General features: G+C 68.2%; 56 protein-coding genes and 1 tRNA gene (2 of these 57 cut by a window edge). 21 read left to right on the top strand and 36 right to left on the bottom strand.

From position 1 onward, the window contains the following. A protein-coding gene (locus ABD260_RS24050) for an ABC transporter substrate-binding protein (RefSeq protein ID WP_344236567.1) crosses the window boundary here: on the top strand, positions 1-352 show its end. 956 nt of this gene lie to the left of the window's left edge; only the last 352 of its 1,308 coding nucleotides appear in the window; its start codon lies beyond the left edge, outside the window; it ends in the stop codon at positions 350-352. 3 nt (positions 353-355) lie between these two features. Here ABD260_RS24050 and egtD read toward each other — a convergent pair whose 3' ends face one another. The 9 genes from egtD to ABD260_RS24005 form a co-directional block, all read right to left on the bottom strand. Then, positions 356-1,321, bottom strand: coding sequence for an L-histidine N(alpha)-methyltransferase (gene egtD / locus ABD260_RS24045; RefSeq protein ID WP_344236565.1), 966 nt, complete (start codon positions 1,319-1,321; stop codon positions 356-358). Next, entirely contained in the window at positions 1,318-2,226 is a 909-nt protein-coding gene (locus ABD260_RS37630) for a class II glutamine amidotransferase (protein WP_425553381.1), read from the bottom strand. The genes egtD and ABD260_RS37630 overlap by 4 nt, the downstream gene beginning before the upstream one ends. A 101-nt stretch (positions 2,227-2,327) precedes the next feature. Further along, the gene (gene egtB / locus ABD260_RS24035) at positions 2,328-3,638 is read right to left on the bottom strand and encodes an ergothioneine biosynthesis protein EgtB (RefSeq protein WP_344236561.1); all 1,311 of its coding nucleotides are present in this window, start codon (positions 3,636-3,638) and stop codon (positions 2,328-2,330) included. A 44-nt stretch (positions 3,639-3,682) separates the two neighbouring features. After that, on the bottom strand, positions 3,683-4,903 hold the full coding sequence (locus tag ABD260_RS24030; protein WP_344236559.1) for a glutamate-cysteine ligase family protein: 1,221 nt from the start codon (positions 4,901-4,903) through the stop codon (positions 3,683-3,685). A gap of 152 nt (positions 4,904-5,055) precedes the next feature. Continuing rightward, on the bottom strand, positions 5,056-8,637 hold the full coding sequence (locus ABD260_RS24025) for a glycoside hydrolase domain-containing protein (protein WP_344236557.1): 3,582 nt from the start codon (positions 8,635-8,637) through the stop codon (positions 5,056-5,058). A 64-nt stretch (positions 8,638-8,701) separates the two neighbouring features. Further along, positions 8,702-9,361 (bottom strand): (2Fe-2S)-binding protein, encoded by a 660-nt coding sequence (locus ABD260_RS24020; protein WP_344236555.1) that lies wholly within the window; start codon positions 9,359-9,361, stop codon positions 8,702-8,704. After that, positions 9,358-10,131, bottom strand: a complete 774-nt coding sequence (locus tag ABD260_RS24015) for an ABC transporter ATP-binding protein (RefSeq protein WP_344236553.1) — start codon at positions 10,129-10,131, stop codon at positions 9,358-9,360. Before ABD260_RS24015 ends, ABD260_RS24020 begins: the two co-directional genes overlap by 4 nt. A gap of 3 nt (positions 10,132-10,134) precedes the next feature. Then, positions 10,135-11,163 (bottom strand): FecCD family ABC transporter permease, encoded by a 1,029-nt coding sequence (locus ABD260_RS24010; protein ID WP_344236551.1) that lies wholly within the window; start codon positions 11,161-11,163, stop codon positions 10,135-10,137. Then, positions 11,160-12,128: a FecCD family ABC transporter permease gene (locus tag ABD260_RS24005; protein WP_344236743.1), complete on the bottom strand. Its 969-nt coding sequence runs from the start codon at positions 12,126-12,128 to the stop codon at positions 11,160-11,162. Before ABD260_RS24005 ends, ABD260_RS24010 begins: the two co-directional genes overlap by 4 nt. Positions 12,129-12,320: 192 nt before the next feature. Between ABD260_RS24005 and ABD260_RS24000 the strand changes: the two genes are divergently transcribed. The 3 genes from ABD260_RS24000 to ABD260_RS23990 are packed head-to-tail and all read left to right on the top strand — an operon-like array spanning position 12,321 to position 14,000. Then, positions 12,321-13,310, top strand: a complete 990-nt coding sequence (locus tag ABD260_RS24000; protein WP_344236549.1) for an ABC transporter substrate-binding protein — start codon at positions 12,321-12,323, stop codon at positions 13,308-13,310. Positions 13,311-13,362: 52 nt separating this feature from the next. Next, positions 13,363-13,689, top strand: coding sequence for a hypothetical protein (locus tag ABD260_RS23995; protein WP_344236547.1), 327 nt, complete (start codon positions 13,363-13,365; stop codon positions 13,687-13,689). Further along, complete coding sequence (locus tag ABD260_RS23990; protein ID WP_344236545.1) at positions 13,683-14,000, top strand: hypothetical protein; 318 nt, start codon at positions 13,683-13,685, stop codon at positions 13,998-14,000. The genes ABD260_RS23995 and ABD260_RS23990 overlap by 7 nt, the downstream gene beginning before the upstream one ends. On the opposite strand, the gene ABD260_RS23985 is transcribed toward ABD260_RS23990, so the two are convergent. The 3 genes from ABD260_RS23985 to folP are packed head-to-tail and all read right to left on the bottom strand — an operon-like array spanning position 13,997 to position 16,218. Beyond that, positions 13,997-14,680 carry a class III extradiol dioxygenase subunit B-like domain-containing protein gene (locus ABD260_RS23985; RefSeq protein ID WP_344236543.1) on the bottom strand — a complete coding sequence of 228 codons (684 nt, stop codon included), beginning with the start codon at positions 14,678-14,680 and terminating at the stop codon, positions 13,997-13,999. The genes ABD260_RS23990 and ABD260_RS23985 overlap by 4 nt on opposite strands. Beyond that, positions 14,681-15,406: a pyrimidine reductase family protein gene (locus ABD260_RS23980; protein WP_344236541.1), complete on the bottom strand. Its 726-nt coding sequence runs from the start codon at positions 15,404-15,406 to the stop codon at positions 14,681-14,683. Further along, positions 15,406-16,218, bottom strand: coding sequence for a dihydropteroate synthase (gene folP, locus ABD260_RS23975; protein WP_344236741.1), 813 nt, complete (start codon positions 16,216-16,218; stop codon positions 15,406-15,408). The genes ABD260_RS23980 and folP overlap by 1 nt, the downstream gene beginning before the upstream one ends. 173 nt (positions 16,219-16,391) lie before the next feature. Between folP and ABD260_RS23970 the strand changes: the two genes are divergently transcribed. From ABD260_RS23970 to ABD260_RS23960, 3 genes are read left to right on the top strand one after another with little or no spacing between them, the layout of a single operon-like run. Then, on the top strand, positions 16,392-17,708 hold the full coding sequence (locus ABD260_RS23970; protein ID WP_344236539.1) for an L-fuconate dehydratase: 1,317 nt from the start codon (positions 16,392-16,394) through the stop codon (positions 17,706-17,708). Then, positions 17,705-18,454 carry an SDR family NAD(P)-dependent oxidoreductase gene (locus ABD260_RS23965; protein ID WP_344236537.1) on the top strand — a complete coding sequence of 250 codons (750 nt, stop codon included), beginning with the start codon at positions 17,705-17,707 and terminating at the stop codon, positions 18,452-18,454. Before ABD260_RS23970 ends, ABD260_RS23965 begins: the two co-directional genes overlap by 4 nt. Beyond that, a complete protein-coding gene (locus ABD260_RS23960; RefSeq protein ID WP_344236535.1) occupies positions 18,454-19,416 on the top strand; it encodes an aldo/keto reductase in 963 nt (320 codons plus the stop codon). Before ABD260_RS23965 ends, ABD260_RS23960 begins: the two co-directional genes overlap by 1 nt. Here the strand turns inward: ABD260_RS23960 and ABD260_RS23955 are convergent. From ABD260_RS23955 to ABD260_RS23930, 6 genes are all read right to left on the bottom strand, one after another. Further along, complete coding sequence (locus ABD260_RS23955) at positions 19,406-20,929, bottom strand: PucR family transcriptional regulator (RefSeq protein ID WP_344236533.1); 1,524 nt, start codon at positions 20,927-20,929, stop codon at positions 19,406-19,408. The genes ABD260_RS23960 and ABD260_RS23955 overlap by 11 nt on opposite strands. Continuing rightward, complete coding sequence (locus ABD260_RS23950; protein ID WP_344236531.1) at positions 20,926-21,996, bottom strand: DUF917 domain-containing protein; 1,071 nt, start codon at positions 21,994-21,996, stop codon at positions 20,926-20,928. The genes ABD260_RS23955 and ABD260_RS23950 overlap by 4 nt, the downstream gene beginning before the upstream one ends. Positions 21,997-22,158: 162 nt before the next feature. Continuing rightward, positions 22,159-23,274, bottom strand: a complete 1,116-nt coding sequence (locus ABD260_RS23945; protein WP_344236529.1) for an S-methyl thiohydantoin desulfurase family protein — start codon at positions 23,272-23,274, stop codon at positions 22,159-22,161. Beyond that, on the bottom strand, positions 23,271-24,344 hold the full coding sequence (locus ABD260_RS23940; protein WP_344236527.1) for an S-methyl thiohydantoin desulfurase family protein: 1,074 nt from the start codon (positions 24,342-24,344) through the stop codon (positions 23,271-23,273). The genes ABD260_RS23945 and ABD260_RS23940 overlap by 4 nt, the downstream gene beginning before the upstream one ends. 166 nt (positions 24,345-24,510) lie before the next feature. Continuing rightward, entirely contained in the window at positions 24,511-26,082 is a 1,572-nt protein-coding gene (locus ABD260_RS23935) for a hydantoinase/oxoprolinase N-terminal domain-containing protein (RefSeq protein ID WP_344236525.1), read from the bottom strand. An 11-nt stretch (positions 26,083-26,093) separates the two neighbouring features. After that, a complete protein-coding gene (locus ABD260_RS23930; RefSeq protein WP_344236523.1) occupies positions 26,094-27,440 on the bottom strand; it encodes a purine-cytosine permease family protein in 1,347 nt (448 codons plus the stop codon). Positions 27,441-27,563: 123 nt separating this feature from the next. Between ABD260_RS23930 and ABD260_RS23925 the strand changes: the two genes are divergently transcribed. Next, positions 27,564-27,977 (top strand): DUF6153 family protein, encoded by a 414-nt coding sequence (locus ABD260_RS23925; RefSeq protein ID WP_344236521.1) that lies wholly within the window; start codon positions 27,564-27,566, stop codon positions 27,975-27,977. Between the two features lie 54 nt (positions 27,978-28,031). Beyond that, positions 28,032-28,649 (top strand): DUF305 domain-containing protein, encoded by a 618-nt coding sequence (locus tag ABD260_RS23920; protein ID WP_344236519.1) that lies wholly within the window; start codon positions 28,032-28,034, stop codon positions 28,647-28,649. Between the two features lie 118 nt (positions 28,650-28,767). Here the strand turns inward: ABD260_RS23920 and ABD260_RS23915 are convergent, their stop codons facing one another. The 4 genes from ABD260_RS23915 to ABD260_RS23900 form a co-directional block, all read right to left on the bottom strand. Beyond that, on the bottom strand, positions 28,768-30,897 hold the full coding sequence (locus tag ABD260_RS23915) for a heavy metal translocating P-type ATPase (protein ID WP_344236517.1): 2,130 nt from the start codon (positions 30,895-30,897) through the stop codon (positions 28,768-28,770). A gap of 104 nt (positions 30,898-31,001) precedes the next feature. Continuing rightward, positions 31,002-32,582 carry an ABC-F family ATP-binding cassette domain-containing protein gene (locus tag ABD260_RS23910; RefSeq protein WP_344236515.1) on the bottom strand — a complete coding sequence of 527 codons (1,581 nt, stop codon included), beginning with the start codon at positions 32,580-32,582 and terminating at the stop codon, positions 31,002-31,004. Between the two features lie 170 nt (positions 32,583-32,752). Next, positions 32,753-32,959 carry a DUF6343 family protein gene (locus tag ABD260_RS23905; RefSeq protein WP_319037989.1) on the bottom strand — a complete coding sequence of 69 codons (207 nt, stop codon included), beginning with the start codon at positions 32,957-32,959 and terminating at the stop codon, positions 32,753-32,755. Between the two features lie 25 nt (positions 32,960-32,984). Then, a complete protein-coding gene (locus ABD260_RS23900) occupies positions 32,985-33,656 on the bottom strand; it encodes a FadR/GntR family transcriptional regulator (RefSeq protein ID WP_344236511.1) in 672 nt (223 codons plus the stop codon). A gap of 475 nt (positions 33,657-34,131) precedes the next feature. On the opposite strand from ABD260_RS23900, the gene ABD260_RS23895 reads away from it, so the two are divergent. From ABD260_RS23895 to ABD260_RS23885, 3 genes are read left to right on the top strand one after another with little or no spacing between them, the layout of a single operon-like run. Further along, positions 34,132-37,944 carry a multifunctional oxoglutarate decarboxylase/oxoglutarate dehydrogenase thiamine pyrophosphate-binding subunit/dihydrolipoyllysine-residue succinyltransferase subunit gene (locus ABD260_RS23895; protein ID WP_344236509.1) on the top strand — a complete coding sequence of 1,271 codons (3,813 nt, stop codon included), beginning with the start codon at positions 34,132-34,134 and terminating at the stop codon, positions 37,942-37,944. 1 nt (position 37,945) lies between these two features. Then, on the top strand, positions 37,946-38,122 hold the full coding sequence (locus ABD260_RS23890) for a DUF6104 family protein (protein ID WP_344236507.1): 177 nt from the start codon (positions 37,946-37,948) through the stop codon (positions 38,120-38,122). Positions 38,123-38,146: 24 nt separating this feature from the next. Continuing rightward, a complete protein-coding gene (locus tag ABD260_RS23885) occupies positions 38,147-38,869 on the top strand; it encodes an AAA family ATPase (RefSeq protein ID WP_344236505.1) in 723 nt (240 codons plus the stop codon). Here the strand turns inward: ABD260_RS23885 and ABD260_RS23880 are convergent. Further along, the gene (locus tag ABD260_RS23880; RefSeq protein ID WP_134109011.1) at positions 38,866-39,216 is read right to left on the bottom strand and encodes an ArsR/SmtB family transcription factor; all 351 of its coding nucleotides are present in this window, start codon (positions 39,214-39,216) and stop codon (positions 38,866-38,868) included. The genes ABD260_RS23885 and ABD260_RS23880 overlap by 4 nt on opposite strands. Before the next feature lie 114 nt (positions 39,217-39,330). Here ABD260_RS23880 and ABD260_RS23875 point away from each other — a divergent pair, with 114 nt between their 5' ends. Next, positions 39,331-40,563 carry a sodium:proton exchanger gene (locus ABD260_RS23875; protein ID WP_344236501.1) on the top strand — a complete coding sequence of 411 codons (1,233 nt, stop codon included), beginning with the start codon at positions 39,331-39,333 and terminating at the stop codon, positions 40,561-40,563. 57 nt (positions 40,564-40,620) lie between these two features. Here ABD260_RS23875 and ABD260_RS23870 read toward each other — a convergent pair whose 3' ends face one another. From ABD260_RS23870 to ABD260_RS23850, 5 genes are all read right to left on the bottom strand, one after another. Then, positions 40,621-40,851 (bottom strand): hypothetical protein, encoded by a 231-nt coding sequence (locus tag ABD260_RS23870; RefSeq protein WP_344236499.1) that lies wholly within the window; start codon positions 40,849-40,851, stop codon positions 40,621-40,623. A gap of 49 nt (positions 40,852-40,900) precedes the next feature. Further along, complete coding sequence (locus tag ABD260_RS23865) at positions 40,901-41,191, bottom strand: WhiB family transcriptional regulator (RefSeq protein WP_344236497.1); 291 nt, start codon at positions 41,189-41,191, stop codon at positions 40,901-40,903. 94 nt (positions 41,192-41,285) lie between these two features. After that, positions 41,286-41,735, bottom strand: coding sequence for a GNAT family N-acetyltransferase (locus ABD260_RS23860; protein ID WP_344236495.1), 450 nt, complete (start codon positions 41,733-41,735; stop codon positions 41,286-41,288). A 50-nt stretch (positions 41,736-41,785) separates the two neighbouring features. Further along, positions 41,786-42,754, bottom strand: coding sequence for a zinc-binding dehydrogenase (locus ABD260_RS23855; RefSeq protein WP_344236493.1), 969 nt, complete (start codon positions 42,752-42,754; stop codon positions 41,786-41,788). 10 nt (positions 42,755-42,764) lie between these two features. Further along, on the bottom strand, positions 42,765-43,142 hold the full coding sequence (locus tag ABD260_RS23850; RefSeq protein ID WP_344236491.1) for a MerR family transcriptional regulator: 378 nt from the start codon (positions 43,140-43,142) through the stop codon (positions 42,765-42,767). Positions 43,143-43,198: 56 nt separating this feature from the next. Between ABD260_RS23850 and ABD260_RS23845 the strand changes: the two genes are divergently transcribed. Further along, positions 43,199-44,005, top strand: a complete 807-nt coding sequence (locus ABD260_RS23845; protein WP_344236489.1) for an alpha/beta fold hydrolase — start codon at positions 43,199-43,201, stop codon at positions 44,003-44,005. Here the strand turns inward: ABD260_RS23845 and ABD260_RS23840 are convergent. Next, a complete protein-coding gene (locus tag ABD260_RS23840) occupies positions 43,909-45,108 on the bottom strand; it encodes an NAD(P)-dependent malic enzyme (RefSeq protein ID WP_344236487.1) in 1,200 nt (399 codons plus the stop codon). The genes ABD260_RS23845 and ABD260_RS23840 overlap by 97 nt on opposite strands. Positions 45,109-45,312: 204 nt before the next feature. Between ABD260_RS23840 and ABD260_RS23835 the strand changes: the two genes are divergently transcribed. Genes ABD260_RS23835 through ABD260_RS23825 form a run of 3 tightly spaced genes read left to right on the top strand, consistent with a single transcriptional unit; the run spans position 45,313 to position 47,731 of the window. After that, positions 45,313-46,155: an ABC transporter substrate-binding protein gene (locus ABD260_RS23835; protein ID WP_344236485.1), complete on the top strand. Its 843-nt coding sequence runs from the start codon at positions 45,313-45,315 to the stop codon at positions 46,153-46,155. After that, positions 46,152-46,976, top strand: coding sequence for an amino acid ABC transporter permease (locus tag ABD260_RS23830; protein WP_344236483.1), 825 nt, complete (start codon positions 46,152-46,154; stop codon positions 46,974-46,976). Before ABD260_RS23835 ends, ABD260_RS23830 begins: the two co-directional genes overlap by 4 nt. Beyond that, positions 46,976-47,731, top strand: coding sequence for an amino acid ABC transporter ATP-binding protein (locus tag ABD260_RS23825; protein ID WP_344236481.1), 756 nt, complete (start codon positions 46,976-46,978; stop codon positions 47,729-47,731). The genes ABD260_RS23830 and ABD260_RS23825 overlap by 1 nt, the downstream gene beginning before the upstream one ends. 47 nt (positions 47,732-47,778) lie before the next feature. On the opposite strand, the gene ABD260_RS23820 is transcribed toward ABD260_RS23825, so the two are convergent. The 7 genes from ABD260_RS23820 to ABD260_RS23790 form a co-directional block, all read right to left on the bottom strand. Then, entirely contained in the window at positions 47,779-48,405 is a 627-nt protein-coding gene (locus ABD260_RS23820) for a hypothetical protein (protein WP_344236479.1), read from the bottom strand. A gap of 80 nt (positions 48,406-48,485) precedes the next feature. After that, positions 48,486-48,986 (bottom strand): twin-arginine translocation signal domain-containing protein, encoded by a 501-nt coding sequence (locus ABD260_RS23815; RefSeq protein WP_344236477.1) that lies wholly within the window; start codon positions 48,984-48,986, stop codon positions 48,486-48,488. A gap of 10 nt (positions 48,987-48,996) precedes the next feature. After that, entirely contained in the window at positions 48,997-49,533 is a 537-nt protein-coding gene (locus ABD260_RS23810) for a hypothetical protein (protein WP_344236475.1), read from the bottom strand. A gap of 15 nt (positions 49,534-49,548) precedes the next feature. Next, a complete protein-coding gene (locus tag ABD260_RS23805) occupies positions 49,549-50,076 on the bottom strand; it encodes a MauE/DoxX family redox-associated membrane protein (RefSeq protein ID WP_344236473.1) in 528 nt (175 codons plus the stop codon). A gap of 82 nt (positions 50,077-50,158) precedes the next feature. Further along, positions 50,159-51,952: a selenocysteine-specific translation elongation factor gene (gene selB / locus ABD260_RS23800; protein ID WP_344236739.1), complete on the bottom strand. Its 1,794-nt coding sequence runs from the start codon at positions 51,950-51,952 to the stop codon at positions 50,159-50,161. After that, positions 51,952-53,229: an L-seryl-tRNA(Sec) selenium transferase gene (selA, locus tag ABD260_RS23795; protein ID WP_344236471.1), complete on the bottom strand. Its 1,278-nt coding sequence runs from the start codon at positions 53,227-53,229 to the stop codon at positions 51,952-51,954. Before selA ends, selB begins: the two co-directional genes overlap by 1 nt. A 25-nt stretch (positions 53,230-53,254) precedes the next feature. Then, positions 53,255-53,349, bottom strand: a tRNA-Sec gene (locus ABD260_RS23790). 87 nt (positions 53,350-53,436) lie between these two features. Here ABD260_RS23790 and selD point away from each other — a divergent pair. The 4 genes from selD to ABD260_RS23770 all read left to right on the top strand — a co-directional run. Beyond that, a complete protein-coding gene (selD, locus tag ABD260_RS23785) occupies positions 53,437-54,429 on the top strand; it encodes a selenide, water dikinase SelD (protein WP_344236469.1) in 993 nt (330 codons plus the stop codon). A 163-nt stretch (positions 54,430-54,592) separates the two neighbouring features. Then, the gene (locus tag ABD260_RS23780; protein ID WP_344236467.1) at positions 54,593-55,507 is read left to right on the top strand and encodes an ABC transporter substrate-binding protein; all 915 of its coding nucleotides are present in this window, start codon (positions 54,593-54,595) and stop codon (positions 55,505-55,507) included. Between the two features lie 8 nt (positions 55,508-55,515). After that, positions 55,516-56,487 (top strand): amino acid ABC transporter permease, encoded by a 972-nt coding sequence (locus ABD260_RS23775; RefSeq protein ID WP_344236465.1) that lies wholly within the window; start codon positions 55,516-55,518, stop codon positions 56,485-56,487. Then, positions 56,487-56,830, top strand: the 5' portion of a protein-coding gene (locus ABD260_RS23770; RefSeq protein WP_344236463.1) for an amino acid ABC transporter ATP-binding protein. Its footprint extends 433 nt past the window's final position; only the first 344 of its 777 coding nucleotides appear in the window; the start codon lies at positions 56,487-56,489; its stop codon lies beyond the right edge, outside the window. Before ABD260_RS23775 ends, ABD260_RS23770 begins: the two co-directional genes overlap by 1 nt.

The following is a 56,830-nucleotide window of genomic DNA, read 5'->3' as shown; positions in this document are numbered from 1 at the left end:
GCAGTACACGAAGGATCAGGACGCGACGTTCAAGGTGCTCGAGTACATCAACACGAAGGTGTGGGACGCCGTACTGCCCGCGTCGCCGGTCGCGCCGCCCGCGTACACGCCGGCGCAGGCAAGCTACTTCGACGCACTCACCAAGGCGCAGCAGCCGACGGTCGTCGACACGGTCAAGGCCGACCTGGGCGCGGAGAAGACGGTCGGGGTCCGTTTCACCACCACCTGGGCGCAGCAGGTCGGTGACCTGACCACGGCCGACTACCAGCCGATCCTGCTTGGCAAGAAGCCGGTCAGCGAACTGTCCACGTACGTCGACAAGATCAACGGGCTGATCAAGCAAGGCGGCTGATCGTCACACCGCCTTCCAGAGTGACAAGGCGAAGCGGGTTTCGCTGTCGGTCCACCATGCGGCCGGCGTGAAGCCCGCTTTGTCCAGTTCGGCTTCGACTTTCGCACGGTGGAACTTCGCGGAGATCTCCGTACTGATCTCCTCCCCCGCCTCGAAGCTGACGTCCAGGTGGATCTCCGGGATCAGCACCCGCATCGGACGGGTGGCGCGGAGGTGCATCTCGATCCACTCGTTGTCCTGGTCCCAGATCGCGACATGCTCGAAGGCGTCCACGTCGAAGTCCGCGCCGAGCTGACGGTTGATCACGCGAAGCACGTTCTTGTTGAAGTCGGCGGTGACGCCCGCCGCGTCGTCGTACGCGGCGACCAGGGTGGCCGGGTCCTTGACCAGGTCGGTGCCCAGCAGCAGCCACTCGGCTGGTTCGAGGACGTCGCGGATCGAGTGGAAGAACGTTTCGCGCTCGGCCGGGATGAGGTTGCCGATGGTGCCGCCGAGGAAGGCGACCAGGCGCGGCGGGTCGCCGGGGAGTTTGTCGAGGTGTGCGGTGAAGTCACCTACTACGCCGTGGACGTCGATGGTCGGGTAGTCGGCGTTGATCGCGTCGGCTGCTTCCCTCAGTGCGGACTCGGAGACGTCGAGCGGTACGAAGCTGGTGAGGGTGCCGTGGTCGCGGAGCCCGTCGAGGAGGAGGCGGGTCTTTTCGGAGGATCCGGAACCTAGTTCGACGAGGGTGTGGGCGTTGGTCAGGGTGGCGATTTCGGTGGCGCGGGCGTGCAGGATTTCGCGTTCGGCGCGGGTCGGGTAGTACTCGGGGAGGCGGGTGATCTCTTCGAAGAGTTCGCTGCCGCGGGCGTCGTAGAACCATTTCGGCGGGAGCCATTTGGGGGCCGCGGAGAGACCGGCGCGGACGTCGTCGCGGAGGGCGCGGGCGGCGTAGTCCGGGGTCAACTGGAGGTCGATGCGAGTCACGCTGATCCTTCCATCGGGGTGAGCTGCAGCGTCGTGGCAGTCGCGACGAGAAGCATCCGATCCGGCACCTCACTCCAGCCTGGTTCTTCTCCGAACGGTTCTGAGGCGAGAGTGATGGAGTTGTGGGTGCGGCGGACGTGCAGGGAGTGGGTCCAGGTTGTTGCGATCAGGTGGGTGCCGTTGGTCAGCAGGAAGTTCAGCCGGGAGCCGGGTGCGGTTGCTTCCACATCCCGCACGACTGAAGTAACCGCCGCCACCGCCGCCTCGTGATCGTCGCGAGCACCCATCCGGTGTCTGATGAGCGCGAAGATGAACGCCGAGTCCACCGGCGCGTCCAGTCCGAGAAGGTCGGCGGCCGGCAATTGTTCAGCCAGCTTCACCACCGACTCCGGCCACCCCGGTACGCGACCGTTGTGACTGAACAACCACTCCCCCGACCGGAAGGGCGCCACCGCCCCCTCCCCGTACGGCATCCCCATCGTCCCGTTCCGAACGGCCGCCAACACACCCCCCGCCCGGATCGAACCAGCCAACTCAGCCAAGTTCTGATCCGCCCAGATAGGCACATTCCGCCGGTATCTGACAGGGCGCCGGCGCCGCGTCTCGTGCGACACGGAGGAAGGAGCGGCGGCAGCGCCCTGGTGAACAGCTGCAGAAGTCTGGTGATCACCGGCAACTGCTCCTGCAGAAGCAGACTCGTCGCCGGCAGCTGCTCCTCCACCAGCACCGCGGTCCCCAACAACTGCTCCTCCAGCAGCACCGTGGTTTCCGACGGCTGGTCCTGTGGAGGCGAGGTCGTGCGGGGCGGCTGCTGTGTAGGCAGGTAGGTCATCGGCGGTTGGCGGGTCTTCCGTGTACCAGCCGAGGCCGTAGCCGTCGGCGTTCAGGGTGCCGCCGTGGCGCATGTCGGTGGGGGTCCAGCTTTGTTCGTAGAGGGAGTGGGGTGGGGTGAGGATGAGGTCGGACAGCGTGGTGGGTGGGCCCAGGTAGGCGAGGTGGCGGCACATCAGGAAGCGCCGCCGGTGGTGGAGTCGCCGTGCAACTCGTCGGGGCGGGGGTCGCGGGCGCAGCGGAAGCCGGCGAAGATTTGGCGGCGGATGGGATGGTCCCAGTTCCGGAAGGTGCCTCGGGCAACCACCTCGTCGGTGCCGAACGATCCACCGCGAAGCACCTTGTAGTCCGGCCCGAAGAACACCAGCGAATACTCGTCGTACGGCCACGCGCGGAACCCCGGGTACGCGCGGAAATCGCTCGACGTCCACTCCCACACATCGCCGACCAACTGCTCCACACCAAGCGGCGACGCACCAGCCGGGTACGCCCCTGCCGGCGCCGGCCGCAGATGCCGCTGCCCGAGGTTCGCATGCTGCGGCCCCGGCGAATCGTCACCCCACGGGAATCGCCTGGTCCGCCCACTCACCGGATCGAACCGCGCCGCGAACTCCCACTCCTCCTCCGTCGGCAGCCGTTTCCCGGCCCATTTCGCGTACGCCTCGGCCTCATAGAAGCAGACGTGCATGACCGGCTCGTCCAACGGCAACTTCTCCTGATGACCGAACCGCAACCGCCACCACTCGCCGTCGGCCTGCGACCAGAACCTCGGCGCGACCAACGACGCCTTGCGTACGTGCGCCCACCCCGCCTCCGACCACCACCGCGAATCGTCGTACCCACCAGCGAGCACAAACCGCAGGTACTCCCCGTTCGTCACCGGGACCGTGTCGATCACGTACGGCGCGACCCGCACCGGATGAGCGGGCCGCTCGTTGTCCAACGCCCACGGCTCGATCGACGTACCCATCTCGAACACACCGCCCGGTACGAACACCTCCGCCGGCACCGGACGCCCCGCAGGAGGAGCGGGTGCATCCAGCACTGGCGCCCCCGTACGCAACTGGTGTGTCGCCAGCATCGTCTCGTCGTGCTGCTGTTCGTGCTGCGCGATCATGCCGAACGCGAAGGCGTTGTCGACCAGCTCACGACCGGGGTCGAAGGTGATGTGGTCCAGCACGTCGAGCACCTTGTCGCGGACCTCAGTCACGTACGCACGGGTCTCCGCCGGACCGAGCAACGGCAACGCCGGCCGCTCCGCGCGCGGATGCTGGAACGCGTCGTACAACTCGTCGATGTCCTGCCGCAACGGCTCGCGCCCGCCGACGTCACGCACCAGCCAGAGCTCTTCCTGGTTGGCGATGTGCGCGTAGTCCCACACCAGTGGAGACATCAGCTTGGAGTGCTGCTTGACCAGGTCATCCGTATCCACGGCGTCAGTCAGCTGCACGGTCCGGGCCCGCGACCGCTCCAACTGCTCCGCCACATATGTCCGCAGCTCCTCAGGCGAGAGAGCTGATAGTTGGTGATTCACGATGCTCGCCTTCTCTGGGTGGTGTCGACGATTTGCTGTAGCCGGGTTGCGACGGCAGCTGTGAGTTCAGGGGCTGCGCCGGTGTGGTGCAGTGCTTCGGTACCTAGTGCGACGACGTTGCGGGCGGCGCGTAGCACTAGCGGGTCTTTGAGGCCTTCGCGGGCTGCTGGGAACCAGCGGCCCGCGGCTGGCTCGGCCGCAGCAAGCACCTGGTCGACTGGGATCGACATGAGTGCAGTGAGTAGCAGCGTTGGTGCGATCCAGCCGTCCCCTGGCTGTGCGTCGAGGTAGCGAACCTCCAAGTACCCACGGGGTCGGACCGGTGGGAACAGCGTGGACAGGTGGTACTCCAGGTCGTCGTACGTCGGTCTGTCGCCGGGCAGCTGTCCGTCTGCCCAGGCACCGAAGGTCAGTCCGGTAGGCGCGTCCCACGTGTCACCGCGCCGCCAACAGAGCACCGGCGCCTCCATCGCCTTCCGCGCCCAGGCAGCGGCCGGGTCGCCATCCAGCGGCGGCGGCTCGGTGAACGGGGCACAGGTCCCGAAGGTCGCCTCCGTCCGGGCCGAGGCCCAACCGGTGTCGGAACCGGCGCGACGGCGGGAGTTGGCGAACAGCCCGACCAGAGCCGGTCCGAGGTCGTGCAGCGCGCGCCAGCGGTGGGCGGTCTGGTCCTGTTCCCCGGCGTCGAGGCAGATCTGCAGCCCGGCGGTGGAACACATCATCCGCCGCCCGTGTGGGCCGAGGCGCTGGAAGGCGTGTTCCATCGCCTCGTAGCGCGGGACGGTGAGAATGCGGCGGGGTGCGCGGAAGGGGTCCAGGCCGTAGGCACCAGGGACCAGGTCCGCGTCCAGCAGGAGAGCGGTCAGCTCGGCGGCGTCGGCGGCCGTGTCGTCGATCAACCGGGGGATCGACTCCGACGCGGGTACAGAGATCTCCACCTGGCCACCCGGCTCGACGGTGACCAGGGCGCCCCGGCTCAGCGGCAGCTGCGGACTGCCACGGACCAGGGTCGCGGGGGCGTGTTCGCCCAGGGCTTTGCTCAGCCGGCCGGCGTCGAGGGGCCGGTGCGGATCTTCCGCGTGATGCACTGTCCACTCGAGCTCGACGCCGTGCAACCGAGGTGGACCGTGCTTGAAACAGACCATCGCGACATAACCCTCCGCCTCGGCCCGGGAGCCGATCGGAGTCGTCGCCGGGAAACCACCGGGCGAGGTCACGTCAGCGAACCTAACTCCGGACCCAGGCCTGGACAACCGACCGGAAATTACCCGTCGGTGACGTCTGGGCAGCGTGTCGACTCATGCCCGACATGCTTCCCGACGCCACCGACAGTTCTCGGACCGTGCCGGCCGGGGGCCGGACCCGCAGGTCAGACCGGGTATTTCACCGAGCCGCCCCAGTCGTTCCGGTGCCAGCCGTCCTGCGGCGTCCACCACCAATGGAACAGGGTCCCAGTTCTGCTCTGAGCGAAATACTGATGCTGGTCAGCGAACGCGAAGGCGACCGGATCGGCGTACACCTCGCCCCCCAGGTCCTCCCAGGTGACCTTCGAGGTGCCCTGGTCCCACCACCAGTGGTAAAGCGTGTTACCGGGTCCACGAGCGACCACATGCTGTTGCGTCCCGGTCTTGAAGGCCGACGGCGCTCCGACGAACTTCCCGGGCGCACCACCCCATTCGACCTGGTGCAGCCCGTCGCCGGCGTCCCAGTACCAGTGGTACAGCTGTCCGTTCGCGGACTGGGTGTACACGTGCTGCTGCCCGTTCCACACAAAGGTGGTCGGGTCGGAGTACGCCTGACCGCCCCAGTCCGCGAAGTGCGGCTCGAACTCACCCAGTACCCACCACCAGTGGTACAGGTGGTTGTCCGCGCCGCGAGCCACTACGTGCAGCTGGTTGCCCCAGACGAACGTGGACGGGGTACCGACGATCGGACCGGGCGCACCGCTCCACTTGTCGTTGCGTAGTTCTCCGTCCGCCGGATCCCACCACCAGTGCGAGAGGTCACCGGAGGACGAGCGCGCGAAGATGTGCTGCTGGCCCGACCACACCACGGCGGCCGGATCACCGGCAGCGTCGCCGCCCCAGTTCGCGTAGTGCGGTGACGGCTCGCCTTCGATCCACCACCAGTGCAGCAGCGTTCCGGTCGTACTGCGGGCCACTGCGTGCTGCTGGTTGTACCAGGCGTACCCCGTGGTCTTTCCAGCGATCGGACCACCGCCCAGGTCGTCCCGCTTCAGTCCGGTGGCCCCGGTCCAGTCCCAGCGTCCCATCGAGCCGGTGGCGGTCGGTGCGTAGATCACCTCATGTCCAGCACCACCAGCGTCATTCCACTGGTACGCCGTCGCTCCTGGCACCACATCACCTGGCTGACCAGCGCCGTACGCCTCGATCTCGTCCAGGAAGATGCCGGTGTTGCGGTCGTTCGTCCGCTTCTTGTCGAACGTCACTCGGATCCACCGTGCGGTCGCCGGCGCGAAGCCCAGGTCGTACCAGATGTTCGACGAACCGTTCACGAAGCTGAGCCGCGCCCGTTCGCTGTAGTTCGTACCGTCGGTACTGGTGGAGACCGTGATCATGTCCGGCCGGTAGTCCGGGTACTCCTCGTACGCGTGCACGCGCACGGTACCGACAGCCTGCGCCCAGCCGAGGTCGATGTTCACCGTCGGGTGCACACTGTCGCCGACGTTCGCCAGCTCGTACCCGAAGCTCTTGCCGTCACTCCAGTCGTCACCGAGTACGCCGTCGGTCGCCTCTGTCTTCGTAGCGTCCGGGAAGCGGCTGGACGGCTCGGTCCGGTCGTACGGCTTCCCGCCGGCGATGTTCTGTTGCAGCAGGTGCTGGCCGGCCACTTCGAAGTCGAGCAGCTGGTACGGCGTGGCACCGCCGCTGGAACTGGTCGCTTCAACCCGGATGTACCGCGTCTTCGCGTTCAGCCCGATGAAGTCGTCACCACCATCGCCCGTCCCCGGTCCGATCTCCGCCCACTTCGTACCGTTGTAGGAGATCAGCACGCGGTACTTGTTCGCGTACGTGCTCCCCCAGCGCAGCCGTACGCCATCCACCTGCGCTTGGCGGCCCAGGTCAACCTGCACCCAGTTGGTACCGGTGCCACTGTCAGGCTGCCAGCCGGTGGAGCTGTTGCGGTCGACTGCCTTGGAGGCATCGCCGCTGGATGCGGTAGCAGCTCGTGCCAGGTCCTTGGCCACGACCGGAAGCCCTGCAGCCGCGTCCAGTGCGATGGCGCGGATGCGCTGCATGTAGTTCACGTCCGGCGAGTACTTGTCGCTTCGCTGCACCACACTGGTCGCCAGGTCATGTGCCAGACCCGGATTGGTCTTACCAAGCTGGTTGAGGACCTCCCAGTCCTCCATACCGTCCCGGAGCGACTCGTACCGCGGTGATGCCTCGACCGTGTTGTGCAGCTTGTCGGGCCGGACTATGTACCCGTCACCCTTCACATCCTGGTCGTTCATGGCGTACTGCCAGTTGTTGTACGCCCAGTGCAGGTACCCGGTAGCACCACGCCCGTACGCGAGCCACATGGTCTGCCGCTGACTCCACTCCGGCTGGTCGATGAACCTGTTCAGGTGGTTGCCGACCGGGATGTTGCAGTTGTAGAACCACAGCGGCTTGCCCTTGGCCCGCTCGGCGTCGAACGGCGCCGGGTTGTACGTGTACGTGTGCAGGTTCGGAATGACGATGTCCTCCGACTGCGCGACCCGGGCAGCCAGATCGTTCACCACGGCGTCACCGATCTTCACGTCCGGCCAGTACTGCCGCAGCTTGCTCGCGACGCCGAACCAGCCCGGGTCACCACCAGCACCCGGCTCGTCGCCCACGTGCATCCAGAACATGCTCGACCAGCCCTTGTCGGACAGGTGCTGCCGCAACGCCGGGTAGAACTGCTTGTACCAGTTGTCTGCTTCTGGCGTGTCCCACCAGACGTAGTCAGGCACCTGTCGCCCGGTCTGCTTCGGCGTCACCTCCACGAGGTACCGCGGCCACTGGCTGTTGTGCTCCTTGTTCTGCGGCCCGGCACCGGTGAAGCCTTCCAGCTTGTTCACCGCACCCTTGTCCAGGAACCGCTGCACGACCTGGTCGAAGCGGCTGAAGTCGAACGAGTAGTTGCCAGCAGCATCGACCTTGCTACCACCGTCGGTCAGCAGGTTGATCAGCGGCAACTGCAGGTTGTTCTGCCGGTACCGCTTCATCGTGTCGGCCCAGTTGTCGATCAGCTGCCACCACTCCGGCGAGTACCGGTCGTGCCCGTAGAACAGCTTGACCGTGTCACCGGCACCCGGGTCGTACGAGGTCAGCCCGAGGAAGTTCGTCCAGATCACATTGGTGAACTCGCTCTGGTTCGCCGGTGGGATCACCACATTGCGTGCGTTCACCCGGATCGGGACGCTGAGGTTGCCGTTGGTCGTATGCACCGTCACCCGGCCGTGGTACACGCCGCCCTTGGCTGTCGCCGGGACGTGCACCCGGACCCACAACGACTGCGTCTGGTTCGCCGGTACGTCGATGCTCGGCTGGTTGAGGAGCCGGTCCGGGAAGTCGCCCGGTGCGGTCCGCGTCGTCGGGTAGACGGGCTGGTTCCCGCCGAACACCGAGTTGTGGTTGAGGTACTCGTACCCCACCGGGTTGTAGCTCAGTTCACTCGCCGGAATCGCGTCCGACGGCCCGGTCAGGGCAGTGAAGTCCACGCCGCTCACGGTGAACGCCGCCGGACCACGCAGCACGATCTGCGCTGCCTCGTAGTCGTTCTTGGCCGTGTCCAGCCGGATGTCGTCGCGGGCGTCCGCGGACCGCCCGCTGTCCTTGAAGACCGAGCTGTACGACGTCTCGGTCCACATCCCCGGTGTCGCGCCGGCCGCGTGCGCCACTGGCGCCAGCCCGGTCATCGTCACCATCAGTCCACTCGCCACCACTACTCGTGTCCAGCGCATGGCGCCAAGCCTTAGCCGCGGCGGAGGACCCGGCAATCCTTTCGATCCAGCCCGTATAGACCAATCAACGGAAACGGGGGCAGGTGGTGCAGGCAGTCACGTTGGGCAGTACGTAGAAGTAGCAGCAGGACGTACGCAGCTTCTGCTCCAGTGACACACCGAACGCCGCGGCGGCCTGATCGGCGTACGGAGCCTCTTCCGGCAACCGCACCGCCGCCCGCACCTCGTCCTCGACCGCACCGAGCCGCTGCAACGAACCGAGCTTCACGCCGGGCTGGTAGCCGTCCAGAAACGCCCGCGTGTGGTCCCTGAGCTGCTCCGCCGCAGTGTCCATTGGTACGACTGCATCGGACAGCAATGCGATCTCGGCCGGGTAGTGCGCGGTCGGATGCCGCTTGAACGCCAAGGCCGCAGGCGAGACGTCAGGCGATACACCGGTGGCCGCAGCGGTCACTCCCGCGACCAGTGCGGGCACCTGGACGTACCACATCAGCGTGAACATGGCCGCGACCTGTACAGGCGGCTCGATCGCGTAGTCCCGGGCGTAGTCGGCCGCAGCCGCAGACCGCCACCCGTACGTCGGATCGCCACCTGCTTGCTGCTCCGCGATCAGGTCCGCGCAGGAGACCCAGTCCGGTCCTGGCACCGCATCCGCCGTACGCACGGAGATCCAGCTGACCGAATCAGCCAGCACCTCCGCCAGACGGCTCACGGTGTACGTCACCCGGCCAGCCTACGGTCCGGTACCACGACCGGTGCGCCGCCAACCTCCACGACGGTCGCCTTCAACCCGAACACGTCGTCCAGCAGGGGCGCGGTCAGTACGTCAACCGGACTGCCCTGCGCGGCGATCTGTCCGTTTCCCATCACCACCAGGTGATCCGCGTACTGCGCAGCCAGCGTCAGGTCATGCAGTACGGCGACAACTGTCCGGCCTGTCAAAGCGGACGCGTGGACCACGTTCATCACGTCCACTGCGTGCGCCAGGTCCAGGTACGTCGTCGGCTCATCGAGAAGTAGGTGCTGAGTCCCTTGCGCTAGGACCATCGCGATCCACACCCGTTGCCGCTGACCACCAGACAACTGCTCCACCGGCCGGTCCCGAAGCTCCGTGAGCTCCACGGCTCGTAGAGCTTCGTCGATCGCCGCGTCGTCATCAGAGGTGAGCCGCCCGAACAGACCGCGATGCGGATGCCGCCCCCGCGCCACCAGCTCGGCCACGCTGATCCCCTCCGGTGTGACCGGCCCCTGCGGCAGTACACCGAGCTTCCGCGCCAACTCACGCGCCGGCAGCTGATGGATGTCCTTGCCGTCCAGCAGCACCCGACCGGTCTGTGGAGTGAGCAGTCTGCTCATCCCACGCAGCAGAGTGGACTTGCCGGAGCCGTTGGGCCCGACGATCGCAGTCAACTGACCGGACGGCACCTCCAGCGTCAGTGCATCCACTACCGGCGTACTCACGTCGTACGCAAGAGTCAGGTTCTCGACGTGCACCGTTCAGCGTCCCTTCTGCTGACGACCGATGAGGTGAAGCAAGTACGGCGCTCCGCACGCGGCCGTGACCACGCCGACCGGCAGCTCGTATGGACCGACCTGCGCCCACTGCAAGCCGTTACGGGCAACCAGATCAGCTAGTACGACGAACAGCGCGCCGAGCATCGCTGTGGTCAGTAGCGGTGGCCGCTCCATCCGGGTGAGCCGCTGCGCGACCTGCGGAGCAACCAGTGCGACAAAGGCGATCGGACCGGCGCCGGCAGTTGCCATCGCGGCCAGCACAGTCGCGATCACCAACAACGCAAGCCGGATCCGGGCCACTCGTACGCCCAGCGACGACGCCACATCGTCGCCGAGCACCAGGGCGGACAGGTCCCGGTTGAACATCATCGCCACCGGCAACAGCAGTAGGACCGCGATCAGTACCGGGATCGCGTCACTCCAGGCTCTGGAGTTCAGTGACCCGGCCAGCCAGGCAGCCGCCCGTCCGGCGTCGTTGACGTCACCAATCACCAGCATCCATGCAACGAGCGAGTTGGCCGCGGCTGCGATGCCGACACCGATCAGCACCACCTTGCCCGCGTCGACGACCCCACGCTGGATCGACAGCGCGCCGACGATCAGTGTCGCGAGCAGTCCGCCCAGTACGGCAGCAGCCGGGATGCCGACCTTGGCCGCGAAGCCGGAGATGTTTCCGCCGCCGGTGCCTGCCAGGACGATCACGGCGACCGCACCGGCGGATGCACCTGAGTTCACTCCGACGATGTCCGGACTGGCCAGTGGGTTCCGCGACAGTGTCTGCAGTAGGGCGCCGGACACGGCGAAGGCGATGCCGACCAGCAAGCCGGTGGCTATTCGTGGGAGGCGCAGTTCGAGTACGACGAGCCGGGTGCCCCGGCGGCCGCCACCGAGTAGTACCTCGATGACGTCCGTGAGCGGTAGGCGGGCCGTACCGACGCTGAGGGAGATCAGGGCGATGGCGATTGCTAGAGCCGCGAAGATGAGGCTCAGCACTACGGTTCGGGATCTCACAGGGCTACCGCCCGGCGGCGTACGACGAGCACGAACAGCGGGGCGCCGACCACGCCGAGTACTACACCTGCCTGTACTTCGCCGGCGCCGCCTACTAGGCGTCCGACCAGGTCCGCTAGCACCAGGCTGGTGGCGCCGATGACACCTGCTGCGGGGAGCAGCCAGGTGTTGCGGGCGCCGAACATGCGCCGGGCGACGTGACCGGACAGGAGGCCGAGGAAGCCGATCGGTCCGCAGGCGGCGACTCCGGCGGCGGTTAGTAGGCCGATGGCGCCTAGACCTACCAGTCGCGCTCGGCGGATCGATAGGCCGAGTCCGGCGGCTACATCGTCGCCGAGGGCGAGTAGGTCGAGGTCGCGGGCGTTCACTGCGGCTAGTACGAGGCCGAGGGTTGCGAAGGGCAGCACCTGTCCGGCTACGTCCAGGCCGCGGCCGGCCACTGAGCCGACTGCCCAGAAGCGGTAGCTGTCCAGGGTGTTTGCGTCGAGTAGCACGATCGCTGTGGTCATTGCGCCTAGTAGGGCGGCTACGGCTGCGCCGGTCAGGGCCAGGCCGACTGGTGAGGCGCCGCTGCCGCGGGACGCCAGGTGTTGTACGGCGAAGGTGGCGATCAGGGCGCCGAGGAGGGCGGCCCAGACTGTTGACGACACTGTGTCGACCAGGCCGAGCTGCAGACCGAGGACGACCGCGAAGGCGGCGCCGGAGCTGACACCGAAGATGCCGGGCTCGGCCAGCGCGTTGCGGGTGTGGCCCTGCATGAGCGTGCCGGCGATGCCCAGGCACAGGCCGATCAGCACCGCGACAACCGTCCGCGGAAACCGCAGCCCGCGGATGATCACGTCCGCATCCGACCCGTCGTTCGCCGTCAACGCATGCCAAAGCGCCCCCGGCCCCAACCACCGCGAACCGAGCGCCAGACTCGCCGCAAAGGCCAGCAGCAGCACCAAAACAAGTGCGATCAACATCACTGCCCGACGAAACGGCGGCGGCGCACTGAGCCCGCGCCCCGCCGGAGGAGAAGGCACTGCACGGGCTGCACCGGGTTTGGCGGGTGGGTCGGGGTCTGCGGGTGGGGTGGCGGAGGACATATGGTTAGGTTTGCCTTACTTTGCTGTGGTCGTGAGTCACCTTATCCCGAGCGTCCCCTGGAGACACCCGTGCGCCTGCCCCGCATCATCCCCTTGCTCGCCGCCGCGGCCCTGGCCGCGACCACGCTGTCGGCGTGCGGCTCGTCCGGCACCGACGACAAGCCGGGCGGCGGCGACGCGGCCGCCGCCGGCTTCCCGCGCACGGTCGAGCACGCGATGGGCAAGACCGAGATCAAGACCAAGCCGAAGCGGGTGGTCGCGCTCGACACCAGCTTCGTGGACGCGACGCTGATCCTGGACACTCCGGTGGTCGGGTACACCGACTACCGCACCATCAACGGCCAGTTGCCCGACTACCTCGGCGACGACCGGACCAAGTACGGCTCCGAGGCGAAGTCGGTCGGCACCCTGGCCGAGCCGAACCTGGAGAAGATCGCCGAGCTGAACCCGGACCTGATCGTGACCGCGAAGGTCCGGCACGAGAAGCTGTACGACCAGCTGTCCGCGATCGCGCCGACGATCATGTCCGAGACCACCGGGGCGACCTGGAAAGACAACATCCGGATGGAGGCCAAGGCGCTCGGCGCCGAGGACCTGGCCGAGAAGGAGATCTCCGCGTACGAGAAGGCGGCCAAGACCGTCGGCGACGCGATCAACGCGAAGGCGCACAACCCGTCCATCTCGGTGGTCCGGTTCATCGACGGCCCGACCCGGCTGTACCAGAACGCCAGCTACTCCGGCATCGTGCTGAAGGACGCCGGCCTGAAGCGCCCGAAGTCCCAGGACGTGGCCGGCTTCGCGCTCGAGATCAGCCCGGAGCGGATCAAGGACGCCGACGGGGACGCGATCTTCGTCACCACCTACGCCGACGACAAGGGCCAGAGCGCGAAGACCGAGGCCCAGTTCAAGGCGAACCCGCTCTGGAAGCCGCTCGCGCCGAAGGTGCACGACGTACCCGACCTGACCTGGATGACCGCGGTCGGGCTGCAGGGCGCTTGGTCCATCCTCACCGACCTGGCCAAGACCTTCGACGTCCCGGCACCGGTCAAGCCGGAGTAACTGCCGGAGTCAGTGCCGGAGTAGGGTCAGGTCGCCGCGTTAGGGTGCCGGTATGACGGCGCTCGCACGGTGGCATGTCGGTCCGTGGACGACCCGTGGGCTGCGACCTGGTGAGGAAGCGGCGCCGGGCCGGAAGCGGACCGTCGACGAGTTGAACTTCGACGTCATCGGGCTGGCGCGGATCCTCGGCCGGCGGTTGTCCGGCCGGGACGAGCTGCAGGTGCGCCTGTGGCAGAACGAGCTCCGGCCCACGCACACCCGGATGTGCGGTGTGCACACCCTGGCCGATCCGGACAACGCACGGCACCTGCATGAGACGGCACAGGAGGCGCTCGCCTGGTTGGGCGAGCCCCTCCTGCTGGGTACGAGTTCGTGCTGACCGACGCAGTCGAGCTGCAGCCGCTACGAGACCTGACAGCTGACGTCATCGCAGTAGATGCAGTAGTGCAGCTAGCCGGCGTACCGCTCCCGGCTGCCCGACTAGCCACAGCTCATGTACGACAAGCCGCGTCGGGCGACTGGTACGCCGGCGACGCAGTGTGCAACTGGTCCGGCCCGTACGCGACGTCCGACGAGGCGATTGCCGTCGTACACACCGCACGTACCGCACTAGCAGACCAGCTCCGCGCAGCAGGCCGCACCGACCTGGCCGACACGTCCTCCCGCTGGCCACCGGTCCCGGTGTACTAGCTGAAACTGGCGACCAGATAGCCAACGCCGTACGGCGCCGCCTCGTACGTCACCTCACTGGACAACGCAGTAGCCCCTAGCGCACCGGCCAGCACCTGCCATGGCGCCCGCCCGGCCGCCTGCAGCTCAGTGGCCAAGTCCGGATCAAGCGCTTCAAGTACTGCGACATCGCCCCGCCGCAGCGCGTCCGCGACCGTGGTGTCGAACAACTCCGCACGCGGATGCAGATGTACGGGCGAGTGCTCACTGCGCCGCGCGGAACCGTCCCCCATCACCAGCAGACCGACCCGTTCATTGCCCGCGGCAATCTCCTGTCCGAGCGCGATGCAGTCGGCCGGAGCAGCGTCGATCGGCACGGCCCGGTACGTACGCGGCAGCCGCGCGGCCTTGCTCTGTTCGAGCAGCCACGCACCGACAGCAAGCGACAAGGGCAGTACGGCAGGGCCCGATCCGACGCGTACGCCGGGCGCGCCGTACGCTCCGAACGATCCACCGGCTGTCGCGTCGTAAGCACCGTTTGAGCCGGAGCCGACGACCAGGATCGAGGATGCGGTCGCGAGGGCGTCGATAGCGGCCAGGCAAGCGGCCCGGAGGTCGTCGAGCTCGGGAGCGGCGCCGCTGGCGACCTCCGGCACGATCAGCGGCGGATGCGGACAGACCGCGGCGGCAACGACGGGCACTCAGGCCTCCCGGAGGTAGCGGAAGAACAGGTAGTCGTCCCCTGCCGCCAGCGCGGACTCAAGACGCATCCGCCGGGTCAGGGTGGTCGGCAGCCCAGCGGTGATCCGTCCCGCGCCCGGACCGGCTAGCAGCGGCGCAAGCGCCAGACACAGCTCCTGAACGAGGTCCGCGTCGGTCAAAGCACCGAGGAGGTGCGGACCGCCCTCGGACAGGACCTGGGTCATCCCGCGCGCCGCGAACTCGTCGACCGCGGCCCGCAGATCCACCTCGGCCTCACCGAGCACCAGCACCTCCGCAACCTCCGCCAGCGCCTCGCGCCGGTCCGGCGGCGAGGCGGCGTGCGTGACGACGATCGGCCGCACGGCGGACTGGAAGATCGGGTTCACCGGGCTCAGTTCGAGGCGCGACGACACGATCGCCAGAGTCGGGTTCTCGGCCAGCCCAGCGCCAGTACGCCAGGCGCGTGCCGACTTGCCCAGCTTGAGCGGGTTGTATCCCTCGTCGCGGATCGTCCCGGCGCCGACCAGCACGACGTCCGCCAGCCGCCGGATCACGCTGAACACGCGACTGTCGGACTCGCTCGTCAGCGCCTTCGACTTGCCGTCGATCTCGACCGCGCCGTCCAGGCTGCTGACGAAGTTCGCCCGCAGATGCGGTACGGAACGATCGCCGACCTGGTACGCCGCGATCAGTTCGTCGTCGGAAAGGTCTTCGAGTCGGCGCATCAGGCCAGGCTCCTTCGGGTTCCGGCCGGCTGCGAGGTGCCTCGCAGTACGGCGATGAAATCGAGCGCCTGCCGGGCCGCGGGGACGTCGTGGACGCGGAACACGCGCGCGCCCAGCCAGGCCGAGATGCTCAACGCGGCCAAGGTCCCGTTGCCGCGCTGCCCGGGCGGCAACTCGAGCGTTTCGCCGATGAAGTCCTTGTTGGACACCGCGACCAGCACCGGCCAGCCGGTGGCGGCCAGCTCGTCGAGGCGGCGGGTCAGCTCGAGCGACTGCAGGGTGTTCTTGCCGAAGTCGTGAGTCGGGTCGATCAGGATCCCGTCCCGCCGGACCCCGGCCGCGAGGGCTCGATCGGCGAGCGCGGTGGTCGTCCGGATCACGTCCGCGACCACGTCGTCGTACGCCATCCGGTGCGGGTCGGTGCGCGGTGAAAGGCCGCCGACGTGACTGCACACGAGGCCCGTACCCGCCTCGGCGGCGGCGTGCACCAGGTCCGGATCCGCGCCGGCCCAGGTGTCGTTGATCAGGTCCGCGCCGGCTTCGGCGACCTGTCGGGCGACACCGCTGCGGTACGTGTCGACGCTGATCACCAGGTCCGGATGGCGCTCCCGGATGCCGGCCACGAAGTCCACCGTCCGGCGCAGCTCCTCGGCCTCACTGACCGGTTCGCCGTACCCGGCCTTGACGCCGCCGATGTCGACCAGATCGGCACCGTCGGCGACCGCCTTGCCGATCGCCGCGTACGCCGCGTCGGTCGCGTAGGTCGCGCCCCGGTCGAAGAACGAGTCCGGTGTCCGGTTGATGATCGCCATCAGCGCGAACTCACCCGGACCGAACGACCGGTTGCCGAGGCGGAGGGCTCCGTCATGCTCGTCCACGCGACCGACTGTAGCGGGCGGATCCGGCGGGCCAGGTGCCGCATCGGCACATATCCTATAGGATTCCCACCGAACGCTCCCGTCCACCGCAGCAGATCGGGTCCTCGATGCCACGATTCACCGAGTTCGAGACGTACGACGTCCGGTTCCCCACCTCCCTGGACCTGGACGGCTCCGACGCGATGAACACCGACCCGGACTACTCGGCGGCGTACCTGATCCTGCGCACCGACGCCGGTGACGGGCTGGAAGGGCACGGGTTCGCGTTCACCATCGGCCGCGGCAACGACGTCCAGACCGCGGCGATCGAGGCGCTCCGGGAGCATGTCGTCGGGCTGGACGTGGACGCGACGCTGAGCGACCTCGGTGGCTTCTGGAAATCGCTCGTGCACGACTCGCAGCTGCGCTGGCTGGGCCCGGAGAAGGGCGTCATGCACATGGCCATCGGCGCGGTCGTGAACGCGGTCTGGGACCTGGCCGCCAAGCGCGCCGGCGTGCCGCTGTGGAAACTGCTGTCCGACCTGACCCCGGAGCAGATCGTCGACCTGGTCGACTTCCGGTACCTGACCGACGCGCTCACGCCGGACGAGGCACTGGACATCCTGCGGAAGGCGAAGGCGGGGCGCGCCGAGCGGGAGGCGCTGCTCCGGGAGCGCGGTTACCCGGCGTACACGACCACACCCGGCTGGCTCGGGTACGACGACGCGAAACTGGTCCGGCTCTGTCACGAGGCGGTCGCGGAGGGATTCACCCAGATCAAGCTGAAGGTCGGCGCCGACCTGGACGACGACATCCGCCGGATGCGACTGGCCCGGGAGGCGGTCGGGCCGGACGTCCGGATCGCCGTCGACGCGAACCAGCGCTGGGACGTCGCGGACGCGATCCGCTGGGTCGAGGCCTTGGCGCCGTACGGCGTGTGGTGGGTGGAGGAGCCGACCAGCCCGGACGACATCCTCGGCCACGCCGCGATCGCTCGCGCCATCGCGCCGATCAGGGTCGCGACGGGCGAACACGTACAGAACCGGGTGGTGTTCAAGCAGCTGCTGCAGGCGGGTTCGCTGTCCGTGCTGCAGCTCGACTCGGCCCGGGTCGCGGGCGTCAACGAGAACGTGGCGATCCTGCTGCTGGCGGCCAAGTTCGGCGTACCGGTGTGCCCGCATGCTGGTGGGGTAGGACTGTGTGAGCTGGTCCAGCACTTGTCGATGTTCGACTATGTCGCGGTGAGTGGAGCGGTGGACGACCGGGTGATCGAGTACGTGGACCACCTGCACGAGCACTTCCTCGACCCGGTGGTGATCCGGGACGGGCACTACGTGACGCCGGTACGGCCCGGGTTCGGCGCCGAGATGGACGCCGAGACGCTGACCGATTTCCGGTTCCCGGGTGGCAAGATCTGGACGGACCTGACGGAGGGCAAGAAGTGACGGATTTCGCCGGCCTGCGGGCCGTGGTGACCGGTGGCGCCTCGGGGATCGGACTGGCGGCGGCGCGGCTGCTCGCGGCCCGCGGCGCCCAGGTGGTGGTGTTCGACCTGAAGCCTGAGGTGGGCGAACCGTTGACCGGGATCGCCGCGGATGTCACCGACGACGGCTCGGTCCGGGACGCGGTCGCCGCGGCCGCGCTGCAGCTCGGCGGGATCGACATCGTGGTGAACAACGCCGGCATCGGCGCGCAGGGCACGGTCGCCGCGAACGACGACGATGAGTGGCACCGCGTACTGGATGTGAACGTGGTCGGGATCGCGCGAGTCACCCGGGCCGCGCTGCCGCACCTGCGCAAGTCGGAGTCCGCCGCGATCGTCAACACCTGCTCGATCGCCGCCACCGCCGGCCTGCCGAACCGAGCGCTGTACTCGGCCAGCAAGGGCGCGGTGCTCGCACTGACGATGGCGATGGCCGCTGATCACGTCCGCGAAGGCATCCGGGTGAACTGCGTGAACCCGGGCACCGCGGACACGCCGTGGGTCGGGCGGCTGCTCGACGTCGCGGCGGACCCGGCCGCGGAACGCGCCGCGCTCGAAGCACGGCAGCCGATGGGGCGGCTGGTCTCGGCCGACGAGGTCGCGCAGGCGATCGCGTACCTGGCCAGTCCGCTGTCGGGCTCGACCACCGGCACCGCGCTGGCGGTCGACGGCGGCATGCAGAACCTGCGGCTTCCGGCGGCCCGCTGATGAGACTCTTTCCGGACGGACAGCGGATCGGGCTCGGCGGTGCGCCGCTGGGGAATCTGCTCGGCGCAGTGAGTGACGCCGAGGCCGGCGCGACCGTGGACGCGGCCTGGGCCGAAGGCTGGCGGTACTTCGACACCGCGCCGCACTACGGACTCGGACTGGCCGAGGAGCGGCTCGGCGCCGGACTCCGGGACAAGCCGCGCGACGAGTACGTGCTGTCCAGCAAGGTCGGGCGGATCATCTACGACGCGGCCGATGCCGCTACCGACGACGAGGGCTTCGCGGTCGACACCACCCGCCGGCGCCGCTGGGACTTCAGCCGCGACGGCGTACTGCGGAGCATCGAGGACTCACTGCGCCGGATCGGTACCGACCGGTTGGACGTGGTGTTCGTTCACGACCCGGACGACCACTACGAAGAGGCGGTTGCGACCGCGTTCCCGGCGCTGATCGAGTTGCGGGAGCAGGGTGTGATCGGTGCGATCGGCTCCGGGATGAACCAGTCGGCGATGCTGACCCGGTTCGTGCAGGAGATCGACATCGACGTGATCATGCTGGCCGGCCGGTACACGCTGATCGATCCGGATGGACTGGATGACGTACTGCCGGCTTGCCTGGCGAACGACGTCCAGGTGGTTGCTGTCGGCGTGTTCAACTCCGGGCTGATGTCACAACCACGTCCGGCCGCGGACGCCACGTTCAACTACGAGCCTGCTGCGCAGTCCCTGCTGGACAAGGCGAACAAGCTGGCTGACGTTTGCGAGTCACACCACACCACATTGCCTGCTGCCGCGCTGGCGTTCCCGTTGGCGCATCCGGCGGTCGCGGGCATTGCGGTTGGCTGCCGTACGCCGTCAGAGGTGCGTACGAACGCAGCACTGGCCCGTACTGAGATTCCTGCTGCTTTATGGGCAGATCTGAAGTCGGCCGGACTGCTGCGGGCGGACGCGCCTACTCCGTAGCGGTGGTCCGCGAGGCCAGGTGGAGTGCCAGGCGTTCGTCTGGGTTGGTGAGGTCTACGCCTAGCAGGTGCTGGATCTTGGTGATGCGTGCGGCGGCGGTGTTGCGGTGGATGCCTAGTACTGCTGCTGTTTCGGCTAGCGAGGACTCCGTGTCGAGGTAGACGGCCAGTGTGGTCACCAGATCGCCCGGTTGGTCCTTGATGGGGGCCAGGAGGGCCTTGGCTGCCGGCTGGAACGTGTCGGTCCGGGTCCAGGCCAGTAGGAGTTGGGCCAGGCCCAGCCGGTCGACGTGCAGGAAGCGGCCGGTTTCGGCACGGCCGCGGGCCAGTCCGGCCGCATCACCTGCTTCGGCGAGAGTGACGGCGATCCCGCTCGGTCCGGGTTGTACGCGGCCTACGCCTACGTACGCATCGACTGTTTTCGCCAGGCGCCGCTGCACGCGACGGATGGCTGCTGCCTGTTGTTGTACTTCGGTAGCGGTCGGCTCGCTTGCGGCAGTGATCCACGCGGACCAGCCGTCGCCCTGCTCGACCACCACTGCCCGCAGGCCTTCCGCGTCGAACGCCTCGACCACGTCTGTCTGCCGACCTGCTACATCCACCTGTCCGTCGGCACCGATCCGGATCCCGGTGTGCCACCCGTCGAGCTGCCAGCCTAGGTCCACCGCCCGGCGGCGGGTCGCCTCGGACGGTTCACCGTGCAGCAGTTCACCAAGTAGCGACGTACGTTGGCGCGCGTCCCGCTCCAGCTCCAGCCGCCGTAGCGCCAACCGCTCCCCCACTGCCGGTGCGACCACGCTGAGCACCTCCGGTACGGCCGCCACCTCTGCGGGCACCACACCGGGCAGCCGCGCCACCAGCCAGCACACCGGCCCAGCCCCTAGTACTGCCACGGCAATCAGCACTGCACCACTTGGCAGATCCACCCGGTACGGCGCCGCCCACGCGACTGGGACTCTCGGAAGCACCTGCACCAGTGCCGTACGTTCCTCAGGCTCCAGTGGGTCACCAGCCAACGTGCCGCCGTCAGCACCGGCCAGCGTGACAGGTCGCTCTAGCACCGAGGACGTTGTCCGTAGTACCGCTGCTAGGTCGCCGTTGGCCCGGCGTAGCGCGGACACGGCCCGCAGTACCAGGTCGGACCGCACTAGCTCCGGCTCGGCCGTGACCCGTCGCAGGTACTCATGCGCCGCCAACGGATCAGGACAACCAAGTACGGGCAGTTGCAACCGCTCTGCCAGGAGCTGAGCGCCCCGACTCAAGGGCTCCACTCCGGCCAGCAGCAACGCACTTGCACCAGCCGCCGACGCTCTACTGATCAGAGCATCGATCCGCCAGTCGGTGTGGTCCGCTGCCAGCAGCACCACCAGCAACTCGCTGTCCATCACGTCTGGATGCGATGCGACGTCCAGCAGCACCTGCGAGCCATTCAGACTGACCTCTGCATCACCACTGGCCAGTACGGTCACGCTCTGCCAGCCGGGCGAGCTCAGCATCGCTGCCAGCGTCGTCACGATGCTTCCAAGAGCTGCGGCGGGTACGGCAGGCCGAAAGCTTGTGGGGCGACGTGGTCGATCCGGTCCGGACGCCGCCACCAAGTCGGACCGGGCAGTGCAAGGACGACCACCTCATCGCCCGTACGCACTATGTCCACCGCGATCGGTTGCAGCGTACGGCGGTCCAGGATGCACAGGAGATCCGGTGTGGTGGCGACTGGATCGCCGTCGACCAGTGCGAGCAGGTACTCGTTCTCTGTCTCGATCCGGATCACCGAACGGTTGCCGGAGTCAACTACGCAGACACTCCCCCGCCCGAACGCCGCACCGCCGTCAGTGATCAGGTGCCGAGCCACCTCTTCCACTCGACCGCTCCCGAGCAACCGGCCGCCCATACCAGCCGCTACCGCAGCTGGGTTAGCCGCTGGCGCTAGTGCGGCATGTGCTCGCCCCAGGGCGAGTGCACGCGTCAGACTGCCTTGTACGGCGTCCGCCGTCGCAGCCTGCACCGGAGTGGGTGCGAGCGCCAGCACTGCCCAGCCACCTGTCTGGGCGACGAAGCTACGCACTGCTCGCTCCAGTCCGGTTGCGTCGACGTTGTCCACCACGATCACCTGACCACTCGGCTCGCTCAGCGCACAGGGAGTCAGTGAACGGCCGGCCACTGCCCAGGAGAACTGGTCGAGTCGCGGCAGTGCACGGCCCATCAGGTCGGCGTCGACCATCGGCAGTCCCAGGTCGAGGGCGGCGATCAGTGCAGTCAGGCCGTTCAGGCCGCCGGCTTCCAGGGACATCAGACCGGTGACGTCTTGGCCGGTCCAGCGACTGACCGCGCGTACGGCTGTCTCGAACTCACCACCGCTTGGCAGCTTCTCCATCAGCACACTGGTTGCACCGACTACTCCGATCGGGCTCACCGAGACAGCTGGTACGTCGGCTGCGTCCTGAAGCAGCAGCTCACCGGAGCCGAGGCGGCGGCGGAGCATGCGCCCGAACGCGCCCGTGTCGCCGCCACCACCGGAGCCGAGCAGCGTGACCCCGACAACCAGCGCCTCCAGGTCCTGCTCCCGGACGACCGTGCTCATGGCTCGATCCTGCCACCGCTGACCGCCACCACTCACCAAATCCGCCAAACCGGGCCAGTCGAGCGGGCCGGGCCCGGCCAGGAGGGTTGGAACCCCGGCCCGCCGCGGAGGGGTCAGCACGGCGGGCCGGGGGTCAGGGAGGATGGTTCAGGGCAGCATGGTTCAGGGCAGGGCGACCAGGTTGTCGGAGCGCAGTTCGACCGGGCTGAACTCCACGTCGAGCCCGAAGCACGCCGGTCCGAACACCGCGAGCGCTTCCGGCGTACGCATCAGGTCAGGGGTCGAGATCCCCACCACGGTCACCCGCTGGCCGTACCGCAGGCTCTCCGTGGTGATCGGGTCGGCCGTGTCAGCCTCCAGTACGCAGATCAGGTCCGGCACCGTGCAGACGATCTGATTGTCGACAATCGCCAGCAGGTTCTCGTTCTGGAAGCGCAGTTCAAGCTCGGACGTACTGTCGTACGAGCTGAACTTCGCCCGCCCGCGCGCGAACCCCTCGACCGTACGGCGCTCGACGTCGACCACCTTGCCGCGGAACAGCACCCGCAACTCGTTGTACAACGTCGGCGCCAGCGCGGCCCGGATCGCCTCGACCGGATCCGCATGCGCTTCGCGCGCCTCGCGGACCGCCCGGCCGATCGACAACCCGAGCGACAACGTCCGCGGTACGGCGGTGCGCTTCACCTCGGCGCCCGTCATCGAGTACTCGGCGATGTGCGCCACTCCCCCGAGCCGGATCGTGATCCCGCGGGCCAGCCACTCCATCTGCTTGTTGTCCGCGCCGGTGTCGATCACCACGGTCTCGTCGTGCTCGCCCGCGATCGCCATCGGCGAGCCCGGCACGCCGTACACCGAGAAGGTCTCCATCTGCAGCTCGGGGAACGCGCGGCCCATGCCGTCCGCGTCCACCACCGGCAACCCGGTACGCGCCGCGACCAGCAGCGGGATCATCGAGTTGATCCCGCCGCACTCGATCGGCATCGTCGCGTCGGCCTTCCGGCCGAGGTGCTTCTCCAGCGCCCGCAACGCGCCGACCGGCTCGCTGCCGCGCGGGATCTTCTCCACGATCACGGTCGGCGCGCCCATCTGGGCGGTCGGGATCACGAACGCTTCGTCGTCCAGTTCACCGGGATCAAGTACGGTGATCGGCCCGTACTCCCGGATCGCCTGCTCCACCAGGAGCCGCCCGATCAACGGATCCCCGCCGCCACCGGTACCGAGAATCGCCGCACCCCGGGCAAGATCCCGCAAGTGCTCGATCCCGAGCTGCCAGCTCATACCGTCTCCAGGGCGCGGATCGGGTCGAGGTCGTAGCCGAAGTAGCGTGGGCCGACGAGGTCGATGCCTGCCGGGGAGTGCCAGCGTTCGTCCGAAGGCGCCGCGAGCACGCTGACCCGGTGGCCGTACCGCAGTGATTCGGTCGTGATCGGCTCACCCGATTCGGTGTCGAGCACGATGATCAGGTCCGGTGTGGTCGCGACCGCCGTACCGTCGAGCTCCGCGACCAGATGCTCGTTCTGGAAGCGCAGCACCATCAGCCGGCCCTGCGAAGCATCCAGCCCGTCCACTGCCGCATCACCCCGAGCGAACCCGGTCGTCGTACGCCGCTGGACATCCACGACCTTGCCGACATGCAGCAACCGTCCGCCGAGCTCGTCGACCACCGCCGCGACCGGATCAGTGTGCAACTGCTGCGCCCGCTCGATCGCCTCACCGATCGCCACGCACTTGCTGAGGGTCCCAGCCACAAAGGACTCGCGGACCTCGGCGCCGGTCATCGCGTACAGCGAAACGATCGCGGAGCAACCCATGTCGACCGTCGCCGAGCGCGCCAGCCGTTCGGCCCATTCGTTGGTGACCGTGTCGAAGACGCCGCGGTTGCCCTTCTCGTCGACAATCGCCATCGGCGTCGCCTCGATCCCGGCGAGCGTCGGCAGCACCATCTGCAGCTCGGGGAACGCGCGGCCCATGCCGTCACCGTCCACCAGCGGCAGGCCGAGCTGCGCGGCGGCGATCACCGGTACGGTCGAGTTCACGCCGCCGGCCTCGATACAGGCGAGATGGGTCGGCGTCTTCCCGACGTACTTCGCCAGCGTCTGCACCGCGATCGAGATCTGATCGGCAGACGGCAGCTTCTCCACCATCACCGTCGGCGCACCCATCATCGCCACCGGCAACACACACGCGTCATCCGGAAGGTCGCCGACAGCAACAACCTCCACCGCCCCATGCTCCTTCAACGCCTGCCGCGCCAACAGCCGCCCGATGTGCGGGTCACCACCCCCACCAGTCCCCAATACAGCCGCCCCCCGAGCCAACGCCCCCAACTCCTCCACCCGAAGCTTCATCACGTCCACTCCACCCCCGCTGCGGATGCGCAGGCCATCGCAATCGGCGGAATCACCGGCGGCCCCGCGTGGGCGGCTGCTCGGCGGGCGATTGTGATGGGCTGCAGATCCGCGAAGGTCGCGCCGCAAGCACCGAAGGTTGCCGCGCGGCAAGCACCGAGCGCGCTCATGACGTTTCCCCCAGTCGTAGGTCGCCTACTGCTTTGCAGCGGATTCGGGTTGCGTTGCCGGGGAGGTAGGGGATCGGGACCTCGTCGAAATCGACGATCCGGACCGCGGCGGGGTCCGCGCCGGCGGCGATTGCGCGGTCGACTGCTTCCTGGCGGGCCTCGTCCACGACCGCGTCACGCCGGCCGGGGTCGATCGCGTACACCCGGTCGACCTCGCCGCCGACCTGTGCGATCGCGGCACCGATCGCGTTCGCGACCGCGAAGTTCTCCGGCCGGTGCACCGCGAGACTTCCCGGCAGATCGTCCGGCAGCAGGATCGACCCACCGCCGACCGCCACCACCGGCAGCGGATCCGGCGACGTCCGCATCCGCTCCACCGCGTCCGCGATGTCCGCCGCGACCCGAGCCAGCGCCGCCTTCACCAACGTCGGATCAAGCTCAGCCACCGCCGCCGGAGAACCGATCTCAGCCCGCCCGGCCGCCACCGCGATATCCGTGGCGGTCAGCGTCCCACCACCGAAAACCAGCGCCTCCTCAGTCAGCCGATAGCCGACGGACCGCGGCCCGACCGTCACCAGGTCATTGTCCGAGGCAACCAAACTTCCACCCCCGATCCCGATGCTCAGCACATCGGGCATCCGGAAGTTCGTGCGTACGCCGGCCACGTCCACCTCGGTCGTCGCCTCCCGCGGAAAACCATGCGTCAGTACGCCGACATCGCTGGTCGTACCGCCCACATCGACCACCGCGCACGTATCCAACCCAGACAGCAACGCCGCCCCACGCATCGAGTTCGTCGGCCCGGACGCGAACGTGGCGACCGGATACCGCCGGGCGAAATCCACATCCATCAAGGTGCCGTCGTTCTGGCTCAGGTACAGCGGCGCGGAGATCCCGTGACCGGCCACGGCCCCGGACAGGCCGTCGACGATACTCGCGGCCAACTCGCGCAGCGCCGCGTTGATGATGGTCGCGTTCTCTCGCTCCAGCAGTCCGATCCGCCCGATCTCGTGCGACAACGAGATCGCCACCTCGTCACCGAGCTCGCCGCGCAAGATCTCCGCCGCCCGCAGCTCGAACTCGTTGCTGACCGGCGAGAACACCGACGAGATCGCGACCGATCGGACACCATGCGCGACCATGTCGGCCGCATGCCGGCGCAGTTCGTCTTCGTCCAGCTCGGCGATGTGCCGGCCGTCGAACTCGTGACCGCCGTGCGCCAGGTAGCTGCGCCCGCTGATCGCGCCGACCAGCTGCTCCGGCCAGTCCACCAGCGGCGGCAGCGAAGCCGTCGCGGGCAGGCCGAGCCGGAGCGCGGCCGTCGGCGCCAGCCGCCGGGCCTCGACCAGCGCGTTGATGAAGTGCGTGGTGCCGATCATCACGGCCTGGACCTGGGCCGGGTCGAAGGATCGCTCCGCCTGCAGCCGGTCCAGGGTGTCGATGATCCCGGCGGTCACGTCCGCACTGGTCGCCGACTTGTTCGCGGCCAGCACCCGTACCTCGGTGCCGGTGCCGTCGAGCAGCACGGCGTCGGTGTTGGTGCCACCGACATCGATGCCGATACGCATGGAATGTCCTCTCAGCTGGTCGCGGGTACGGCGTTCACGTCGGGGGTCTCGCTCTCCATCGTCCGGCTGGTGCCGATGCCGCGGATCAAGCCGAGCTTGCCGGCCACCACGTACGCGGCGAAGCCGACGACGAGCGAGTTGATGCTGGGCAGGCCCCAGGTCACGTACTTGCCGATCAGGGCGGCGCCGATCCAAATCACGATCGTGGCCGGGACCCAGGTCGGCGCGGTCGCGGGCAGCGCGCCGGCTTCCCGGGTCGCCTCCAGCTCGGGGCGCCAGCGCTTCACCACGAAGTACTCGGCGACCATGATTCCGGCGATCGGCGGGAACGCGACGCCCAGTACGGTCAGGAACTCGGTGAACTTGTCCAGGATCCCGCCGGCCGCGAGCACACTGCCCAGCACGCCGACCACCAGCGTGACGACGGCCCGGTTGACCCGGCGGCCGAAGACGGTACCGATGAAGTTCACCACGCCGAGGCCGGAGCTGTAGAGGTTCCAGTCGTTGATCTTGATCGTGCCGAGGATGATCACCAGCGTGCCGACCCAGCCGACCGACGAGGTGACGATCGTGATCACGTTGGCCGAACCAATGGCATGCGCGAGCAGCACCCCGACCAGCCCGATCACGTACTCGCCGAGCGTGATGCCGAGCAGGGTCTGCTTGACGACATCGCCGACGGAACGGTTGAAGCGGGTCATGTCCGGCGTGATCACGGCACCGACGATGAACCCGCCGGCCACCAATGTCGTACCCGCGAGCAGGCTCAGGTGCGGGCCGGCCGGGGCCGCGTTCACCAGCGAGCCGAGGCTGTGGTTGTTCAGCTCCTTGATGATCGACCAGCCGACCAGGAGCAAGAAGGCCGGTACGGTCACGTACGCGACCCAGGCCATCGAGTGGAAGCCGCGCAACACGACCAGCGTCACCGCGAGGCCGAAGACGAGCGACCAGCCCCAGGTCGGCAGCACGCCGATCAGCTGGCTCAGACCGGCCGCCGACACCGCCGACTGAATCCCGAACCAGCCGATCAGGCTGATCCCGATCGCCAGCCCGATCAGCGACGACCCGGCCTGCCCGAACCCGGTCCAGCGCGCGATCACCGAGGTCTGCAGACCCTCGCGGGCGCCGATGACGCCGATCAGGATCGCCACCAGTTCGAGGATCACCGCGCCGAGCGTGAGCGCCCAGAACGCGTTCCAGAAACTCATGCCGAACCCGAGTGTCGCGCCGAGCAGGAACTGGCTGAGCGCCGAGATCTGCCCGAACCGCTGGGTCGCCACCGACCACCACGAGTACCGCGCGGAATCGGGGACCCGGGCGAGCGCGTAGTCGTCCGCACCTACAGATGAACCGGCCATGGGAAACCTCCAGCCCTGGGATTTCACCGAACGTACGACGGTTGCGCCCGGGCCTCACCGTCCAGTGTGCACACTCGGCGGGTACTGACTGTGCAACCCGCCCTGCTCGGTAGTCTTGTGGCGATGCCCGGTTTGCTGCATGGACGCGGAGCGCGACTGCTCCGGCTGCTCGGCGTACTCTTCGTGGTCGCCGGGGTCTTCGGCATGCACGGGCTGACCTCGCATCACGATGCCGCGATGGCCGTACCGGGCGCTCCGATGAGCGTATCCGCGGGACACCAGGCGATGCCGGCGCAGCACACCCGGCCCGACGTCGTACAGGTCGTGCCTGCTGACGAGATGGACGGCATGGGCGGCGTCTGCCTGGCCGTACTGACCGGGCTGGTCCTGGTTCTCGCCCTGCTCCTCGGCTTGCGCAGCCTGCTGGTCTGGCGGGACGTACGAGTAGCGGCTCCCGCGCTGCGGTTCCTGCTGGGTGAACGGTCACCGCCACGCGCGGGGCCGTCGTTGTCGTCGTTGGGAGTACTGCGGATATAGGCCGGCGTGCGCCTACTTCCGCCGTACCCAACACGACAACACCCAAGGAATGTGATGACGCACGTCTTTCGTACGACCGCGGTCTCGGCTGCCCTTTTGACCGCGGTACTCGGCTTGGCCGGCTGTGGTGGCTCCGACGAGATGCCCGGGATGAACCACGGCAGCCCAAGCAACTCATCCACAGCGAAGCCCTCTGCGGCGGGCATGTTCAACGCCGCGGATGCGGCGTTCGCGACGCAGATGATTCCGCATCACCAGCAGGCCGTCGAGATGGCCGACCAGGCGTTGCGGAAGGCAACGACTGCTGACGTGAAGAAGCTCGCGACCGCGATCAAGGCGGCGCAGGCGCCGGAGATCGAGCAGCTGACCGGCTGGCTCGGGACCTGGGGTCAGCCGGTGCCGACGCCCGGGATGCACAGCGGGCACGCGATGACCGGGATGATGTCCGAGCAGGAGATGCAGGACCTGTCTCGGGCGTCCGGCAGCATGTTCGACCGGATGTGGACCGAGATGATGATCAAGCACCACCAGGGCGCGATCACGATGGCGAAGACCGAGCAGACGGCGGGCAAGGACACCGCCGCGATCGCTCTGGCCAAGAAGATCCAGTCTGCTCAAACCACTGAAATCACTACTATGCAACGGCTCCTGGGCCGGCTGCCCGCGGCCTGAGTGAAAAGCCTGCATTTCGACAGGAGGTGTTCCTCACCAACTAGTGCACCTGAGCGTGAAGCTCACCGCGCGTACAGCGTCTCGCGGGTGCACTACCTGTCGAAATGCAGGCCTTCTCCTACTTGACCAGCCGTTCCGGGGCCAGGTTGAGGCGGCGGAGGAGCTGGGCGTTCAGCGCGACCACGATCGTGGAGATCGACATCAGCAGCGCGCCGGCCGCAGGCGAGACGACGACTCCGGCGAAGGCCAGGACGCCGGCCGCGAGCGGGACGGTGATCACGTTGTACCCGGTCGCCCAGACCAGGTTCTGCCACATCTTGCGGTAGCTCGCCCGGGACAGGTCGATCACCGAGAGGACGGCGCGCGGGTCGTCGGCCGCGAGCACCACGCCGGCGGACTCGATCGCCACGTCGGTCCCGGCGCCGATCGCGATCCCGACCTCGGCCCGGGCCAGGGCCGGCGCGTCGTTCACGCCGTCGCCGACCATCGCGACCTTCAGTCCACGCGCTTGCAGCTCCGCCACCTTGGCCTCCTTGTCCTGCGGCAGCACCTCCGCGAACACCTCGTCGATGCCGAGTTCCTTCGCGACCGCGTCGGCGACCTGACGCGCGTCACCGGTGATCATCGCGACCTTCACACCCCGCTCGTGCAGTGCCTTCACCGCCTGCCGGGATTCCTCGCGTACCTCGTCCTCCAGCGCGACCGCACCGAGCACCTGCCCGTCGCGAACCACGTGCAGTACCGCGGCGCCGCGGGCCTTCCATTCGGTGACGTCGGCCTCGAGTGCGGCCGGCTCGGTCAGGCCGTTCTCCCGCAGGTACGCCGGTCCGCCGACCGCGACCTCGGCACCGTTCACGACCGCCTGCACGCCGCGGCCGGTCAGCGACCGGAACTCGGAGGCGACAAGCTTGCCACCGGCAACTGCGCCCGACGCTCCGACCCGCGCGCTGGCGGCCTCGGCAGCATGAGCCCGGACGATCGCCTTGGCCAGCGGGTGCTCGCTGTCCGCCTCGACCGCCGCGGCCAGCGCCAGCAGTTCGTCCGGCGAAACCGCGTCGACCGTGGCGATCCCGGTGACAGCCGGCTCACCCTTGGTCAGCGTGCCGGTCTTGTCGAACAGCACCGCGTCGATGGTCCGCATCCGCTCCAGCGCCAGCCGGTTCTTCACCAGGACGCCGGCCTTCGCCGCACGCTCCGTCGAGATCGCGATCACCAGCGGGATCGCGAGTCCCAACGCGTGCGGGCAGGCGATCACCAGGACGGTCACCGTCCGGGTGACTGCCTCGTCCAGCTTGCCCAGGATCGCCCACACCGCGAAGGTGATCAGGCCCGAGATCGACGCGAAGTAGAAGAGGAACGCGGCCGCCCGGTCCGCCAGCGCCTGTGCCCGGGACGACGACGCCTGCGCCTCCGCGACCAGCCGCTGAATCCCGGCGAGCGCGGTGTCGTCCCCGACCGCGGTGATCTCGACTCGCAGTGCGTTGTCAGTGGCAACAGTCCCGGCGACGACCGAGTCGCCGGCCGCACGGGACACCGGACGCGATTCGCCGGTGATCATCGACTCGTCGACCTCGGCCTGCCCGTCCACCACAGTTCCATCGGCGGGTACGCGGCTGCCGGAGCGCACCAGTACGACATCACCCGCGCGGAGCTCCTGCAATGACACCTCGACCACGCCGTCGTCGGTGACCTTCTCGGCGGAGTCGGGCAGCAGCGCGGCAAGTGCGTCCAGCGCACCGGACGCGGCGCCGAGCGCCCGCATCTCCAGCCAGTGCCCGAGCAGCATGATCACGATCAGCAGCGCGAGCTCCCACCAGAAGTCCAGGTCGAACCCACCGAGCTTCAGCGTGGTCACCCAGGACGCCACGAACGCGACGGTGATCGCCATCGAGATCAGCAGCATCATCCCTGGCCGGCGTGACTTCAGCTCACTCCAGCCGCCGGTCAGGAACGGCTGCCCGCCGTACAGAAAGATCGCGGTGCCGAGCACCGGCGCGATCAGCCCGGACCCTGGGAACTCCGGCGGCATGTACCCGAGCAGATGCGCGAACATCTCGCTGAAGAACAGCACCGGCACCGTCAGCACCAAACTGATCCAGAAGCGGTCCTTGAACTGCGCCGCATGATCCCCGTGCCCGCCATGCCCACCGTGCCCCGCGCCGTGACCGGCGTGCCCCTCGTGCGCGGCGGCCGCGCCGTGCGTGTCGTGCTCAGCGGCGGCGTGCTGATGCCCCTCGTGCTCGTTCATGCCCTGAAACATACCCCCTAGGGGTATCCAATTCAAGCCCCACACGAACAACACGCCCGGTCCCCCCGAACTGCGGGGCGTACCGGGCGTGCTTCGGCTGAGCGTTACAGCGGGTCGACCGTCCCCAGCGAGTCCGGCGTCAGCTCCACCCACCGCGTGATCCCGATCTCCCGCAAGAACGGCAGATCATGACTCGCGATCACCAGCGCGCCGCTGTACGAAGCGAGCGCGTCCTTCAACTGAGCCACGCTGGACAGATCCAGGTTGTTCGTCGGTTCGTCCAGCATCAGCAACTGCGGCGGCGGCTCCGCCAGCAGCAACGCCGCAAGCGTCGCCCGGAACCGCTCACCACCCGACAACGTGCTGACCAACTGATCCGCCGCCCGCCCGCGAAACAGGAACCGGGCCAACCGCGACCGCCGCTCCTGATTCTCCGTACTCGGCGCGAGCAAGGCGAGATTGTCGACAACCGACAGCTCGTCGCGCAGCAGATCGAGCCGCTGCGGCAAGTACCGGAACGGCACCGCGGGCAACTCCCCCGCCACGATCGACTGCAACAAGGTCGTCTTGCCGGCACCGTTCGGCCCGGTCAGCGCGATCCGCTCCGGCCCGCGAATCTCCAGATCGACGTGCGTTCCGGTACGAAGGACGTGATCCTCCAGCTGCAGCACGATCCGCCCGGAAGGCACTGCGGTCTTCGGTAGATCGACCCGGATCGTGTCGTCGTCATGGACCTTGTCCTCGGCGTCGGCGAGTGCTTCCTGCGCCGACTCGAGCCGCTCCGACTGCATCCCGAGGTGCTTCCCGGCCGACACCTGCGCCGACCGTTTCAGCCCACCCGCGACGATCTTCGGAATCCCGCCCTGCTCGAAGGCACGTTGCCCGCGGGCCCGGCGCTGGTCCATCTTCATCCGCGCCTCGACCAGGTCCTTCTTCTGTTTGCGTACGTCCGCTTCCGCCGCGCGCAGCATCCGCTCGGCCGCCTCCTGCTCGACCGCGACCGCCTCCTCGTACGCCGACAGGTTGCCGCCGTACCAGGTGACGTCGCCCTTGCGGAGGTCGCCGATCTGGTCGACGCGATCGAGCAACTCGCGGTCGTGACTGACGATCAGCAACGCGCCCCGGAACTGGTCGACGGCGTCGTACAAGTGCCGCCGGGCCCGCAGGTCGAGGTTGTTGGTCGGCTCGTCGAGCAGCAGCACGTCCGGGCGCCGCAGCAACTCGGCCGCCAGTCCGAGCAGGATGGTCTCGCCGCCGGACAGTTCGCCGACGTTGCGATCCAGGCCGATCGCGCCGAGACCGAGCTTGCCGAGCAGCGCCTCGGCGCGTTCGTCGACGTCCCAGTCGTCGCCGACGATGCCGAAGTTCCGCTCCGAGGCGTCACCGGACTCGATCGCGGTGATCGCGCGCCGGACCGCCTCGATGCCGAGCGCCTGGTCGACCCGCAACGAGGTGTCGAGGGTCAGGTCCTGCGGCAGGTACCCGAGCTCACCGGCGACGCGGATCGCACCGCGCTGCGGAGTGAGCCGGCCGGCGATCAGCCGGAGCAGCGTCGACTTGCCGGCGCCGTTGCGGCCGACCAGGCCGGACCGGACCGGGCCCGCGACGAACGTCAGCCCGTCGAACAGCACCTCGCCGTCAGGCCAGGCGAAAGAGAGGTCGGTACAGGACAGGGAAAAACTCATCAGCGTTGTACTCCCAACGAGGTCTCGGACGAGACCGCGCACCGGATCGGTGGCGATCGATCGACTGAAGAAAAGACCTCGGAGCTACAACGTGGACCCCTGACGCCGGGAATGGGACGCCGCCCAGAATACGGCCGGGCCGTTGGGCGCTTCAACTACTTTTCTCAGGCCTACTTCTCGGCGAGCTTGCGGCGGGCAACGACCACCAGGTCGACGAGCGCCACCACCGCCAGGACGCCGAACGCGATCACCCAGCCGCCGGGCAGCCCGAGGACGGCCGCGAGGACGGCGGCCGCGATCCACAGGCACAGGCCGAAGGACGCGAGCACGATCCGCAACGTCAGCGCGCTCCGCGGTGGAGGTGGCTGGTTCGCCATACCTCCCTTGTACCCACTGCGTCGCTCAAGGCGCTTTGCGCAGCCAGGTTTCGACGCCGGCGATGTGCGCGGTCATCCAGGCCCTGGCCGCCTCGGCGTCGTGGGCCTCGATCGCGTCCAGGATCGCGGCGTGCTCGGCGAGGGTGCGCTCGACCGCGCCGGCCTGGGTGACACCGCGCCAGATCCGGGCCCGCTGGGTCGCGCCGGAGATGCCGTCCAGGAGCGAGCAGACGACCTGGTTGCCGGTCGCCTCGGCGATCCCGTGGTGGAACCGCAGGTCGTTGGCGACCAGTTCCTCGACCGACGCGTCCGGTGCCAGGTCGCTGGTCAGCAGCCGGAGAGCCGTGATCTGTTCGGGGCCGATCCGGGTCGCGGCCAGCGCGGCGACACCCGGTTCGAGCAACCGGCGGACCTCGAAGAACTGCAGGATCGAGTCGTCCCGGTGCAGGTCGACCATGAAGTTCAGCGCGTCCAGCAGGTGCGCCGAGTCGAGGCTGGTCACGTACGTACCGTCGCCGTGGCGGACGTCCAGGACATTCACCAGCGTCAACGCCTTCACTGCCTCGCGCAGCGAGTTCCGCGACAGCCCGAGCCGCGCCGCGAGATCCGCCTCCTTGGGCAACCGGTCCCCCGGCCCCAACTCGCCCGAGGTGATCATCCCCTTGATCTTGACGATCGCCTCGTCCGTCAACGCCATCCAGTCAGTATGCCGCCGCCCAGGCCGATCAGCACACGCTGGTCCGCCAAGGCCAATCAGGCCCGAGTGGACTGATTTGTGGCGTGACGTTGGCCACACCGTGGTTCGGAGTGTGACGTCACGGTGTGCGAAGGTGCGGCTGCGGACGGTGGGCGGTTACGCTCAGGCGGTATGACCCGAGAGCGGTCCGGCGCCGCCGGAAAGCCACCACTGCAAGGCGTCCCGGAGCGCGCGCCGTTGCTGTCCGCACCCAGCTGTGCCGGCAGCACCGGATGTGGCCTGAAACACCTTTGTCAGCAGTGTTTCAGGCGCGGACACGCCCTCGCGCCGAGGCCTGACCACCCGGCACACTGGTCCGGTGGTCCCGAGCTGTGGAAGTGGTCCGCCTGCTATTAGCCTTTGCTTGGGGCACCACCCATAACATCTGAATTACCTACGTGCTACCGGACCGAAATCGGAAGAGGCGAACTGCCAAGTGGCCACCGAGCCATCAGACACCAATCCCCTAGCAGCCTTCGGTGCGAACGAATGGCTGGTCGACGAGCTGTACGAGAAGTACCTGCAGGACCCGAAATCGGTGGATCCGGCGTGGTTGGACTTCTTCAAGACGTACAAGCCCGGTGACGTGACTCCAGGTAGCCCGGGTGACAGTTCCCCGGCCGACGTCCCCCGGCCGGACGCGGTGTCCGACAACAAGACCCCCGAGGCGCCGAGCCGCGGCAGCGCGCCGTCCGTGCCCGCCCCGAACGCTCCGGCCGCCGCGACGCCGGCCCCGGCCACGCAGACCCCTGCAGCGCCGGCTCCTGGGCAGCCGCCCGCACCGGCCGCCAAGCCGGCCGCCCCGACCGGAGGCACGGTGAACCAGCCGCCCAGCGCCAAGCCCAAGCCCGCCGCGGCGGCCACTCCGGCCCCGGCGGCGACCGAGGCCGAGCGGCTGATCCTGCGCGGCGCCCCGGCCCGGACCGCGCAGAACATGGCGACCAGCCTCACGGTCCCCACCGCGACCAGCGTCCGCCAGGTGCCGGTCAAGCTGCTGATCGACAACCGCATCGTCATCAACAACCACCTGAAGCGTGCCCGCGGCGGCAAGATCTCCTTCACGCACCTGATCGGCTGGGCGCTGGTCAAGGCGCTGAAGACGCTGCCGGAGATGAACGCGTCGTACGACGAGACCGACGGCAAGCCGACCCACGTGCAGCCGGCGCACATCAACCTCGGCCTGGCCATCGACATGCAGAAGCCGGACGGCACCCGGCAGCTGCTGGTGCCGTCGATCAAGTCCGCCGAGACGATGAACTTCGCCGACTTCTGGATGGCGTACGAGGACATCGTCCGCCGGGCGCGGGACAACAAGCTGGCGCTGCCGGACTTCCAGGGCACCACGATCAGCCTGACCAACCCGGGCACCATCGGCACCCAGCACTCGGTGCCGCGGCTGATGACCGGCCAGGGCTGCATCATCGGCGTCGGCGCGATGGAGTACCCGCCGGAGTACCAGGGCGCGGCCGACGAGACGATGGCCAAGCTCGCGGTCAGCAAGGTGATGACGCTCACCTCGACGTACGACCACCGGATCATCCAGGGCGCCCAGTCGGGTGAGTTCCTGCGACGGATCCACCAGCTGCTGCTCGGCGGCGACGGGTTCTACGACGAGATCTTCCAGAGCCTGCGGATTCCGTACGAGCCGATCCGCTGGGCCGCCGACCTCCCGCACAGCCACGAGGAGGACATCAGCAAGCAGGCCCGGATCCTGGAGCTGATCCACGCCTTCCGGGTCCGCGGTCACATCATGGCCGACACCGACCCGCTGGAGTACAAGCAGCGCAGCCACCCGGACCTGGACGTCGCCACCCACGGCCTGACGCTCTGGGACCTGGACCGCGAGTTCGCCACCGGTTCGTTCGGCGGCGGCGACCGGCGGTTCATGAAGCTGCGCGAGATCCTCGGCATCCTGCGCGACTCGTACTGCCGGACCACCGGTATCGAGTACATGCACATCCAGGACCCGGAGCAGCGCAAGTGGCTGCAGGAGCGGATCGAGCGGCCGCACACCAAGCCGCCGCGCGAGGAGCAGCTGCGGATCCTGGCCAAGCTGAACGAGGCGGAGGCGTTCGAGACCTTCCTGCAGACCAAGTACGTCGGTCAGCGCCGGTTCTCGCTGGAAGGCGCGGAGACCACCATCCCGCTGCTCGACGAGCTCTGCGAGGAAGCGGCCGGCGCCGGGCTGGACGAGGTCGCGATCGGGATGGCGCACCGCGGCCGGCTGAACGTGCTGGCGAACATCGTCGGCAAGTCGTACGGCCAGATCTTCCGCGAGTTCGAGGGCAACATCGACCCGCGGACCGTGCAGGGCTCCGGTGACGTCAAGTACCACCTGGGCGCGGAGGGCGAGTTCGTCTCCGAGTTCGGCGACAAGATCAAGGTGTCAGTGGCGGCGAACCCGTCCCACCTGGAGACCGTCGACCCGGTGCTCGAGGGCATCGTCCGGGCCAAGCAGGACATCCTGGACCGCGGGCCCGCGTTCCCGGTGCTGCCGGTGCTGGTGCACGGCGACGCCGCGTTCGCCGGCCAGGGCGTGGTCGCGGAGACGCTGAACCTCTCCCAGCTGCGCGGGTACCGGACCGGCGGCACGATCCACGTGATCGTGAACAACCAGGTCGGCTTCACCACCTCGCCGGCCTCGTCGCGGTCGTCGATGTACTCCACCGACGTCGCGCGGATGGTGCAGGCGCCGATCTTCCACGTCAACGGTGACGACCCCGAGGCCTGCATCCGGGTCGCGGACCTGGCCTTCGAGTACCGGCAGGCGTTCAACAAGGACGTCGTCATCGACCTGGTCTGCTATCGCCGCCGCGGGCACAACGAGGGCGACGACCCGAGCTTCACCCAGCCGCTGATGTACGACCTGATCGAGCAGAAGCGCTCGGTCCGGAAGCTGTACACCGAGGCGCTGATCGGCCGTGGCGACATCACGATCGAAGAGGCCGAGCAGGCGATGCAGGACTTCCAGCAGCGCCTCGAGCGGGTGTTCGCGGAGGTCCGGGACGCGAAGAACGAGCCGGACACCCCGCCGCCGTACGTGACGGCGCCGGAGTACCCGAACAAGCCCGAGGGTCCGGACGCGACTGCGATCACCCGCGAGGTGCTGAAGAAGATCGCCGACGCGTACACGACGCTGCCGGAGGGCTTCACCGTGCACCCGAAGGTGCAGCCGCAGCTGCAGCGCCGGGCGCACGCGATCACCGAAGGCCCGCTGGACTGGGCCAGCGCGGAGATCACCGCGTTCGGTTCGCTGCTGCTCGACGGGCGGCCGGTCCGGCTGGCCGGTCAGGACAGCCGCCGGGGCACCTTCGTGCAGCGGTTCGCCGCGGTCATCGACCGGGTCAACGGGCAGGACTACGTCCCGCTGCAGCACCTGGACGAGGAGAACCAGGGCAACTTCTACGTGTACGACTCGCTGCTCAGCGAGTACGCCGCGCTCGGCTTCGAGTACGGGTACTCGGTGGCGCGGCCGGACGCGCTGACCCTGTGGGAAGCGCAGTTCGGTGACTTCGTCAACGGTGCCCAGTCGGTCATCGACGAGTACATCTCGTCCGGTGAGGCGAAGTGGGGGCAGAAGTCCGGTGTCGTACTGCTGCTGCCGCACGGCTACGAGGGCCAGGGCCCGGACCACACCTCGGCCCGGATCGAGCGGTTCCTGCAGCTGTGCGCCGAGGATGCGATGACAGTCGCACAGCCGTCCACCCCGGCGTCGTACTTCCACCTGCTTCGCCGGCACACGCTCGGCGAGGAGCACGTACCGATGATCGTCTTCACGCCGAAGCAGCTGCTCCGGCGCAAGGAGGCGGTGTCGCAGCCGGAGGAGCTGACCCACGGCACCTTCCGGCCGGTGATCAGCGACGCCGAGGCGGAGGCGAACCCGGCCACCGTCGACCGGGTGATCCTGGCATCGGGGCGGATCGTGTACGACCTGCTCGCCGAGCGGAAGAAGGTCGAACCGGACAAGATCAGCACCGCGATCCTCCGGGTCGAGCAGCTGTACCCGCTGCCGCACGAGGAGATCGTGGCGGAGCTGGCGAAGTACTCGAACGCGACGGAGATCCGCTGGGTGCAGGACGAGCCGGCGAACCAGGGTCCGTGGCCGTTCATGGCGCTGAACCTGACCGAGCACCTGGGCGGCAAGCCGTTCTACCGGGTGTCCCGGCCGGCCATGTCCGCCCCGGCGGTCGGCTCGCACGGTGTGCACGGCGCCGAGCAGGCGACGCTGCTGAAGCAGGCGTTCAGCTGACGTGTACTTCACCGACCGAGGGATCGAGGAGCTCGAGAAGCGGCGCGGCGAGGAAGAGGTCTCACTGGCCTTCCTCGCCGAGCGGCTCCGCGAGTTCGTCGACCTGAACCCCGAGTTCGAGACCCCGATCGAGCGCTTCGCCACCTGGCTGGCCCGGTTGGACGACGAGGACGAGTAGCACCTCGCTGAGTACGCTGAACGAATGCCCTTCGCCACGCATCCCGTACGCCGGGTCGCTGCCGCGAAGGGCATTCGTCTGTCCGGAGGCTGGCCGTACAGCATCCCGGCGGTCAACCAGCTCCTGACCGACGGCCTGGACCTCGACCCGGGCGTCACGTTCCTGGTCGGCGAGAACGGCGCCGGCAAGTCCACGCTGGTCGAAGCCATCGCAGTCGCCTTCGGGCTGTCCCCCGAAGGCGGCTCCACCGGCGCGCGCCTCAGTACCCGAGCGACCGAGTCGTCGCTGGCCGACGATCTGTTGATCACCCGCGGCGTCGGCGCCAAGCGAGCCGGGTTCTTCCTGCGCGCCGAGACGATGCACGGCTTTTACACCTACCTGGAGCAGAACCCGAGCGAGTCCAGGCAAGATCCCGTCTTCCACGAGATGAGCCACGGCGAGAGCTTCCTGTCGCTGATCAGCGACCGCTTCACCCGGCAGGGTTTCTACTGCCTCGATGAGCCCGAGTCCGCACTGTCGTTCTCGAGCAGTCTCGCGGTTGTCGGTGTGCTCAACAGCCTTGCCGAATCGGGCTCCCAAGTACTGTGCGCCACGCACTCCCCCGTGATCGCAGCACTGCCCGGCGCCACCATCCTCGAGGTAGGCGATTGGGGCATCCGTCGTACCACCTGGGACGAGCTGAAGCTGGTCCAGAACTGGAAGGCGTACCTGCAGGCACCCGAGCGGTACCTGCGGCACGTGCTCTAGTCGGTGTGCGGCGGCCGCGTACGGCGCGGTGGATCCGGGGCCAGCGAGCCGTCCGGGGCGATGTGCTCGAAGATCTGGTCGACCAGGTTGAGGACGTGCGGGTCGTCGACCGTGTAGATGTGCCGGCGCCCTTCGCGGCGGGCGGTGATGATGCCGGCCAGGCGCAGTTTGCCCAGGTGCTGGCTGGCGGTGGCGATACTGACGCCGACACGTTCCGCCAGGGTTCCGACGTCGTACTCGCCCTGCGCGGCCAGTGACACCAGGTGCAGCCGGACCGGAGCGGAGAGCATGGCGAAGGTGCCCGCGGCGGAGTCGAGCTGCGCCTTCGTCGGTTCAGGGTTGGTCATCGCGCAGTCATTGTGACCGGTGGAACGCTCTGCGGACAGCGCGCCGGGCCGTGGTGAGCACGGTCTCACACTTTCGCAATTGCGAAAGTATCGAAATGGTGGCACGCTGGAGACATGGTCCGAGCCCTCCGCCCTGTGCTTTTGCTGCTGCTGGCGGCGATTCCCGCGGTCGTCCTCCGGTTCACCGGCACCCACCCGCCGGCGCTGGCCTCGATCGCGATCTTCGGCCTCGCCGTGGTCGCCGCGTCGTTCGTGCTCGCCTGGGCCGCGGAGGCGGCGGAGATGGACATCTCCGGCGGGCTGGCGATCGCGCTGCTGGCGGTGATCGCGGTCCTCCCGGAGTACGCGGTCGATCTGTACTTCGCGCACACCGCGGGCTCGAACCCCGACTACGTCCAGTACGCGGCCGCCAACATGACCGGTTCGAACCGGTTGCTCCTCGGCCTCGGCTGGTCCAGCGTGGTGCTGATCAGCTTGTACATCGCGTCCCGGCGCAGTGGGCGTACGGTCAAGTCGCTGGTCCTCGAGTCGGGCTACCGCCGGGAGTTGGGCTTCCTGGCCGTCGCCGGTGTGGTCGCCTTCGTGATCCCGGTGACCGGCGAGATCCACCTGGCGCTCGGCATCCTGCTGCTCGCCTTCTTCGCGTACTACCTCTTCCGCGCGGCCACCTCGGACCACGACGACGAGCCCGACCTGATCGGCCCGGCGGCAACCATCGGTGGGTTGCCGAAGCTGCAGCGCCGGATCACCGTGACCGCGATGTTCCTGGTGTCCGCCGGCGTCATCCTGGCGGCCGCGGAGCCGTTCGCCGACTCGCTTGTCCAGGGTGGTCAGGCGCTCGGGATCGACCAGTTCCTGCTGGTCCAGTGGCTGGCGCCGCTGGCCTCGGAGGCGCCGGAGTTCATCGTCGCGATCCTGTTCGCGTGGCGCGGCAAGGGCGCCGCGGCGCTCGGCCTGCTGATCTCGGCCAAGGTGAACCAGTGGACGCTGCTGATCGGCAGCCTCCCGATCGCGTACGGCATCGGTGGCGGCGGTCCGGCCCTGCACCTGGACGGCCGGCAGATCGAGGAGTTCCTGCTCACCGCCACCCAGACCCTGCTCGGGATCGCGATCCTGCTCAACCTGCGCTTCCCGCGCTGGGCGGCGTGGACCTTGCTCGGCCTGTTCGCGATCCAGTTCGCCGTACCGGGTCAGACCGGGCGGTACGTGATCAGCGTGATCTACCTGCTACTCGCGCTCGGCGCCGCGTTCCACAACCGCAAACAGCTGATCCCGACAATCACGGCCCCCTTCCGCCGTTCGCCCCAACCACTCACCGCCCCAGCCGAAGAGCCGGTCAAGGTCTGATCTCCGGAACAAATCCTGCAACTACTGCCAGATTTGTTCCGAAGATCTCACGTCAAGTCAGCCTGTGGGACCCAGCGACCAGCCCTTGTAGGTCCGCGGACCCCTCGCGGTCTGGCCGGCGGGGCTGTTCTCGTCCGGGCTGTTCGGGTACCTGCGAGTGCCGTCCGGGTTCGTCGGCAGCGGTGGGGTCTTGGCGGCCCCTTCCGACAGCTCTTTGGCCAGCCGGGCTGCTGCCTCCTCCGGCTCCGGGCGGGTACTACTGCTCTCGTCGGCCACTGCGCTCCTCACACGAATTCACGGTATTTCGGCGCGCAACGTATCAGACCGGCGGGGTCGGCTAGCTTGCTTGTTGTTCTTCGAGGCGGGGGCGGCGTTCTTGGGGGCCGGGGCGGCCGCGGCGGCGGCCGGAGAGGAACTTCTCGCCGGCGGCGGTGCCGGTGAACTTGGTTCGCCGGGCCCACTCGCGGCACTGGTCGATCACCGGGCAGGAGGTCAGGCAGACGGCCTGCGCCTTGCGCTGCTCCCAGTGACTGGCCGTCTCGTCGTACGACGGCGCCTGTCCGATGCACGCGGCGTTCGTCATCCAGCGGTCGGCTGGGTCGACGATCACCGTCAAAATAGGCCTCATGGGCTCGCTCCCTCATCGATCGGGCGGATCGGTAGGAACAGGGTGTACCCGGCGCGTTGCCCCGCTGCGACATCCATGTTTCAGCCGTGAAACGTCAGCGCCGGACCAGCCGGATCTCGCCGAGGTCGAAGTAGTCGTCGTGATGCGTCGCCCCATCCGGTACGAACCCGTGCCGGCGATAGAACTCGAGCGCCCTTTCGTTGCCCTCGAACACCCACAGGTACGCGGCCTGCTTGCCAACGGCAACGTCCAGCAACCGCCCACCCAACCCGGTCTTCCAGAACGCCCGCCGGGTGTAGATCGCCTCCAGCTCGAACGGCACCGGCGAGTCCTCGTCCCGCCCCGGCCCGATCCCGGCGAACCCCGCGACCCGGTCCTCGATCGGCGCGTCCGGGTCCGGGTTCAGCGCGATCCAGCGTGTACGCCCGGGGCCGAGCGGGGTCGACCAGCGTTCGATCCGGCGCCCGATGTCGTCCGCTCGAGCAGCAGGTCGTCCGGGGCGAGGCCGGCGTACGCCTCGCGCCAGGAGAGGAGGTGGCACCACGCGCCGGCCTCGGCATCGGACGGCGAGAACGGCCTGATCTCGGGCTGCATTCAGACAGTAAAGACGATCTTTCCGAAGACGTCGCCGGAGTTCATCCGGGCGAAACCGTCGCGCGCGTCGGCCAGCGGCAGTACGGAGTCGATGTGCGGCGTGATACCGGCGTTCGCCATGAACTGGACCAGTTCCGCGAGCTCGGCGCGGGTACCCATCGTCGAGCCCTGCACGCGGAGTTGCAGGAAGAAGATCCGGTTCAGCTCGGCGGACTTCGGTGCCTGACCGCTGGTCGCGCCGGAGATCACCAGCGTGCCGCCCTGCTTCAGCGACTTCAGCGAATGCGACCAAGTAGCCTGCCCGACGGTTTCCATTACCGCATCGACCCGCTCCGGCAACCGCGCCCCGGACTCGAACGAGTCGTGCGCGCCGATCTCCAGCGCCTTGGCCCGCTTCGCCTCGTCCCGGCTGGTCGCCCAGACCCGAATCCCGGCGGCGCGCGCCAGCGTGATCAGCGCAGTCGCCACGCCACCGCCCGCGCCCTGGACGAGCACGGTGTCGCCCGGCTTGAGCCCCGACTGCGTGAACAGCATCCGGTACGCCGTCAGCCACGCCGTCGGCAGGCACGCGGCCTGCTCGAAACTCAGCCCGGCCGGTTTCGGTACGACGTTCCGTGCCGGCACCGCGACCTTCTGCGCGAGCGTCCCCTGGTACCGCTCACTCAGCAACGAGCGCTTCGGATCGAGCGTCTCGTCGCCCTTCCACGACGGGTCGGAGATGACGGCGTGGACGACCACCTCGTTGCCGTCCGGATCGACTCCCGCCGCATCGCACCCGAGGATCATCGGCAAACTCTGCTCAGCCAGCCCGACGCCCTTCAGCGACCAAAGGTCGTGATGGTTCAGCGCGGTGGCGCGTACGTCGATCGTCACCCACCCGTCCGGCGCGTCGGGCTCCGGCCGCTCCCCCACCTCCAACGCGGCGATGGGGTCGTCGGCATCGAACTTGGCGGCGTAAGCAGCAAGCATGCAGACCACCTTAGGCCGTGGTCAGCTGGGATTCAGTTACCGAACTCACCACCGGCTTGGAGAGCACGCTGTCCAGCAGCCGCCGCGACTCCTCCAGCACATCGATGGAAGCGCTGATCCGGCTCCGCTCCTGGTTCAACTCGGCGATCACCATCGGGCAGGTCGGCGCGAGCTCCGAGGTCACACACGGCAACACCCGGGCGATCGTCGCCGTCGACAGCCCGGCCGCCAGCAGCGCCCGAATCCGTGCGACGACATCCACATCAGACTCGGCGTACTCGCGGTACCCGCTGGGCAGCCGCTCCGGCCGGAGCAACCCCTGCTCTTCGTAGTACCGGAGCAGGCGCTCGCTCACCCCGGTCCGGGCCACCATCGCCCGCATCCGCATCCGTCCACCTCCGCGACTTGACTCTGACACCGATGTCGGAGTTTAGCCTGCGGCGCATGACGACGATTCTTCTCGCCCACGGTGCGGGCGGCGGTATCCAGGCCAACTACGCGGCGCTGATCGAGGACCTGTCGCGCGACCACACCGTCATCGGGCTGGACCTGCCGGGCACCGGCGCGGCCCCACGCCGGTCCGAGCCATTGACGGTCGACGGGCTCGCGGACGAGCTGGTCGCGGCCGGTGCCGGGCACGACCGGTTCGCGATCGTCGGGTACTCGCTCGGTTCCGCGCTCGCGATCCGCGCCGCGGTGCGGCACCCGGACCGGGTCAGCGCACTCGTACTGACGGCGCCCTTCGCCCGGCCCACCGCACGGTTCACCCTGCTCGTAGAGCTGTGGCGTGAGCTGCTCGGCAATCCGGAGCAGCTGGCCGCTTTCGGTCACCTGCTCGGCGCCGGCGCGCCGTACCTGGACCGGTTCACCGAGCCGGAACTGGCCGCGTCCTTGGCGGCCGGCAGCTTTCCGCCCGGGACCGCCGACCACCTCGACCTGATCGACAGAGTCGACGTCCGCGCCGACCTGGCCCGGATCACCGTACCCACGCTGGTCATCTCGACCACCCACGACACCATGGTCACGCCGTACCACCACCGCGAAGTTGCGGACGGCATCGAATCCGCCGCGTACGCCGAGCTGGCGTCCGGCCATCTGCCGTTCGTGGAAGCCCCGGACGAGTGGATTCGGCTGATCCGGGGCTTCCTCGACGATCAGTCCCGGGTGACGCCCTCGGAGACCGCCGCTGCGGCGACCGCCTCCGCTACGGCGGACGCGACGCGGGGGTCGAAAGGCGACGGGATGATGTAGTCAGGGCGGAGGTCTTCGGCGGCGATCAGGCCCGCGAGGGCGTCGGCGGCGGCAAGTTTCATACCTTCGGTGATGCGGGTGGCTCCCGCGTCGAAGGCGCCGCGGAAGATGCCGGGGAAGGCCAGGACGTTGTTGATCTGGTTCGGGAAGTCGGAGCGGCCCGTGGCGACTACGGCGGCGTGGCGGTGGGCCAGGTCGGGGTGTACCTCGGGGTTGGGGTTGGCGAGCGCGAAGATGATCGCGTCGTCGGCCATCGACGCGACGGCCTCCTCGGGGACCGTACCGCCGGAGACGCCGACGAACAGGTCCGCTCCGGCGAGCGCGTCGGCCAGCCGGCCGGACAGTCCGCCGGTGTTGGTGTCGCGGGCCAGGGACAGCTTGACCGGGTTCAGGTCGGGGCGGTCCTCGTGCAGTACACCCTTGCTGTCGACAACGGCCAGGTCACCGACGCCCGCCTGCAGCAGGATGCGCGCGCACGCGACCCCGGCCGCGCCGGCACCGGAGATCACCACGCGGATGTCCTCGATCGATTTGCCCGTGACACGCAGCGCGTTCCGCAGGGCGGCGAGTACGACCACCGCCGTGCCGTGCTGGTCGTCGTGGAAGACCGGGATGTCCAGCCGCTCCTTGAGCCGGCGCTCGATCTCGAAGCAGCGCGGCGCGGAGATGTCCTCCAGGTTGATCCCGCCGAACGACGGCGCCATCCGGGCCACGGTCTCGACGAACTCGTCCACGTCGGTGCAGTCCAGCGCGATCGGCACCGAGTCGACGCCGCCGAACTCCTTGAACAGCAGGGCCTTGCCCTCCATCACCGGCAGCGACGCGACCGGGCCGATGTCGCCGAGGCCGAGCACCGCGGTGCCGTCGGTGACGACCGCGACCACGTTCGAGGTCCAGGTGTAGCGGCGGGCCAGCGCCGGCTCGGCGGCGATCGCGGTACAGACCCGCGCCACGCCCGGGGTGTACGCCTTCGACAAATCGTCGGCGTCCTGGACGTGGATCGACGAGTTGACCTCGATCTTGCCGCCGCGATGCAGTTCGAATACCGCGTCGCCGGCGTGCGGATCGGTGGGAACGACTGATTCAACGGTTTGGGCGACCATACGAGAGACCCTTCGAGGGAAAATCGAGCGGAGATGTGCGGTGGTGGGCGTTCGATGAGGGTGCGTCGAACGGCGCCGTTGCCAGGGGGTCACCCGTCCGTACGAGTAAACCACAGTGCCGACTGGTCTGCTGTGAGGGGTCACACAGGTACTGAGGTGTGCCAGGATTCTCGGATTCACAACCCCTGTCGAGGAGAATCCGCGATGAACATCGTCCCCACTCTCCGTACGCGCCGGGCGCGGGCACTGACCGCCTCCGCCGCCGTGCTTGCGCTCAGTCTCACCGCCTGCGGTGGTGGTTCAGGCGGTGGTGGCTCCGAGGACAAGGCGAAAGCGGCCGGCATCACGCTGGTCAAGCCCGGCAAGCTGACCATCTGTACGCACCTGCCGTACAAGCCGTTCCAGTACAAGGACGGCACCAAGGTCGTCGGCTTCGACGTCGACCTGCTCGATCTGGTCGCCCAGGACCTCGGCGTCGACCAGGACGTGGTGAACATCGAGTGGTCCCAGGTCACCTCGGGCGCCGCGTTCCAGGCGAAGAAGTGCGACATGGGCATGGGCGCGATGACGATCACGCCGGAGCGCCAGGCCGCGATCAGCATCACCGCGCCGTACATGGACGCGACCCAGGTGCTGATGGCGAAGAAGGACTCCGGGATCAAGACGCTGGCCGACCTGAAGGGCAAGAAGCTCGGCGCCCAGGCGGACACCACCGGCAAGAAGTACGCCGACGCGAACGCCAAGGCGAACGGGTACACGGTGATCCCGTTCAACGACCTGGCGCTGCAGGAGAACAACGTCAAGTCCGGCCGGGTGGACGCCGCGATCAACGACAACGGCGTGCTGTACGACTTCGTCAAGGCGAACCCGGACATGGCCGTGGTGGACGAGTTCGACACCGGCGAGCAGTACGGGTTCGGCGCGCTCAAGGACGGCAGCGGCCCGAAGCTGGTGGCCAAGTTCAACGAGTTGCTGACCAAGGCCAAGTCCGACGGCAAGTACAACGAGATCTACAAGAAGTGGTTCGGGGTTGAGCCGAAGAAGTGAGTACCTCGACCGATACCACCGTTGAGCGGAAGGGGCTGAGCCCGCGGCAGCGGGCCCGGCGCTCCCGCTGGATTCAGTACGCGATCCTGATCGTGCTGGTCCTGGCCGCCGCGCTCAGTGCGAACTGGGGCCAGATCGGCAGCGTGTTCTTCAAGCCGGAGTTCATCAAGTCGACCTTCACCGACGGCGTCCTGAACGCGCTGGTGAAGACACTCGAGTACACCGCCGGCGCGTTCGTGATCGGGCTGGCCGGCGGCACGCTGCTGGCGTTGATGAAACTCAGCCAGGTCGGTCCGTACCGGTGGATCGCCACCGCGTACATCGAGTTCTTCCGCGGCCTGCCCGCGATCGTCGTCTTCATCGCGTTCAGCCTGCTGCCGCTGGCCTTCCCGGGGATGACGATTCCGTGGGATCCGTACGGCGTGGTCTGGCTGGCGCTCGGGATCGTCGCGTCGGCGTACATGGCCGAGGTGATCCGGGCCGGTATCCAGGCGGTCCCGAAGGGACAGGTCGAGGCGGCCCGGTCGCTCGGGATGCCGGCCGGGCTGGCGATGCGGAAGATCGTGCTGCCACAGGCGTTCCGGATCGTGCTGCCGCCGCTGACCAACGACCTGATCCTGCTGGTCAAGGACTCGTCGCTGGTGTTCATGATCGGCGTCGCCGCGGACGGGTACGAGCTGACCGGCTTCGGCCGGGACCTGGCGAACACGGACTCGAACCTGACTCCGATCGTGGTCTGCGGCTTCTGCTACCTGGTGATCACCCTGCCGCTGGGCATCCTGGCCCGCCGGCTCGAAGCCCGGACAGCGAGGACCCGCTGATGGCACTGGTAGAAATCAAGAACCTGCACAAGTCCTTCGGCAGCAACCACGTCCTGCGCGGGATCGACTTCACCGTCGAGCAGGGCGAGGTGGTCTGCGTGATCGGCCCGTCCGGATCGGGCAAGTCGACGCTGCTGCGCTGCGTGAACCTGCTCGAGCAGCCGCAAGAGGGTCAGGTGTTCGTCCGCGGCGAGGAGATCACCGACCCGGACTGCCATCTGGACGCGGCCCGGCAGCAGATCGGGATCGTCTTCCAGCAGTTCAACCTGTTCCCGCATTTGTCCGTACTCGGGAACTGCACGGTGGCCCAGCGCACCGTCCTGAAGCGCGGCGCCGAGGACGCGGACAGGGTCGCCCGGGCGAACCTGGAACGGGTCGGACTGAGCGACAAGATCAACGCCTTCCCGGCCCAGCTGTCCGGCGGTCAGCAGCAGCGGGTGGCGATCGCCCGCGCGCTGTCGATGGACCCGGCGCTGATGCTGTTCGACGAGCCGACGTCCGCGCTCGACCCGGAGCTCGTCGGTGACGTCCTGACGGTGATGCGCAAGCTCGCCCTGGACGGGATGACGATGCTCGTGGTCACGCACGAGATGGCCTTCGCCCGCGAGGTGGCGGACCGGGTCGTGTTCATGGACGGCGGCGTGATCGTCGAGCAGGGCCCGCCGGCGGAGGTGATCGGCGCCCCGAAGGAGGAGCGCACCCGGACGTTCCTGCGCCGTGTCCTCGACCCGACCCACGTGGAACAACCCAGCTGAAACTGTGTTGTGTCACGGAGCGGTGGCACCGAAACCGGTGCCACCGCTCAACCCACTGCGATCAAGACCAGTGCGACCACGTTCAGCGCCAGCAGGATCGACGCCACCCGATACACCGGCTTGACGAAGCGGGTGATTGCCTCGAGCAACCAGCCTGGCTCGATCGAGGTGTCCTCCGGCCCGTTCCGGGGCGGTACACCCAGGACCGCGATCGCCACCGGTACGACGAACCCGAACGCGTACGCCGCGCCGGCCCACCACGGCAGCAGTCCCAGCGCCACCAGGCTCAACGTCGCCCAGGTCGCGGCGCTGATCCGGAACGTGGTGACCATCAGCCCGGTGTCCAGACCCCAGATCAACGCGCCCCGCACCGGTCCGAACAGGTAGAACACCCGCTGCGGAGTCTGCCGTTGCAGCATCGGCGGCTTGAACCTGAACAGATCACCGTTCACCACGAAGCACGCGGTCAGCAGTACGGCGGCAACGCCCGCGCGGGCCGGCTGCCCCAGTCCGAGAACCGTGGTCAGGACGTGACCGAGCAGGAACACGACCGTCGTCGTCAGCAGCGCCGACGACAGGAAGCCGACGGCCAAGGTGGCTATCGACCAGCGCCCGGCTGGCCGGTCGTCGGACTCCGACTGGGCCACCGGCCGGAGGTAACCGACGAACGACATGCCTCAAAGACTGAACAGCTGGGCGAATCCGGCCAGTACCGGCAGGCCGAACATACCGACGACGAACAGCGGGTGGATGTTCACCGATGGCGGACCGCGAACACTTCGGGGTGGGCGTCGACGTAGTCCGGTGCCGGCGCGGACGGATAGGTCCCGTTGTTCCAGGTGGCCAGCTCCGCCGCGTCCGCGGTGGCAACGCCGCTCGCGCAACCGGACACACAGGTGTTCGGCGCCGTGGTCCAGCCGGCCGAGCAGTAGAACGGGCCTTGGCCACAGCTGCTACCACCAGTGCATTCGCCACAGGCGTACGTACGCGATCCGCTGCAACAACACCATTGCCGCATTGTGCCGCGGGTGCAGTAGTACGAGCCGGACGAGTTGATCGGGCAGTTCGGCTGACCGAAGTACAGGTTGCAGCATCGCCAGGTCGCTTGTGGCGAGGCCATTGCCTTCTGGCCGGTCTCGACCAGGCCGGCCGCTCCGGCCACGACCGCCATCCCGACCTTGCTCACCCCGCCGAGAAATCTGCGCCGCGTCGTTCCGTCGGCCGATGTCCGGCGGACACCTCTTGCTGGTTTCATACCGTTCTCCTCAACTGATGGATTTCGCCGCCCGGCGAGGCGGCAGCGTGCGGAGGTGGCGGACCGACGGCACCGTCTGCGCGGAGGTCAGCCGGCCGTCCTCGACGAACACGGCGGACGGGGTGACGTCGAGCCCGAGCCGGTTCGCGGTCAGCTCGCCGAGGTCGACGGTGATCCGGTCACCACGCAGCTCGTAGTGGTCGACGAACTCCGACGCGTCCCCGGTGACCGGGACGACGAGCAGCCAGATCCCGTCCGGCAGCCGCCCGCCGCGCAGCGTGGCGGCGAGCGTCTGACAGGTCGCGCATTTGTTGGACAGCAGCAGGATCGCGCCGGTCTCGACGTGGTCCAGTTCCTTCGGCAGCCCGACCTCGCTCGGCTTCAGGCCGGCGGCCGCCAGCTCGAGGTCGGTGACCTTGTCCTCCAGATCAAGGAACTTCCGCAGTTGCTTGACCTGCTCGAACAGTTCGATCTGGGCGCCCAGCAGGACGAACGCCATCGCGATCAGCAGGCAGACGACGATCAGCAGTACGGTGACCATCCCCATCCCCCCTCTTGTTCATCAGGTCAGTGCGACCCGGTCGGCTCGTACGTCGCGTAAGAAGGCCAGGTTGCGCAGCAGCCGGACCGCGAAGCCGACGGTCAACGCACCGGCCAGCACCCCGAGACCGCCTTGCACGTTTCCGTTCACATCAACGAGTTGCGCCACCGCGAGGGCGATCAGCCAGCCCGGCAAAGCCAGCAGCTGACGCTTGCCCAAGGTCGCTTGCCCGTCGCCGAAGCAAGCGCAGCGGACGTGCAGTTTCGCTGTCATGGCACGCAATCCGGCGAGTGCGAAGCCGATCGCGAGTAGCGCGGCTCCGACCCGCGGCCAGACGGCTCCGGCCGCAACCAGCAGGGCAGTGCCGAAGGTCAGCTCGGCGGCGATGACAAGCCAAGCGACCTGACTGGCTGTCCGGCTGGGCGCACCGAGCCGGGTGAACACCTGCGCCAGCGTCTCCGGCCGGCGGAGCTTTGCCAGGCCGGCGAACAGCAACAGACACGCGGGAATCGCCTGTGCGATCCATCCGATGAATGCCGTGCCGTCCATGGCCGCCCCCGGCTTGTCTCAGGTGGTGACTGTCCGCGCTCAATGCATTACGCGAAATGGAACGGCAGCAGCTCCTGGCATGTCAATGGTTCGCGGGGCCGCGCCCATAATGGGCAACTGATTGACCAGAATCGGGCTGGTCGCGGATCACGTGGCGGTTGTCCGGCAGCCTGCGGGTCCGGCCGATGCGGTCGAGTTGTTCGAGGATCGGAACCGCGATCCGCCGGGGTACGCCCAAGCATTCCCTTGCCTGGCTGACGGTGAAGGGCTGCGGCAGCTCACTCAGTAGCCGCGCCGCGAGCTGGTCCGCGCCGGGCAACAGCAGCACCGAGCCGTCCAGCCGCACCAACCTGCCGGCCCGGACGGCGGCCGCGATCACCTTCTCGTTCAGACCGAGCGTACGCAGCCGGCTCGCGTCCGGCGCGGCGAACGGGCTTTCGGTCAGCTCCGCGATCAATCGAGCCAACGCGGCCATCGCCGGGCTCGGTACGTCGATGTCGATCACCACCGCGCCACCCGCCAACCGCAACGGTGGCTGGATCAACGGACGGACGAGATCCGGTTCGGGCAGGTCCAGGTGCCGGGCGACGACTGCTAGCGACAAGCCCAGCTCCGGTGCATCGGACTCGGTGCGGATCAGCTCGATCGCCTTGTCTCGTAGCGTTGTCGCGTGCTCACGGCTCAGCACCCAGTCACCGGCGCGTACGGCGGAAGCGGCCGCGGGATCGACGCCGATTTGCCGGAGCAAGGATGCGGCGACGAGGGCCCGGCGGCGTACCTCCGCGGTTGGATCGACGGTGCCGTCGGCTGCGGACAACTCGACCGCTCGACGGGCAGCGGCGCCGCGGCGGCCGAGCGGTGGGGGTGCTGGGTCGACGACGATGGCGGGAAGGATCGCCCGGTTTCCTGGGTCGCGGAGGATGGCGCGATCGCCGATCCGGAGCGGTAACGCGCGGGGCAGTGCGATTCTCGCGAGGGCGGCGTTCAGCGGGCGTACGTGCACGGTTTGGGCGACTGCGCCGAGGTGCAAGGTCATCCGGTCCGGACGGCGTACGTCGCCCAAGCCCGTGACGCGGAGGTCGGCAACTGTCGTGTGGTGCCACGCGTATGGGGTGGTGAGGACGCTGCTTCGGCCCAGGGTTCGTGGGGGTTTGCTGCCGAGGTTGAGGGCGACGCGGGCGGGGCCGGTGATGGTCGTGCAGGGTTGTCCGAGCGATTCGATGCCGCGGACGCGGACGGTTTCGTCGCCCAGGGACAGGTGGTCGCCGGCGGTGATGGTGCCGGCCGGGAGGGTTCCGGTGACGATGGTGCCGGCGCCGCGGACGGTGAAGCAGCGGTCCACCCAGAGGCGTACGTCGGTGGTTGGCGTTGGTCTTGGCAACGAATTCACCATGTGCGCCAGGGCCTCGCGGAGTTCGTTGAGACCGACGCCGGTACGGGTGCTGACGGCAACTGTTCTTGCGCCTCGGAGCGAGGTTTTGTTCAGCTGAGTGATCGCGCGTTCGGTGGCCGGTCGTGGGTCCGCCAGATCGGACCGGGTCACGGCCAGTACTGCATGCCGTACACCGAAGGCATCCAACGCGGCGAGATGTTCGGTTGCCTGCGGCATCCAATCGTCATCGGCCGCTACGACGAAGAGGACCGCCGGTACTGGGCCGACGCCCGCGAGCGTGGTTTGAATGAAGCGCTCATGCCCAGGTACATCCACGAACGCGACCTGACCCGCGCCAGGCAGCTCGGTCCAGCAGTACCCGAGCTCAATCGTCAACCCCCGCCGCCGCTCCTCCGCCAGCCGATCCGGATCAGCACCCGTCAACGCCCGAACCAACGAAGACTTCCCATGATCAACATGCCCCGCAGTAGCAACAACCTGCATCACCCGCGCACCAAACCAATCAACACATCATCAGCTGTTGGTGGTAAGGCGATCAGATCCAGGAGCAGGCGGCCGTGGTGCAAGTAGCCGACGACGGCTGGTGATCCTGTTCTGAGGCGGTCGTGCAGTTCTGCAGGCAGTGAGACAGCAGCACTTGCCAGCTCGACGCCCGGGGCCCCACCACCACCGACCGCTGCAGTTGAATCGACTGCGACGGCACCGTAAACAGCAAGCTCGGATGCGATTCGCTCCGCGCGCTTCCGCAGCTCGTCCGGTCGTGAAGCCAACGCGACAGCAACCGGCGTAGGCGGACCAGTGAGCGTCGCCTCCAGTGCGGCGAGGGTCAGCTTGTCCACCCGCAGCGCCCGCGCGAACGGATGCCTCCGCAACCGCTCCACCAACTCCCTCTCCCCCAGCAGCAACCCACACTGCGGTCCCCCAAGCAACTTGTCCCCAGAAGCCGTCACCAACCCAGCCCCGGCCCGCAACACCCCACCCGCACTCGGCTCATCAGGCAACCGCGGATGCGGGGCCAACAACCCGGACCCAATGTCCACCACCACCGGAACCGGCAACCCGGACAACTGCTGCACCGATACCGCAGCCGTGAACCCCTCCACCCGGAAATTCGACGGGTGCACCTTCAACACAAACGCAGTCTCGGCATCGATCGCCCCGGCGTAGTCACTGAGCTTGACCCGATTGGTCGTCCCCACCTCGCGCAACGTCGCACCCACCGACTCCAACAGCTCCGGGATCCGAAACCCATCGCCAATCTCCACCAACTCCCCGCGCGCGATCACCACGTTCTTCCCGGCAGCCAGCACACACGTCACCAGCGCAAGCGCCGCGGCACCGTTGTTCACCACGTGTACGCCACCCGCGTCCGGTACCGCCGCCTGCAGCGCCGCCATCGTCGCGCGCCCCCGCCGACCCCGCCGCCCACTCACGAGATCAAGCTCGACATCAGTAGCCCCCGCCGCAACCCGCAACGCCTCCACAGCAGCCGCGGACAAGGGCGCCCGGCCCAGATTCGTATGCACCACCACGCCGGTCGCGTTCAGCACCGCCCGCAACGTGGTCGCGTACGCAGGCAGCCCGTCTATCACAGCCTGAGCCACGTGAGACGGATCGACCTCACCCCGCCGGCATCGATCGAGTACGTCGTCGACGCCCTGCTTCACGATGCGCTTGCCGAGCCGATCCACCGCGGCCCGCACCTCGGGATCGGCCAGCACCACGTCGGCGCGCGGCGTGGCCCGTCGCGGATCGCCCACCCCAACCACCTCCAGCAGTGCGGTTTGGCGGAGGCGGACGGGAATCGAACCCGCCTGGCCGAGCTGCTCGGCCACGTCGGTGTTGAAGACCGCGCCCGTCACCAGACGAGGTACGCCTCCGCTCGTCACCCTAGAGATCGCGGCCACCCGGGCGTACGAGTCCGGCGTGTCGCCGAGTCGTCACGCGCGGTGCCCTACCGTGAATTCATGGTCACCGCCGCGCCGCCCCGGCTCACCCAGTACGCCGCCGGTGGCGGTTGCGCCTGCAAGGTCCCACCGGGCGAACTCGAACGCGTACTCGCCGGCACCGGAACCGCCCGCGCGAACGGCGAACTGCTCGTCGGCGTGGAGAACGGCGACGATGCGGCAGCGGTCCGGATCGACGGCACGCGAGCGATGATCGCGACCGCCGACTTCTTCACCCCGGTCGTCGACGACGCGTACGACTGGGGCCGGATCGCGGCCACCAACGCGCTCTCCGACGTGTACGCGATGGGCGGCGAACCGGTCGTCGCGGTCAACTTGCTGGCCTGGCCGCGGGACAAGATCCCGTTCGAGCTGGCCGCCGAGGTGATGCGCGGTGGCGCCGACGTGTGTTCGGCCGCGAACACGCATCTGGCCGGCGGCCACAGCATCGACGATCCGGAACCCAAGTACGGTCTCGCCGTCACCGGGATCGCCGATCCGGAACGCCTGCTGCGCAACGACGCCGGCCGGCCAGGCGTCCCGTTGACCTTGACGAAGCCGCTCGGCCTCGGCGTACTCAACAACCGGCACAAGGCCACCGGGCAGGTGTTCCCGCAGGCAGTACGGACGATGACCACCCTGAACCGGGACGCGTCGCGCGCGGCGCTGGCGGCAGGCTCGGTCTGCGCGACGGACATCACCGGCTTCGGGTTGCTCGGCCACCTGCTCAAGCTGGTCCGCGCGAGCGGCGTGACCGCGATCATCGAGGCCTCCGCCGTGCCGTACCTGGAGGACGTCCGCGCCTCGCTCGCCGCGGGCTACGTACCGGGCGGCAGCCGGCGCAATCTCGAGTGGGTCCGGGACTCAGTTGACGCTCAGGTGGATGAAGCCGAGCTCCTGCTGCTCGCCGACGCGCAGACCTCCGGCGGCCTGCTGATCGCGGGCGAAATACCCGGGCATCCGGTCATCGGAGAGCTGATCGCGCCGGGAGCCGCGCCGATTCAGGTGGTCTGAAGTCACGCTCTGTGCCCAAGTGATCGACGCTACGCAGCGTTCACGCCGTCACACTACGAATCGGTCTCCATTACGGGCCAATGCATGCGCCCCGGGCAGGGTGCTGTGTCAAGATGCGGACACATGGCGCCGGGTCGGCCGGTGCCCGGGTTTGGAGGACTGGATGTCTGTCCTGCGGAGGACGCTGGCGCTGTCCGGTGTCTTGGTTCTCGCGGCCGCCGGGTGCGGTTCGAACTCCCTCGAGAACGGCGGGTCCAGCTCGCCGTCGAGCGGCCCGTCCAGCGCTCCGTCGAGTGGCCCGGCCAGTGCGGACGCCGAACTGGCCGCCGCGCTGCCGGCCAAGATCAAGGCCGCCGGGAAGATCGTCGTCGGCACCGACGCGACCTACCGGCCGAACGAGTTCCTGCAGGGCGGCAAGACCGTCGTCGGGATGGACGTGGACCTGTTCAACGCGGTCGCGCAGAAGTTCGGCGTCACGGTCGAGTGGCAGCCGGCCACCTTCAACACCATCATCACCGGTGTCCAGGGTGGCAAGTACGACGTCGGCGTCTCGTCGTTCACGATCAACGCCGAGCGCAAGAAGCAGGTCAACATGGTCAGCTACTTCAGCGCCGGCACGCTCTGGGCGACCGCGAAGGGCAACCCGAAGGGCGTCAAGGCCGATCAGGCCTGCGGCAAGACCGTCAGCGTCCAGACGGGTACGACGCAGCAGCTGGACGATCTCCCGATCCGGCAGAAGAAGTGCAAGGACGCCGGCCAGCCGCCGATCAAGGAGCTGCCGCGGGACAAGCAGGACCAGGCGACCGCTGACCTGGTCTCCGGCAAGTCGGACGCGATGCTGGCCGACTCCCCGGTCGTACTGGACGCGATCAAGCAGACCAACGGCCAGCTCGAGCAGCTCGGTGAGATCTACGACGCCGCGCCGTACGGCTATGTGATCCCGAAGGCGGACACCCAGTTCGCGCAGGCGGTGACGAAGGCGCTGCAGGAGCTGAACGCCGACGGCACCTACAAGTCGATCCTGCAGAAGTGGAACAACGACTCCGGTGCGATCACCGACTACGCCGTCAACCCGTGAGCTGAAGCATGACTAGTGATGCGCAGAGCCGGCCACAGGATGCTGTGGCCGGCCGTCCAGGCCGGATCGACGCCGTACCGGTCCGGCATCCCGGCCGGTGGGTGGCGATCGGGGTGATCGCTGTCCTGGTCGGGATGCTGGTCCATCTCCTGGTGACGAACAAGGCGTTCGACTGGAGCTTCGTCTTCCAGGCGATGAACCAGCAGCCGGTGATCAGCGGCTTTCTCAAGGGCACCCTGCTGGTCACTGCACTGTCCATGGTGGTCGGCGTGGGTGGTGGCGTACTGCTGGCCGTGATGCGGTTGTCCGACAATCCGATCCTGTCCGGTGTCTCCTGGGTGTTCACCTGGTTCTTCCGGAGCATCCCCCGGTACATCCTGCTGTTCAGCATGGGCACGCTGGGCATCCTGTTTCCGCAGGGCCTTTCGTTCGGTGTCCCGTTCGACTGGAAGCTGATGGAGTGGTTCGGGCTGTCCGGCGACCTGCGGTTCCTGAACCTGGACGCCAACCAGGTGTTCACCGGTCTGGTCGCCGGTGTGATCGGGCTGGGCCTGTCCGAGGCCGCGTACATGGCTGAAATCGCCCGCGCCGGCATGCTGAGTGTGGACAAGGGCCAGGCGGAAGCCGCCCAGGCGCTGGGGATGAGCAGTGGCAAGGTGATGCGCCGAGTCGTACTGCCGCAGGCGATGCGGGTGATCGTGCCGCCGACCGGCAACGAGACCATCGCGATGCTGAAGGACACCTCGCTGCTGGTTGCCGTACCGGTGATCGGTGAGCTGTTCTACCAGTTGCAGTCGATCGGTACGACGTACTACAAGACGTTCCCGATCGCGGTCGCCGCCACGTTGTACTACCTGGCCGCGACGAGCGTGCTGATGATCGGCCAGTACTTCCTGGAGCGGCACTTCGGCCGTGGCTTCGGGACCAAGGCGCCGCGTGGTCCGCGCGCGGCCCGCCCGGCCGGCGCGGGAGGTGCCTGATGCCGTTGGTACATGCGGTCAACGTGACCAAGTCCTTCCACCACAACGAGGTGCTGAAGGGCATCGACCTGGACGTCGAACGCGGGCAGGTGGTGTGCCTGCTCGGACCGTCCGGTTCGGGCAAGACCACCTTCCTGCGCTGCATCAACCAGCTCGAGTCGATCGACGGCGGCCGGATCTGGGTCGACGACAAGCTGATGGGGTACGACGAACGGAACGGGAAGCTGTACCGCCTGAAGAACAAGGAGATCGCGGCCCAGCGGCGTGAGATCGGGATGGTCTTCCAGCGGTTCAACCTGTTTCCGCACATGACCGCGCTGGAGAACATCATCGAGGCGCCGCT

It is taken from the genome of Kribbella hippodromi (genome assembly GCF_039531045.1).
Taxonomy (GTDB): domain Bacteria; phylum Actinomycetota; class Actinomycetes; order Propionibacteriales; family Kribbellaceae; genus Kribbella; species Kribbella hippodromi.
Note: the sequence above shows the minus strand (reverse complement) of the source record. Positions and strands in the feature narration are given on the sequence as shown.

Coding starts and splice junctions, on each gene's coding strand:
- ABD260_RS24005 (WP_344236743.1), bottom strand. CDS start 12,128: ATGTTGATCGCACTTGTTTTGGTGCTGCTGCTGGCCTTTGCGGCGAGT.
- selB (WP_344236739.1), bottom strand. CDS start 51,952: ATGCAGGTTGTTGCTACTGCGGGGCATGTTGATCATGGGAAGTCTTCG.
- ABD260_RS23835 (WP_344236485.1), top strand. CDS start 45,313: ATGAACATCGTCCCCACTCTCCGTACGCGCCGGGCGCGGGCACTGACC.
- ABD260_RS23920 (WP_344236519.1), top strand. CDS start 28,032: ATGACGCACGTCTTTCGTACGACCGCGGTCTCGGCTGCCCTTTTGACC.
- ABD260_RS23845 (WP_344236489.1), top strand. CDS start 43,199: ATGACGACGATTCTTCTCGCCCACGGTGCGGGCGGCGGTATCCAGGCC.
- ABD260_RS23805 (WP_344236473.1), bottom strand. CDS start 50,076: ATGGACGGCACGGCATTCATCGGATGGATCGCACAGGCGATTCCCGCG.
- ABD260_RS23940 (WP_344236527.1), bottom strand. CDS start 24,344: ATGAAGCTTCGGGTGGAGGAGTTGGGGGCGTTGGCTCGGGGGGCGGCT.
- ABD260_RS23945 (WP_344236529.1), bottom strand. CDS start 23,274: ATGAGCTGGCAGCTCGGGATCGAGCACTTGCGGGATCTTGCCCGGGGT.
- ABD260_RS23815 (WP_344236477.1), bottom strand. CDS start 48,986: ATGAAACCAGCAAGAGGTGTCCGCCGGACATCGGCCGACGGAACGACG.
- ABD260_RS23950 (WP_344236531.1), bottom strand. CDS start 21,996: ATGAGCACGGTCGTCCGGGAGCAGGACCTGGAGGCGCTGGTTGTCGGG.
- ABD260_RS23980 (WP_344236541.1), bottom strand. CDS start 15,406: ATGCGCCGACTCGAAGACCTTTCCGACGACGAACTGATCGCGGCGTAC.
- selD (WP_344236469.1), top strand. CDS start 53,437: ATGGTCACCGCCGCGCCGCCCCGGCTCACCCAGTACGCCGCCGGTGGC.
- ABD260_RS23935 (WP_344236525.1), bottom strand. CDS start 26,082: ATGCGTATCGGCATCGATGTCGGTGGCACCAACACCGACGCCGTGCTG.
- ABD260_RS23825 (WP_344236481.1), top strand. CDS start 46,976: ATGGCACTGGTAGAAATCAAGAACCTGCACAAGTCCTTCGGCAGCAAC.
- ABD260_RS23885 (WP_344236505.1), top strand. CDS start 38,147: ATGCCCTTCGCCACGCATCCCGTACGCCGGGTCGCTGCCGCGAAGGGC.
- ABD260_RS23910 (WP_344236515.1), bottom strand. CDS start 32,582: ATGAGTTTTTCCCTGTCCTGTACCGACCTCTCTTTCGCCTGGCCTGAC.
- ABD260_RS23880 (WP_134109011.1), bottom strand. CDS start 39,216: ATGACCAACCCTGAACCGACGAAGGCGCAGCTCGACTCCGCCGCGGGC.
- ABD260_RS23960 (WP_344236535.1), top strand. CDS start 18,454: ATGAGACTCTTTCCGGACGGACAGCGGATCGGGCTCGGCGGTGCGCCG.
- ABD260_RS23865 (WP_344236497.1), bottom strand. CDS start 41,191: ATGAGGCCTATTTTGACGGTGATCGTCGACCCAGCCGACCGCTGGATG.
- ABD260_RS23905 (WP_319037989.1), bottom strand. CDS start 32,959: ATGGCGAACCAGCCACCTCCACCGCGGAGCGCGCTGACGTTGCGGATC.
- ABD260_RS23810 (WP_344236475.1), bottom strand. CDS start 49,533: ATGGGGATGGTCACCGTACTGCTGATCGTCGTCTGCCTGCTGATCGCG.
- ABD260_RS23970 (WP_344236539.1), top strand. CDS start 16,392: ATGCCACGATTCACCGAGTTCGAGACGTACGACGTCCGGTTCCCCACC.
- folP (WP_344236741.1), bottom strand. CDS start 16,218: ATGGCGATCATCAACCGGACACCGGACTCGTTCTTCGACCGGGGCGCG.
- ABD260_RS23875 (WP_344236501.1), top strand. CDS start 39,331: ATGGTCCGAGCCCTCCGCCCTGTGCTTTTGCTGCTGCTGGCGGCGATT.
- ABD260_RS37630 (WP_425553381.1), bottom strand. CDS start 2,226: ATGCGCCACGGCGGCACCCTGAACGCCGACGGCTACGGCCTCGGCTGG.
- ABD260_RS24025 (WP_344236557.1), bottom strand. CDS start 8,637: ATGCGCTGGACACGAGTAGTGGTGGCGAGTGGACTGATGGTGACGATG.
- ABD260_RS23900 (WP_344236511.1), bottom strand. CDS start 33,656: ATGGCGTTGACGGACGAGGCGATCGTCAAGATCAAGGGGATGATCACC.
- ABD260_RS23995 (WP_344236547.1), top strand. CDS start 13,363: ATGACGGCGCTCGCACGGTGGCATGTCGGTCCGTGGACGACCCGTGGG.
- ABD260_RS23930 (WP_344236523.1), bottom strand. CDS start 27,440: ATGGCCGGTTCATCTGTAGGTGCGGACGACTACGCGCTCGCCCGGGTC.
- ABD260_RS23780 (WP_344236467.1), top strand. CDS start 54,593: ATGTCTGTCCTGCGGAGGACGCTGGCGCTGTCCGGTGTCTTGGTTCTC.
- ABD260_RS23925 (WP_344236521.1), top strand. CDS start 27,564: ATGCCCGGTTTGCTGCATGGACGCGGAGCGCGACTGCTCCGGCTGCTC.
- ABD260_RS23840 (WP_344236487.1), bottom strand. CDS start 45,108: ATGGTCGCCCAAACCGTTGAATCAGTCGTTCCCACCGATCCGCACGCC.
- ABD260_RS23850 (WP_344236491.1), bottom strand. CDS start 43,142: ATGCGGATGCGGGCGATGGTGGCCCGGACCGGGGTGAGCGAGCGCCTG.
- ABD260_RS23915 (WP_344236517.1), bottom strand. CDS start 30,897: ATGAACGAGCACGAGGGGCATCAGCACGCCGCCGCTGAGCACGACACG.
- ABD260_RS23855 (WP_344236493.1), bottom strand. CDS start 42,754: ATGCTTGCTGCTTACGCCGCCAAGTTCGATGCCGACGACCCCATCGCC.
- ABD260_RS23820 (WP_344236479.1), bottom strand. CDS start 48,405: ATGTCGTTCGTCGGTTACCTCCGGCCGGTGGCCCAGTCGGAGTCCGAC.
- ABD260_RS23775 (WP_344236465.1), top strand. CDS start 55,516: ATGACTAGTGATGCGCAGAGCCGGCCACAGGATGCTGTGGCCGGCCGT.